Raw genomic sequence first — 48,192 nt, 5'->3', positions numbered from 1 at the left:
TGATGTTCTTTTTTTTGTTTTGGCTGTGTACTAGTACATCTGTCGCTCATCGGGGGACCCCGACTACAATACCGCTTAGGTGTGTTTGTCGGGCGTGGCCGGAGTTGGGGGGCCCCCCGCCATTCTCGTTGCCGGGCACACTGTTTCAGCGCAGCGGCCGCTTGGGCCGCTTGTCCATCAGCCGCAGGATCAGCGGCGTGAAGATGAGCTGCATGGCCAGATCCATCTTCCCGCCCGGTACCACGATGCTGTTGGGCCGCGACATGAACGAGTCGTGCAGCATGGACAGCAGATATGGGAAGTCGATCACCTTCGGGTCGGCGAAGCGGATCACCACGAAACTCTCGTCCGCGGTCGGAATGGTCCGGGCGGTGAAGGGATTCGAGGTGTCGACGGTCGGCACCCGCTGGAAGTTCACATAGGTTCGCGAGAACTGCGGGCAGATGTGTTTCACGTAGTCGGGCATGCGTCGCAGAATGGTGTCGATGATGGCCTCGCTGGAGTAGCCGCGTTCGGTCTTGTCGCGGTGCACCTTCTGAATCCACTCCAGATTGATGATCGGCACCACGCCCACCAGCAGGTCGGTGTATTGCCCGACGTCGACGTCCTCGCCGACCGCGGCCCCGTGCAGGCCCTCGTAGAACAGCAGGTCGCTGCCCGGCGGCAGTTCCACCCACGGGGTGAAGGTGCCCGCGGGCTGTCCGTAGGGTTTGGCCTCCTCGTCGTCGTGCAGGTAGCGGCGCACCGCCCCGACGCCGGTGTCCCCGTAGTCGCGGAACAGCGTCTCGAGTTCGGGGAGCAGATTCGCTTCCGGCCCGAAATGCGAGAACGTGAGATTGCGCTGCTGTTCGGCTTCGGCCATGGCCAGTTTCATCTCGTTGCGGTCGTAGCGATGGAACGAATCCCCTTCCACGATGGCCGCGTTGATTCCCTCGCGGCGGAATATCTCCTGGAAGGTTCGCGTGACGCTGGTCGTCCCCGCACCGGACGACCCGGTGATCGCGACCACGGGATGTTTGACCGACATGGCACCTCCTCGATTGCCGGACAGCAGGTTTCGCGCGCCCGGCCGTTCAATGACGGGCCGCGCGGAACAGTGAGCGGGAACCGAAGAGCGAGGCGTCGAAGCTGGGCCCCTCCTCCGGTTCGCGGTGATAGCGCTCGATCCGCTCGACCTCGTTGCGGGAGCCGAAGATGAACGGCACCCGCTGATGCAGTTCCTCGGGCCGCACGTCCAGGACGCGTTCGTGCCCGGTGGAGGCCGCTCCCCCGGCCTGCTCGACCACGAAGGCGATCGGATTGGCCCCGTACAGCAGCGAGACCCGGCCCGGCCGTTCGGGATTGCGGGTGTCGCGCGGATACATGTAGAGCCCGCCGCGGGTGAGGATGTGGAAGGTGTCGGCCACCAGCGAGGCGACCCAGCGCATATTGAAGTCGCGCCCGCGCGGCCCGTCCACGCCTTCGAGGCATTCGTGGACGTAGCGGCGCACCGGGCGCTCCCAGAACCGCTCGTTGGCGGCGTTGATCGCGAATCCGGAGGTGTCGTCGGGGATGCGCATGCGCGGGTGGGTGAGCACGAACGCGCCCACCTCGCGGTCGAGGGTGAACCCGTCCACGCCGCTGCCGGTGGTGAGCACCAGCATGGTGGCGGGCCCGTACAGCGTGAAGCCCGCGCAGACCTGCTGCACGCCCGGCTGCAGGAAGTCGTGCCCGGCGGGGACGCGCCCGTCCTCGGGTGCGCGCAGCACACTGAAGATCGTGCCGACCGGCAGGTTCACGTCGATATTGCTCGACCCGTCGAGCGGATCGAAGGCGAGCAGGTACTTGCCGCGCCGGATCTCGGTGGGCACCTGATGGCATTCACGCATCTGTTCCGACACCAGGGCGGCGAGCGGTCCGGTCCACTGGCTTTCCGACACCATGATGTCGTTGGCGATGGCATCCATCTTGCGGTGCACCGTGACCGGCAGGTTGTCGGCATCGGAGGCGCCCAGGGAGCCGACGATCGCTCCCCGGGTCACTTGATTCGCGATGATCTTGGTGGCGGTGGCGAGCACGTTCAGCAGCGCCGAGAACTCCCCGGAGGAGCCGGGATGCTTGTGCTCCTGCTCGATGGTGTACCGGGTCAGGGTCTTCAATCCTTCGGGCACAATCCCTCTCATTCCCTCATGGAGATGCCCCCTCGTCGGCGAGGGCGTCCGTGAACACACTGCTGCCGAGGACGTCGCTGTCCGTCAGGGTGATCAGATCGGTGCGGCCGACCGGCCGATGCAGTTCGACCAGGCGTTTGGCCTGCCGCAGCCGGCAGCGGTCGAGGGCATTGCGCACGCTGCGGGCATTGGCGAAGCGGGGGCGGGCCATGCGCAGCTCCAGGTAGCGCGAGAAGGCTTGCGCGGCTTCGGGATCGAAGCGGAAGTTCTCCTGGCGCACCATGAGCTCGGCGATGGCCAGCAGCTCCTCGTGGGTGTAGTCGGGGAACTCGATGTGGTGGGCAACCCGCGAGGACAGGCCGGGGTTGGCGGAGAAGAAGGTGTCCATCCGGTCGGGATAGCCGGCGAAGATGACCACCAGGCTGGTGCGCTCATTCTCCATCTCCTGCAGCAGGATCTCGATGACCTCCTGCCCGTAGTCGCGCTCGTTCTCGGGGCGGAACAGGTAGTAGGCCTCGTCGATGAACAGCACTCCCCCGGCCGCCTTCGCGAGCGCCTCCTTGGTCTTGGGCGCGGTGTGGCCGATGAACTGGCCGACCAGGTCGTCGCGGGTGACGGTGTGCACCTTGGGTTTCCGGATGTAGCCGAGGGCGTGCAGCATCTCGGCCATGCGCAGCGCCACGGTGGTCTTGCCGGTGCCGGGGCCGCCGGTGAAGCTCATGTGCATGGTCGGGCGGGTGGCCTGCAGGCCGAAGCGCTGGCGGGCGCGATCGATGAGCAGCAGGGCGGCGATCTCGCGGACCCGGCGTTTGACATTGGCCAGGCCCACCAGTTCGGCGTCCAGGCGGGTGAGGGTGTCCTCGACGTCCTTGCCCGCGACGTCGGTCGACAGGTCCAGGACGGCGTCGTCGGCCAGCGGTTCCAGTAGGTGGCCGGCCGCCACGGTGTCCTCTGGTCGGGGAGACGCGTCGGCGGCCGTGCCGCGCAGCGGGCCCGGGCTCGTGGCCCCGGGCCGATGCATCTGGAACCCGCCCGCCGGGCGGCCGGCTGCAGGCTGCCGGCCGTCCGATGCCGCGGGGTGTTCCGAGCTCACGATAACCTCCTGATCCGAAAGATGTTCAGCCGCCGTATCTTTGGCCGGATCGCTGATCCGACGAGTAGGCGTGGAAGCCGTAGCGCTGGCTGCGGTCCGCGCCCTCGGTGCGGTCGAGGCGGAAACCGGGTTCGTCGGCCGGGCGCTGCACGATGAAGCTCAGCGCCGTGGTCTGGCGGCCGTAGGAGGCGTCGTAGGCGTTGACGCGAATGTAGTGCCGCGGGAACGTGGCCCGGCAGGCGTTGATCTCGGCGAGCACACCGTCGGGCTCGTCCAGATCGAACAGGGGCAGGCCCCACATCTCCCAGTAGTTGTTGCGCGGGTGCGGATCGTCGGTGTACTCGATCGACACCGGCCAGTTGTTGAGCAGGGCGTAGCGGACCTGGGCGGCGATCTCGGTGTCGTCGAAGTCCGGCAGGTGCGAGAAGGTGCCTTGGCGCAGATGCATGGTGGCTCGACTTTCAGCGGGAGGCCGTGGGGACGGCGTCGGGGGCGTCGGTGGAGGTGTATTCGAAGGTGACGTCACCCCAGGTCTGCAGGGCGACCTCGAGCGGGCGGCAGCTCTCGGCGGAGCGGCGCAGCACGTCCGGGCCCTCCTTGAGCAGATCGCGACCCTCGTTGCGTGCCTTGACCACCGCTTCGAGCGCGACCCGGTTGGCCTCCGCGCCCGCCGCGATGCCCATCGGGTGTCCGATGGTGCCGCCGCCGAACTGCAGGATGGCGTCGTCGCCGAACAGGTCCAGCAGCTGGTGCATCTGGCCGGCGTGGATGCCGCCGGAGGCGACCGGCATGACGCCGGGCAGGCTGGCCCAGTCCTGGTCGAAGAAGATGCCGTTGACCGGGTTCGTGGGGATGTGGTTGTCGCGCAAGGTGTCGTAGAAGCCGCGCACGGTGTGCGGGTCGCCTTCGAGTTTGCCGATGACCGTGCCCGCGTGCAGGTGGTCGACGCCGATCAACCGGCACCACTTGGCCAGTACCCGGAAGCTGACGCCGTGCGTCTTCTGGCGGGTGAAGGTGGAGTGCCCGGCCCGGTGCAGGTGCAGCAGCATGCCGTTGGTGCGCGCCCACTTCGAGATCGACTGCATGGCTGTGTAGCCGACCGTCAGGTCGATCATGATGATGCAGCTGCCGAGCGATTTCGCGAACTCCGCGCGCTCGTACATGTCCTCCATGGTGGCGGCGGTGACATTGAGGTAATGGCCCTTCAATTCACCGGTTTCGGCGATGGCGCGGTTGACGCCCTCCATGGCGAACAGGTAGCGGTCACGCCAGCGCATGAACGGCTGCGAGTTGATGTTCTCGTCGTCCTTGGTGAAATCGAGTCCGCCCTTGCAGGCCTCGTACACCACACGACCGTAGTTGCGCGCGGAGAGCCCGAGTTTCGGTTTCACCGTCGCGCCCAGTAGCGGTCGGCCGTATTTGTTGAGATACTCGCGCTCCATCACGATTCCGTGCGGCGGACCCTGGAAGGTCTTGACATACGCCACGGGAATACGCATATCCTCCAGCCGCAATGCCTTCAGCGGTTTGAAACCGAACACATTGCCGATCACCGAGGACGTGAGGTTCGTGATGGAGCCCTCCTCGAAGAGGTCCAGATCGTAGGCGACGTAGGCGAAGTACTCGCCCGGGCGACCCGGCACCTCCTCGACGCGGTAGCACTTGGCCTGGTACCGGTTGTGCGCGGTGAGGCGGTCGGTCCAGACGACTGTCCAAGTGGCGGTGGAGGATTCACCGGCGACGGCCGCCGACGCCTCGATCGGGTCGACGCCGTCCTGGGGCGTCACCCGGAACACCGCGAGGACGTCGGTGTCCTTCGGCTCGTAGTCCGGGTTGTAGTATCCCATCGACGCATACGACTGCACGCCCGGATCCCACCGGCTGCGCTGATCATCGTCAGATCCGGCCATCTTTCCTCCTGCGAACCGGGTTGGGTCACTTGCGATTCCCAGGATGACGGGCCCGTTAACGACAAACAATTCGATTGTTTCTGTTCTCGCTCAACCTTTTCGTCGGGTTTGCTACTGTTGAGTATGGGTACGGTGAGCGCGGTGCGCATGGAAACCTTTCTCGCCGTTGCCAAGCACTCCAGCATTCGCCGCGCCGCCGCCCAGTTGCACATCACCGAGGCCGCCGCCTCTGCGGCCGTAGCACACATCGAGAAACAACTCGGCGCGAAACTCGTGACCAAATCCGGGCGCGGCATCGCGCTCACCGAAGCCGGGCGGGTGTACGCCGATTACTGCCGCAGCATCCTCGGTCTGATGAAGGAAGCGCACGCCGCCGTCCGGGAGGCCGAGACCGGCCGGCTGCGCATCGGCGTCGTCGCCACCGCGGGCGAATACGTCCTGCTCCACCTGCTGGCATCGTTCCGAACCCGGTATCCCGACATCGAACTGGGCCTGTCGATCCACCCCCGCGACGTCCTGTTCCTCGAACTCACCCACCACGAAACCGACCTCGTGGTCGCCGGCCGCCCGCCCCGCGACACCGGCCTCGTCACCCGCGCCCGCCGCCCCTGCCAACTCGTCGTCGTCGGCGCGCCCTCCCGCTGGCCCGACCCCTGTGACGCCATCTGGCTCCTGCGCGGCAAAGGTTCGGGCACCCGCGACACCACCCTCGCCCTCTTCGACCGCCTCCAAATCCATCCGCCCACACTGACTCTCGGCACCCACGGCGCCGCCCTGGCCGCCGCACGCGAGGGTCTCGGCATCACCCTCATCCACTCCGACGCCGTCGCCGCCGATCTCGCCACCGGCCGCCTGGAGATCCTCCCCGTCGAGGGCACTCCCCTCACCCGCCCCTGGCACGCCGTCACCACCCGCACCCCCACCCCCGCCGCGCGCCTGTTCCTCTCCCACATCACGGACCCGGATCGAGTCGGCGACAAAGCATTTCGTGGTGTCTGAGGTCGTCGAATATCCCCTGACAGGACACTGTCGACGCTGTACTCTCCTCGCAAACGGAGCGGTACGTACTCCGGTTTTCGGCCCAGCCGGGGGAGATGATTCATGGCTGGCGTACTCGATGGTGCCCGCTTCCATACGACGGTGGTCGTCGCATTGCGACTAGCCGCGGTCGCCAGGGCTCCGGCTCCCGTCGACACGGGTGACCTGCTGGTGGCATTGATGCGAGCGGACGGGTCGGGTGACTGGTCGCGAATCTGCTTGGACACCGGCGATGCCGATGCGATCGAGCGCAAGGGGATGATCGACCGCCCGAGCCGCGGCGCGGGCCGGTGGGAGAACGCGCGCCTCACCGATCAGTGCGCGATCGCCCTGGATGTCTCCGGCCGCTTGGCGACCCGGTACCGCCTCTGGCCGATTCCCGTCGGGTTGGTCGTTCTCGGATTGATCGCCGATGAGTCCGCGGCGGCCGCCCGCGCGCTGCACAGCGGCCTGCAACGCCGCGAATTATTGGACCGCGTGCAGTCGGATGTGCTGGGTTCGATGCTCGACGGCATCGAGTACACGCTGCCGACGGTGCTGCGCGAGGCCGGTGGGGCGCCCTATGCCGCGCAGCCGGTTCACCGCCCGCCGCCACCGCCGCGGGCACCATCCGCCCCTCGAACGAGGAACGTCCCCCACCGCCCGGCGCCATACGCAGAACCGGGAAAGCGCGAATCCAACCTGATCATGCTGGCGGCGGTGGCCATAGCAGGCATATTCGTCTTCGTACTCGCCATGGCGCTACGCGAGCCCCACACGGACCCGCCCGCCCGACAGCCCAATTTCACCCTCGACCGCCCCAGTTTCGTCCAGCCCACCTTCCCCTACAGTCGCCTACCGACGCTCGTCCCCCCGGTCCTGCCGACCCGGCCACGCTGACCGCGGCATCGCTTGTGCCGCGGTCAGGTGCCGGTCGCCGGGAAACCGGTCAGTGGTGGAACATGCGGAGGTCGGTGCGCGCGAGGGTGATCCGGTGTTCGCGGCAGGCGTCGATGATGGCGTCGGCGCGCAGGGCTCCGGCGGGTTCGATGATCGCGGTGACGCCGTGGGCGGCGGCGACGTCGACATTGTCACGGAAGGGCAGGTAGCCGTCGGACACGAGCGTGAGGCCCGAGAGCTGACGCGTCCAGGCGCTGAGGTCGGGGGCGGAGGTCGGCTCGGTCAGCAGGTCCGCGAGTTCGGTGTGCTGGGTGGCGGTGAGAGTGCCTGCGGCGAGGGCGATCCGCCAGTTCAGGCGCTCCTGCCGGGGTAGGGACGCGGGCAGTGGCAGCGCGCGGATGGCCGGGTGGCGGCGGTTCCACCAGGTGCGGGCCTTGGCTCCGGCCAGCAGGGTGCAGTCCACCCGGGACTGCTGGCCCGCCCCGACGCCGACGGTCATGCCGTCGCGCACCAGGACCACCGTGTTCGACTGCGTGTAGCGGGCGGTGATCATGCCGAGCAGCGCGTCCGAGACCACCGCCTCGGTGAGGGCGGGCCCATCGGCCACCCGGATCAGCTCCGCGGTGATGGGCTGCCGGTCACGGTCCTGCTCGAGGATGACGCCGAAGACGGTGCGGCTCTCGGTCTCCGGCGGCCGGTACGCGGGATCGACCTCGACGACCAGGAAGCGGCCGCCCTTCTTGCGGGCCAGCTTCGCGACGGTCCCGGGCGCGTAGCCCGGCGCGATGATGCCGTCGGACACCACGCCGCCCAGCAGGTCGGCCAGTTCGTCGTCCACGGGCGCGGACACCGCGATCATGTCGCCGTACGAGGAGCGCGGATCGGCGTCGCGAGCGCGAATGTAGGCGGCGGCAACCGGTCCGAGGCCGGTGTCACCCAAACCCCAGGACTCGCGGAGGGTTTCGTCGAGCTCCCCGTCGAGCGCCGCCCCGGCCGGTGAGACGTGCTTGAACGAGGTTGCCGCCACCCGGGCGGTCGCGGCCTGTGCCTCAGCGACCAGCTGCCAGGCGTTGATCAGGTCGAGGTAGTTGATCAGCGACGCGGAACCGTGCAACACGCGAATGTGTTCGGCGCTGCCGTCGACCACGCGGGCTCGCTGATGGGGATTCATGCCGTACCGAAGATCCATGATGGTGCCCACTTCCCGAACTCGAGTTCGGGAGCACCCAGGCGGACGACGCTCCGATTATGCGCTTCCTCGTGGTCTTGTCCACGTCACGCCAGTCGCGACACCACTGTAGTGCACGCTTCCGGGGGGTTTCGGGACCGAGCGGGTGGCGGGTCGCCCGCCTCGGTGCGGGTGCGTAGAATCCTGTTGTGTCAGAACAATTTAGAGTGCAGCGGGCCGTTGCCGCATCGGCGGCCGAGATCTTCGCCATCCTGAGCGATCCGCAAGGCCACGTTTCCATCGACAGCTCCGGCATGTTGATGGCGGCCAGCGGAGACCTCGTCACCGCCACCGGCGACACGTTCGTCGTGCACATGGATCGCGAGGCTCTCAACGACTACCCGCTCGGTCTGTACGACGTGACGGTCGAGATCGTCGCATTCGAACGGGACAAGCAGATCGCCTGGACCGTTCGCGGCCGAGTCGAGCCGGGCCACGTCTACGGCTACTACCTCGAGCCCATCGCAGCGGGCACTCTCGTGACGTCCTATTACGACTGGTCCGCGGTCCCCCAGGAATTCAAGGACGCCGATATCTTCCCGGTGATCCCCGAAAGCGCCCTCCGTGCCACCCTCGGCATTCTCGCCCGCACCGTCGCCCCGGGAAAATCCCGGCCGGAACTGCCCTCACAGTAGGCCTGGGCGACCGGCCGGGTTCAGAAGGTGAACTGGTCGCCGTAGCCGGTGGTCTGTATGACGCCCTGCGCGGTGCTCACCGTGGTGGTGACGAAGGGGACCGCGGACACCGGCGAAGCGCACTGCGCGACGTTCAATGCGGCGTTGTTGAACATGATTTGGAACGGGAACATGGTGCCGCTGTCCAAGGCGGCGGTCGCCGTGGTCGCCGTGGTGACCTGGCCGGGCCCCATGGTGGCCGTCAAGACTTCCGTCACACCCAGCGCCCCGCCCACACTGGGTCCGAGACTGATGTCGGGCGCGGTGACCGAAGCGCTGGGCGTGACCGTCCCGCTCGGCGGGCTGGCGGAGACGCTCCCCGGGGCCACCGACGGGGAGATGGCGGCGGCCAGACCTTGGTTGGGTTCGATGCCGACGGTGACGCCGCCGGCCACGCTGATTCCGCAGCCGAGGATGAACCCCGCGACGGCCTGACCGGATGTGATCGGGCCACCGTCCACGGTGACCGAGTAATTGCCCGACATCTGCGCGGCATGGGAGAACGTCATCAGGAAGTTCGGCGTCCGGTTTCCGGGCGGATTCACCTCGACGCTGTCGACCGACGCGACGATATGCACTCCCGCGCCGGAAACATCCCCGCCGGGCGGCTGAGCCCCGACCGCATCGGCACCCCAGGCCCATAGGCTCGCCAGGGTGACACCGGCCACGGCTGTAACTGCCGCGGTGGCCATGAGCGCATGTCGCATAACCGGATCCTGTTCTCGTTCTCGAAGAGGTGTACGAGCTCGATACCGCAGGCGCATGTCCCGAATAGCAGCGTAACTGCAAATCGTGCCGGACTGGTGCGCTGCGGCTCGCGTGTCGACCGGCGGGAATCGGTGGTTTCACATTTGCGATCAGCCGGGAATCCGTGCCGCGCAGGAGAAGTCGGCACGATACGTATTCCGGTTGCCCGCGGTCAGTTGCCGGGTGGGCAGGCGTCGCCGGAGTAGGCGGGGTCGAGGGCCTGTTCGACCAGGTAGTCGACGGTGGGTGACCGCGGGAGGATGCCGTGGTCGAAAGTGTCTGCGGGGCAGAGGTCTTGGACCCAGATGTTGCGGACGGGGGCCTCGGGGCCGGCGGTGAGGAAGGTGGCCTCCGGTGGGGTGGAGACCTGGTCGGCGCGGCTGGCTATCACGGTGTAGGTGATGCCGGGGTCGGTGTCGCCCGCGGCGTTGAGGTGGCGGATGAACTGGCTGCCGGTGGCCGGGGGTGCGTCCGCGAGCGCGGTCGGCAGGCACACGCCCGCCAGCACGCCGGGTCGCCAGAGTCATGATCGCCGTCCGCCGTCGTCCAGTGCTCACGGTGCTCGAATTCCCCTCCGCGAAACCAGCGCTCACCTCGGCGCGGTCCGCGAAACCCGTACAACGCTCTGTTTTTGACCGCAAGGCATTCCACTGAGTGAGGCACGCCCGATTTCGTTAGTTAGCAACATGCAACTATATTGGGGAAGTTCGTTCGCAGACTCGCGGGAGGCTCTGATGGCTGCGGCCCCTACCACCGGATTGGATGCCGGTGACGTCCAGACCATTCGGAGACGACTCCGGATCGAGCACGATCACCCCCGGTACAAGTGGGTGGCCCTGTCGAATACGACGCTGGGCATGCTCATGGTCACCATCAACTCCTCGATCGTGACGATCTCGCTGCCCGACATCTTCCGCGGCATCGGGCTCAACCCCCTGGAACCGGCCAATGTCAGCTACCTGCTGTGGCTGATGATGGGCTTCCTGCTGTCCTCGGCCGTGCTCGTGGTCATGTTCGGGCGGCTCGGCGACATGGTCGGGCGGGTGAAGATCTACAACTACGGGTTCGTGGTGTTCAGCTTCGCGGCCGTGGCCTTGTCGTTCGATCCGTTCACGCACGGCGGCGGGGCGGTGTGGCTGATCGCCTGGCGGGTGATCCAGGGCGTCGGCGGCGCGATGCTGATGGCCAACGCGAGCGCGATCCTCACCGACGCCTTCCCGGCCGACGAACGCGGGTTCGCGCTCGGGATCAATCAGGTCGCGGCGGTGGCCGGCTCGTTCCTCGGTCTGCTCATGGGCGGCGTACTGGCGCAGTGGGATTGGAAGGCCATCTTCTGGGTGAGCGTGCCGTTCGGCATCATCGGCACCATCTGGTCCTATCGCTCGCTGCACGACAATGGCCAGCGCAATCCGGGATCGCTGGATCTGCCGGGCACCATCACGTTCGCGCTGGGCTTGACCGCGTTGCTGACCGGCATCACCTACGGCATTCAGCCGCACGGGGATTCGAAGACCGGCTGGACCAACCCGTGGGTGCTGGGCGCCGTGATCGGCGGCATCATCCTGCTGGCCGTGTTCTGCGTGATCGAGTCCAAGGTCGCGCAGCCGATGTTCAATATGTCGCTGTTCAAGAACCGGGCGTTCGCGCTGGGCAATATCGCCGGGCTGATGTCCTCGCTGGGCCGCGGCGGTCTGCAGTTCATGCTGATCATCTGGCTGCAGGGTATCTGGCTGCCGCTGCACGGGTTCTCGTTCGAGCAGACGCCGCTGTGGGCGGGCATCTACCTGCTGCCGCTGACCGTCGGATTCCTCATCGCCGGACCGGTGTCGGGCAAGCTGTCGGACCGGTACGGCGCGCGGCTGTTCGCCACCGTCGGCATGCTGATCACCGCTCTGACGTTCGTGCTGCTCGTCGTGCTGCCGGTCGACTTCGACTACTGGGTGTTCGCGCTCGTCATCGCCCTCAACGGCCTCGGGTCCGGCATGTTCGCGTCGCCGAACACCGCCGAGGTGATGTCGTCGGTGCCCGCCGCGCAGCGCGGTGTGGCCTCCGGTATGCGCGGCACGCTGTTCAACGGCGGTATGGCGCTGTCGATCGGCCTGTTCTTCTCGCTGATGATCGTCGGCCTGTCGAATACGCTGCCCGACGCCATGAATTCGGGCCTGCAGGAGCAGGGCGTGCCCGCGCCGGCCGCCGAGGCGATCTCGGACATGCCTCCGGTGGGCAGCCTGTTCGCGGCCTTCCTCGGCTACAACCCGATCAAGGAATTGCTCGGCCCCACCGGCACTCTCGACCACCCCGGCGTGCACGGCGATGTGCTCACCGGTCAGGAGTTCTTCCCGCACTTGATCTCCGGACCGTTCCACTCGGGTCTGGTCGTGGTCTTCCTGGGAGCCGCGATTATGATGCTGATCGGCGCGGCGGCCTCCTGGTTCGCCGGTAGCCCGACTGTCACGGACGAGGCGGCCGAATTGCGTGAAGCCGCCCGCGAGGGAATCTGACGGAGGAGATCACGCTGTCCGAGCCCACGAGCGTCGCCGACCCCGACCAGCTCACCGAGGCCGCCGACCTATACCACACCATCGGCCGCCTGCTGCGCTTGTTGCGCCACTCCGGCGACCTCGGGGCGCTCAGCCCCGGCGCGGCGTCCGCCCTCGCGACGGTCGCCCGCTCGGGTCCCCTGCGGCTGGGCGACCTGGCCTCGATCGAGCGGGTGAGCGCACCGACCATGTCCCGCATAGTGACGGGTCTGGAAAAGGGCGGCTACCTCACCCGCGACGCGGATCCCGAAGACGGCCGGGCCCAGCTGCTCACCGCCACCGAGGCGGCCCACAATCTGGTCACCGGCCTCACCTCGGCCCGCATCCAGCGTTTCGCCGCCGCGCTGGAAACCCTCACTCCCGCCCAGCGCGCATCCGTCAGTTCCGGCCTCAACACCCTCATCCAGGCCCTCGACCAGTAGCGGGGGACTCCCCCGCCCCGGAGGGCGGGGGTCAGGCGGTCAGGACCGAGCGGATGCGGTTGTTGGGGTCCACCAGGCCGCGGAGCTCAGCCAGGCGGGGGTAGTTGGAGCCGTAGTAGCGGGACAGCGGGTCGCCCGGCTCGAGGTAGTTGATGTAGGCGCCGACGGAGTCGGGGGCCATGGTGGCGTGCGCGTCGGCCAGCCAGGCCAGCGCCGATTCGTGCGGGATGGGTTCGTACGCTCCCCATTCCACGAGGGCGGCGTGGTCGCGCCAGGGGAAAGCGGTGGCGTCGGGGGCCAGGTCGCGGATCGCTCCGTCGAGGGCGTTGATCTGGACCCAGCCGGTACCGCCGACGCTCGAGAAGCGGGCGACCACCTCGAGGATGCGTCCGATGGTGTCGGGGGTGAGCTCGGCGACGATGTCGGAGCCGTTGGTGAAGGCGGCGCGCGGCTGATCGGCGGTACCGCCCGCCAGGTAGAGGACCGCTTCCAGGTGGGACAGGGTGCGGGGTTCGACGATGCCGGGGGCGACGCCGATGGCGTCGACGAGTTCGGCGGTGACGGTTTCGGAAGTCCCCGCGGGACAGACCAGCTGCATCCAGCAGTGCATGCCGCCCAAGCCGTCGGCGTCGATGCTGACATCGGCCCACTGCTCGCGCGGGGCCGAGCGCAGCCACTCCTGCCAGCCCGCGATGACAGTCGCCGCCTCGTCGCCCTGGAAGGTCAGGCGCACTACGTCTTTCGGCGTCGACGGGATGGTCTCGAAGGTGAACGAGGTGACGACGCCGAAGTGCGGGCCCCCGCCGCGCAAGGCCCAGAACAGATCCGGGCGGGTGGTGGCGGAGACCTCGGTGATGGTGCCGTCGGGCAGGACCACGGTGGCGGCGGTGAGCCGGTCGCCGGTGAGGCCGTGGGCGCGGGACTCGTTGCCGAGTCCGCCGCCCAGGGTGAGACCGGCGATGCCGACGCCCGGGCACATGCCGGAGGGCAGGCTCAGCCCGCCGCGATCCAGCTCGCGATAGATGTCGTAGAGGGTGTGGCCGGGTGCGATGACCGCCTTACCGCCCTCGGCGCGAATGCCCTGCATGCGCCGCACGTCGATGACGAGTGTGCCGGTCGCCGTGGACATTCCCGCATAGGAGTGGCCGCCGGCGCGGGCCGCCACCAGGAGGTCGTTCTCGGCCGCGAACTCGAAGGTGGCGGCGGCGTCCTGGGCGTCGGCGATCTGCACGATCGCCTCGGGCATCTCGTTGTCGAAGCGAGTGTTGAAGACCTCTTTCACGCCCGGGTATCCGTAGTCCCCCGGCAGGACGACCCGGCCGCGCAGTTTCCCTTTCAGCTCACGCCATTTCGGGTCGGCGCTGCCACTGCCCGATCCCGAAGCACTGCCCAGGTCTCCGGCGTTCGCGCCGGACGACCCGGTATCCGGTGTCGCGACCGATGTCGGCAGCCGCGTGGCCCCCGCGAAACCCACACCGGCGACCGCGATTCCGAGAGCTCCGCGCAGAAACACGCTGCGCGAGAATTGGGGTCTCACACCAGCCCCCTCGATCTGCCGGAGATCCGCTGTGCCGCCGAGTTATTCGTTTTCGACATCAAAGTTCGCGACCCACCTGTTTCCATCGAACGACACGGCACCAATTGATCATGGTTCACCCACCGTTCATTCGTCGAAACGGGTGCTGGTGTGTCCATGGCATGCCGTCTACCGGGACCACATGTCGGCCACCGCATCCGGCGGAACGATCCACCGCGCGAACGTCTCCTCCGGACTGACGGTGATCACATCCGCCCGCCGCACCAACTCTCCCGGCACCTCCCCACCCTCGAAATGCTCCAGACTCGGCACGATCACCGCGTCCACCCCCAAATTCGCGACCAGCACCCGCAACCGGTGCACCGGCCGATCGGTATGCGGCCCGAATCCGCCGCTCATCCCACTGCCGTCGCGAGCCGGACACGTCTTCGCGGAGATATCCCAGAGCCCCGGGGTTCATTGCTCGCCCTCTCGATCGTCGAGTGTGCTTCCAGCGGATTCCGAATAAGCATCGGGCCGCGGAAATTCTGCGGCAATGGCACTTTCCGGGGTCCGACAGCGGAAGTGCCACGGAGCGATCAGTATTCGAGGCGGATGAGATCGGCGAGGGCGCGCTTCTCCGGATTGAGGGTTCGGCGTCTGCCGATCAGCCTGGCCAGGAGGTCCTTGGCCAAACGCTGCTCGATCAGCCAGGGGCGGGCCTCGCGGGAGAGCCGAAGCAGGATGTCCAGGGCCGGATCTGGCCGGACGAGGTCGAGGTGGGCTTGGGCGACGTCGAGGAGATGCCGATTGCGGTTGTCGGAGGTGGGCCGCAGTCCGGGCGGCACGTCATGGGCCAACTGCAGTGCCAGGTCGGGCCGGTCGTCGATGACCGCGTTCTCGACGCGCTTCATGGCCACCGTGGCGGGACCGAAGATCGTCCAATAGTACTGGTAGCCAATCGGTTCGCGTTTGACCGCCACTGCGGCGGATTGCGCGAACCGCATCATGTCATCGGCGTCGTCGGGCCGGTTGTCGCGGATCGCCGCCGCCGACCCACGCAACAACAGCCAGCCCCAGGTGGAGAGCTCGCGTTCGGTGGCGGTCGAGATCCGTGGCTCGATCCGGTCGGCCCATTCGATCGCCAGGTTGTCGACCTGCTGAAATCGCCGCTCCACCAGGAGCAGCCAGCACAGCGTGACGACGACGGACGCGGCGTCGAGTAGATCATCGCTCGCCTGCGCCGCCGCCAGCGCGCGATCGAGCACTCTGCGCGCCGTTCCCAATTGCCGTGTCTGGACCATGACCGAGCCGGTCAGCTGGAGAATCCGCGCGCGCAGCACGGGCGAGACACGGTCACTCGCGTCCACCAGATCGGGCAGGACTCGCGCCAGCAGCTCATACCGGTTGTCGTGGTAGAACCGCACGGCCGCCACAAGGGATTCGGCCACAGCCTGTTCCGTGTGCGGCTCCACCGCCACGTCCGGCCGAGGCGCATCGATCGCTCGCCTGGTGGCGGCCCACAACTCGCCGTCCCTGCTCTCCGGCGCGCCGGGCGCGGGGCCGATGAGCGCGGTCAGCGGGCATCCCAGGGCCACCGCCAACCGCCGCAGCGTCTCGATCCGTGTGTCGTCCCGCTCCCCCTGCTCGATCTTCCGGATCAGAGACACCGAGACAGCCGAATTCGCGGCCAGCTCCCGCTGCGTGAGCCCCCGCCGCTTCCGAACCGATTGCAGCCGCTGACCAAGGTCGCCGCTCATCGCTCCAGACTAGGTCGGCCACCCCGGCATGCGCAGCCGGTAGCGGAACGTCCTGAGCGCCAAGCGGTCCGGCCGCTGCCGGATTTGTCGGACCCCCGTGCTGAAGTATCGTGTGGCAGCCCGGCCAGTCGGTCATACCTGAGACCGTCGACCGGGCTCTTTCGTGAAAAGGAACACCATATGAAGAAGCTCGCAACGACGTCCCTGGTCACCCTCGGCCTGATCGCCGCGATGGGCACCGCCCACGCCGGCAAGGACACCGAGTGGCAGGTGGACGGCAACTACCCCACCGAGGCCGCCTGCGACGCCGACGGCGAAACCGGCACCTTCACCCGCCCCGACGGCACCCAGCTCGTCCCCGGCGACGACATCTACGAATGCACCCTGGGCGCCGACGGTCTCTGGTACCTCTCCATCTGGACCGACTGATCCGTCCGGCACCAGCCCGCGCACTCGAGCTCGGGCTGGCCCGCCCGCCGAACGCCGCGAAAATCCGTGGCTGACCGCGCCGATTCGTGATCTGGTGTGGGGATGACGGATTCGGTTGCGGACAGACTGGCAATCCACGAACTGCTCGCCCTGCACGGACATCTGAGCGATTCAGGCGAGTTCGACCGATGGACCGAGGTATTCACCGAGGACCTCACCTACGACCTGACCGCTTTCGGCGCGGGCACCGTGCCCGGAGTGGAAGCCCTCCGCGACATGGCACGCGAACTGGGCGACGCCAACCCCCTCGCCCACCACGTCACCAATGTGATGGTCACAGCCCTGAACGGCGACACGGCCCACGCGATCTCCAAAGGCCTGGCCGTCAACACCGACGCCACGACCACCAGCGTCACCTACGAGGACACCCTCCACCGCACCCGCCACGGCTGGCGCATCACCCACCGCCGAGTGATCCCCCGCCGAAAGCCCTTGACCCCGTAGGCAGCCCGCCGGACTGGCTACCAGCCCGGTAGTAGCCTTCTCGGCAGGTCAACTGAGCGCGGAACGCACCTGCGCCAGCAACTCGCACTGCCGCCGCCAGTCGCCTCCGGCAATACCGATGACGAGGCGGTGGGCGCCGGCGTCCCGGTAGGCGGCTATGCGTTCGGCGGCTTGCTCGATGGATCCGGTGATCGGAATCGGCAAGGTCTCCTCGATCGACTTCCCGTAGTTCTGGCTGATTCCAGCGGCGATCGCGGCGCGGGTAGGCAGATCCGTACCGGTGCCGAGAACTCCGGTCGCGCCGATGGTGACCGTGGGCGCCGGTCGCTGATACTGCGCGGCGAGTTCGGTGATTTCGACGAGCCCGGCTGCCACCTGGGCCGGTGGGATCAGCGACGGAAACCACCCGTCCGCCAGCTCCGCGGCCCGCCGCCGGGCGGGAGCCGAGTGGTTTCCGACCAACACCGGCGGAACCGGAACGGATGGCGCCAATTCGATCTCGATCGGCTCCGGCATATCGGGGAGAGCGACCCGCTTGCCCGCCAACAACTCAGGCAACACACGCAGCGCGGTATCGGTGCGAGCACCCCGCTCCCCGAACGGAATCCCTGCCGCCGCCCACTGACCCGGACCGCCCCCGGACCCCACACCGAGGATCAGACGCCCATCACTGACATGCTGCAAGCTCGCCACCTGCTTGGCCGCCCAGGTCAGCGGCCGCAGCGCCGGAACGTAGACACTGGTGCCGATCCGCACCCGTTCGGTCGCGGCCGCCGCGACCGCCAGGGCAATCGTGCAATCCAGCACAGGCACACCGATCGACAGGTGATCCCCGTGCCAAACCCCATCCAGCCCGACCTCCTCGGCATGACGAGCAGCGGCGCCTATATCAAGTTTCTGAGCCCGTTGTGTCGCCACCGAAGGCAGGATGACACCGATCTCCACAGGGATTGTCTGCACAATCCCCTACCCTGCAACCTCAACTCGACTCGAGGTCAATGTTTTCCGGCCGCGATGGCGGCGCGGTGCCGGTCAGCTGTGGAGGTAGCGGACGAGGGCTTCGCGTTCGGTTTCGAGTTCGGAGATCTGGCTTTTGACCACGTCGCCGATGCTGACTATGCCGATCATCCGGCCGTCCTCGAGGACGGGAAGGTGGCGGATTCGGTGTTCGGTCATGATGGCGTTGAGAGTCTCGACATTGTCGTCCGGGGAGCAGGTGTGGAGGGCCGCGGTCATGATGGTGGAGACCGGGGCGTCCAGCAGGGGTGCGCCGTCGCGGTCGAGGCGGCGGACGATGTCTCGTTCGGAGACGATGCCGGCCATGGCGGTGCCGTCCGGGGAGACGATGGCCGCGCCGACGTTGTGTGCCGCCAGGATTCTGAGCAGTTCGCGCACGGTTGCATCGGGTGCAATCGTGACGACTTCGCCGCCCTTCCGGCGCAGGATTTCCGAGATTCGCATGTGCCCACCGCCCAACCAGCTAGGACTATCGATGGTTACCAGGATGCCGCTGTTACACCGGTGTGAACAGCAACGATTGCGATTCGATGCCTAAACGGACGCGAGGGCATCGAGCGCCGATTCGATGGCACGATGGAAGGTCGGGTAGGCGAGGATCATCTCCCGCAGGGTCGCGGTCGGGACCTGGGCGTGGACGGCTACCGACAGGGCGCTGAGCACTTCGCCGCCCTCCGGCCCGGCCGAGCACGCGCCGACGAGCACCCCGCGGTCGGCGTCCTCGACCAGTTTGATGAACCCGGCATTGCCCGCTTTGTGGATCCAACCCCGCGTGGACGCAGGTACTTCGGTGATTCCGACCCGGACCGTCAGGCCGGCCGACCGGGCTTGCTCCTCGGTCATACCGACCGCCCCGACCTCGGGATCGGTGAATGTCACCCGTGGTACGGCGTGATACCGCGCGACTTCGTCCCCGCTACCGAGAATGTCCTGTGCCGCGATCCGCGCCTGATACATGGACACGTGAGTGAAAGCGCCCTGCCCGGTGATATCGCCGAGCGCCCACACCCCTTCGGCCGCTCGCAGCCGATTGTCCACCGGTATTGACCTGGCCGACTCGTCCAAGCCGACCGCCCCGATTCCCAAGCCCGCCAGTTCGGTTCGCCGCCCCGCCGCGACGAGCAACCGCTCGGCACGCAACACCTCGCCATTGTCGAACGTCAGTGCGAACTCGCGCCCGTCGTGCCGCACCGCAGTCCCCCGAACCCCGCCCCGGACCTCGATCCCCTCCTCCTCGAACACTTTCGCCAGCAGCTGCCCCGCCTCCGGCTCGTCCTGCGGCAACAGCCGCCGCGGCACGACCACGGTCACCCGCGCCCCGAACCGCGCGAAGATCTGCGCGAACTCCGCCCCCACGGGTCCCCCGCCCAGCACGATGAGCGACTCCGGCACCTCGGTAGCCGGGACCGCGTCCCGATTCGTCCAGAACGGCGTCCCCGCCAGCCCGTCGAGCGGCGGAACGGCCGGTTCCGTCCCCGGATTCAGCACGATCCCCCGCCGCGCCCGAAACACCCGCTCTCCACCATCGGTCGCCACGGTCACCTCTCCCGGCGCACTGATCCGCCCCCACCCGCGCACGAACCGCCCACCCGCTTTCTCGAACCGTTCGACCGCCACCCGGTCGTCCCAATCGTCGGTGGCCTCCTCCCGGATCCGCGCCGCGACCGGCCGCCAATCCGCCTGCACCGTGGCCGACCCCGCGAGCCCCTCCACCCGCCGAGCCTCGGCCAGCACCCCCGCCGCCCGAACCATCATCTTGGTCGGCACACACGCGTAATACGGGCACTCCCCGCCCACCAACCGCCCCTCGACCCCGACGACGGCGAGTCCGCCCCGCGCCACCCGCGTGGCCACGTCCTCCCCTCCGGGCCCCATCCCGATCACCACGACATCAACGGATTCGGCAGTCACGCGTGCTCCTTCGCTCGTCAGCTCCCAGTGACGCTATCCCCACATCCGGCCGGACCGAACCAACCCCCGCCGTCAGCGTCCGTGCGGCGAGTCGAAGGTGAAGACGCGTCCTCCGAGCAGCAATTGGCTGCCGGGCGCCAGGACGGTGGGTTGGCCGGGTGCGGCGCGGATCCAGTCGGGGCGGCCGGGCGGGCGGATGTGGGTGCCGTTGGCGGACCCGCGATCCATGACCAGGACATCCCAGTCCACGAGGCGGATCTCGGCGTGGACGCGCGACATGCCCCCGGTCGCGTCGGGGATGCGGATCGCTTGCGCGCCACGCCGCACCCGCGGTGAGCGGGCGGGCTCGCGGCCGATCACGAGATCGCTGTCGAGGACGTAGGAGGTACCGTCGTCGAGCAGCAGAACACCCAGCGGCGGCCGGATGCCGGGGGCGAGGACACAGGTCAGCTGCTCCATACGAATCCCGCACACGACGCAGAAGGACACGCGGGGGTCGTTGAGATGCCCGCGGGCGCACCTGAATCCGTGCACCACGACACCGGTGGGAGTGGTCTCGATTCCTGCTGGAATGGCAGTGGGCGCAATGGTGCGCGCACTGCCGGAATCGCGCGGAACCGGGTCCCGACCTCCGGTTGCGATCTCGGCCTCGGGCGTATTCGCCTTCTCCCCCAACCACATCACCGCTCCCGAACCCGGCACCCGCCCGTCGCGCAGCGACCACACGCTCTCCCGGGGCAGGCTCTTCCGCGGCTCGCCGTCGTCGACGAAAACCGCGGCCGCGCGCCCCGGCGCGGGACTCACCACCCGATCGACACTGAATCCGGCATCGCGGCCGTGCAACACCTCCCGGTCATCGGTCCCCTCGAGCATCGCCGTGACCCGGCCGTGCAGAAAGACCGCCAGCCCCCGCTTTCCCGGTGTGAGCACCCCGAATTCGACCTGCTCCTCGTCCGCGCGACCCATCAGCCACGTGCTTGCCAGCCGTGCAAAGGTCCGTCCGGTGCGCCGAGTCTCCCGCGACGACGCCTCCGCCACCATCTCCAACACCTTGTCCAGCACGGCAATAGCCTCGGACGCCGCGGTGATCACGCTCGAATCCCGGTGCGCGACAACCACGACCACCCCGTCGACGCAGGCCACCAGGTGGCGGCCCGGCACCACCTCGACCCGCGCGGTCATAGCACCCGGCCCCCGGTATATCGCCAGCGCGGCAGCACCACCCGGATCGGGCCGTTGACGAATCCCCAGTACGCCAGCCAGGTCAGCGTGAAATCGATGCCGAACGCCGGCGCGGACGGCCGCAGATCACGGGGCACGAAAGCTGACGTGTACCGGACCAGCAGCCACAGCAGCAGTCCCTCGTTCACGATGGTCACCAGACCGAACACTGTCGGCCAGTCCTTGTCCCACCGGAATTGCTGCAGACCGTGATACGCCAGCTCCCACCCGACTCCGAGCAGGATGACCGCCACCAACATGGTCAGCGTGACCCGATAGCCCTGCTCCAGCGACAACTTCCCCATCGGCAGCGCCGGCGTCACGAGCAGCGTGGTCACCGCCCCGATCACCCCGAGCACGATCACGCGAGTCTGAATCCGCCCCCACAACGTCGGCGTCATACCGGAATCTGCCGATCGGTGACCCACAACCACCACTGCCGCACCGACCGCAGCGCATCCAGCCGCCGGCAGAACCCGTTCGCCGCCAGGTCGTCGGCGATCTCCAGGGCCGCGTACTGCAATCCGGCGAACGAGTCCACGGGAGCGAAATACCCGCCCAGAGTCGCGCTACCCGAGGCGTACACCCGCCCGGCCCCGCTGCGGGTCCCGAACAGCTCGAAGGTCCGGTCCACATCCAGCCGCCCGAGCGGATTGCGCCGGGCCCCGGTGTGATCGAGCAGATCGGCGAGCAGTCGATGCTCCCGGATGTCGGCTTCGAGCCCGGTGCAGTCGATGACGTAATCGGCATGCACGTCAACCGGCCGGTCGGTCGACGCGAAACCGCCCGGCCCGTCCGGCTCGGGCGCCACCGTCGTCACGACCCCGGGCCGGGTGCGATCGGGCCGCAGATTCCGCGCGGACCCCACCAGGATCTGATACCAGCCCTGCGCGCGTCCCCGCGCCAGCTGTTCCTCCCACCGCTTGCGCCGCGGCGTCGTGGTCCCGCCCAGCGTCTTCAGCGCCTCCGCCCGTTCCCGCCCCTCGAGCTTCCGTAGCCGCTGCCTGATCTGCCCGCCGAAGCTCGCCTTGGGAAAGTTGAAGGCTTGATACGCCCACCCGTTCGCGCCCGCCCGCCGCCCGAACACGCTGTCCCCTTGCGGTCCCGCCACATAGGTCCGGAACAGATGCAGGATCTGGGTGTTGAGCCGCAGCCGATCCCGATCGTCGATCAGTCGTTGCAGCACCCGGCTGGCAACTATCCCGCTGCCGCGCACCATGACCGTCCCGGGCCGCCGCTGCAATGCCTCGTACACGTGCTCGTGCGGCTCGTAGGCGTTCACCACTCGCGTCGGATCCCGGTACCGTTCGCGGTACTCCTGCAGATCCGGCAGCAGCCGCAGCCCGGAGTACCCGACGGCGATGTGAACATGACTGCTGCGAAACGCGATTCGCTTGGTCGCCGACGCCCCTTCCGGTGGCGTGAGGATGGTGAAGTACCCGCCGCCGTTCCGTTTGCGCACCATGCGAACCTGCCCTTTGTGCAGGGATCGCGCATATTCGACCCGCTGGAATTCGCGCTCGAGCGCCGCGAAGACCTGCCCCGCCCGAGGCGTGTGGTACTCGGTGAGAACGGGCTCCGTCAGGACATTCCACAAAGCGGATAGCGACTTTTCAGCTATTGCCTCGCGAAGGGCATAGGACGGAAATCCCCAGATATTGTCCGGCGTTCCGCCCGAATCACTGCGCAGCCGTTCCTCTCGCGGAATCTGCGACACCCGAGTCAAGTATTCGTACGACCCCCACGGCACGTCCTGCGGCCCGAGCACCGCCATCGCCGTCCCGGGTACCCCGTAGATCCGCAAGGTGTCGAACAGGGTGAACGATCCCAGCCCGCTGCCGGCGCTCACCAGCGGCACATCGAAGACCGGAATCCCGGCTCGCCCCACCAACTCGTCGGTCCACGCGTCGGTTTCGATGAGGCGTTGGGTGACGTCTCCCCTCATTCGCGGGATCGTACCGGTCTCGGATTACGAACAAACGGCCATCGACGTATTGCGCGACAGGCGATTCCGCGACGCGTACGCGGACTTCTCGCGAAGCTGCCCCGCGCCGCCCCATCTGCGACGTAGCATGCGGAACGTGGCCGATGCCAAACGTCCCGCCGCCGTGCGGGTCCTCGTTTACAGCAGTGATGCCGATACCCGGAGCCAGGTCATGCTGGCGCTGGGCAGACGGCCGCACCCCGATATGCCGCCGATCGACTACGTCGAGGTGGCCACGGGCCCGGTGGTCCTCGAGAAGATGGACGCCGGTGGACTGGATCTGCTGATCCTCGACGGCGAGTCGGCCCCCGAAGGCGGTCTCGGCCTGGCCAAGCAGCTCAAGGACGAAATCGCCGACTGCCCACCGATCGTCGTGCTGACCGGTCGGCCCGATGATGCCTGGCTGGCGAATTGGTCGCGCGCGGAAGCGGCGGTGCCGCACCCCATCGACCCCATCCGGTTGACCGACGCTGTCCTGGGTGTGCTCGGTAATAGCTTCGCGGCCTGATCTTCCTTCGCCCGTGTGATCAGGGCAAACCCGTGTCACGTGACATTCGGGATTACGTCCAATCGGTCATAAAAGACCGTTCCGAATTCGATCAAACGCGATCGCGAATCGTCATGTATCTTCTCGTCCGAGTTGTAATCTGTGCCGTAGCTCACAGGAGCGCGGGGAGATGCATGACTGCCATGCACCACTGACATCATCCCTCCGCGCCCGCTGCCGTCCGTAGTGCGTCGTCCAGCTCGCAGGAGGGGTAGTGCTGAAGTGAATATCGAGGTACCGACCCTGGTTCTCGGCGCGGTCGCCGCCGCGTTCGGGGTGTTCTCCATTTTCCTGGCGGCCCTGATCGGCCCCAAACGCTACAACCGGGCCAAGCTCGAGGCCTACGAATGCGGTATCGAGCCGACCCCGCACGCGGTCGGGGGTGGTCCGGGAAACACTGCGGGCCAACGCTTTCCGGTGAAGTACTACCTCACCGCCATGCTGTTCATCATCTTCGACATCGAGATCGTCTTCCTCTACCCGTGGGCCGTGCACTTCGACGCACTCGGAGTGTTCGGGCTGGCCGCCATGGCGTTGTTCATCTTCAACGTCTCGGTCGCCTACGCCTACGAGTGGCGGCGCGGCGGTCTCAGCTGGGATTGAGCGGCGCACAGGGGATTTCCATTCACACACCCCGTGCGAGGCGGGGTGTCCCGATCCGGGAGAAGTAGTCCGACATGGGTCTCGAGGAGAAACTGCCCAGCGGGTTCCTGCTGAGCACGGTGGAAGATTTGGCCGGCTATCTGCGCAAGAGTTCGCTCTGGCCGGCGACGTTCGGCTTGGCGTGCTGCGCGATCGAGATGATGGCCACCGGCGGCGGGCGATTCGATATCGCCCGCTTCGGCATGGAGGCGTTCCGCGCCTCGCCGCGCCAGGCCGATCTGATGATCGTGGCGGGCCGGGTGAGCCAGAAGATGGCCCCGGTGCTGCGCCAGGTCTACGACCAGATGACCGAACCGAAATGGGTGCTGGCCATGGGTGTCTGCGCATCCTCGGGCGGCATGTTCAACAACTACGCCATCGTGCAGGGCGTCGACCACATCGTCCCGGTCGACATCTATCTGCCCGGCTGCCCGCCGCGGCCGGAGATGTTGTTGAACGCGATCCTGAAGCTGCACGAGAAGATTCAGGAGATGCCGCTCGGCGTCAATCGCGAAGAGGCCGTGCGCGCGGCCGAAGCCGCCGCGCTCGCCAGCACCCCGACCATTCAGCTGAAGGGGCTGCTGCGATGAGCTTCGATGCACCTGTCGGCACGGAGAGCCCCCCGGAGGCGGCCGTGGAACCCACTGAGAAGACGACGGACACAACGGAATCCGCTGCCGCCGAGTCACCGGCCGCCGAGTCCACACCGCCCGCCGACGATGTGATCGGCGTGCGGCAGGGCATGTTCGGCGTCTCCGGCACCGGCGACACCTCCGGTTACGGCCGCCTGGTCCAGACCGTCTCCATGCCCGGCGGCACCCCCGCCCCCTACGGCCCGGTCTTCGACGAGGTCATCGCGCATCTGCGCCTGGCGCTGGCCAAGACCTTCGACGAGGCGGTGGAGAAGATCGTCGTGTTCCGCGGCGAACTCACCCTGCACATCCGTCGCGAGCACCTGGTGCTGGTCGCGAAGACATTGCGCGACAACGAAGCCCTGCGCTTCGAGTTGTGCCTGGGCGCCAGCGGCGCGCACTATCCGGAGGACACCGGGCGCGAGCTGCACGCGCTCTACCACCTGAATTCGATCACCCACAACCGCCGCCTGCGGCTGGAAGTCTCGGTGCCGGACGGCGATCCGCACCTGCCCTCGCTGTACTCGGTCTACCCGACGGTGGACTGGCACGAGCGGGAGACCTATGACTTCTTCGGCATCCTCTTCGACGGTCACCCGTCGCTGACCCGGATCGCCATGCCCGACGACTGGCGTGGCCACCCGCAGCGCAAGGACTATCCGCTCGGCGGAATCCCGGTCGAATACAAGGGCGCGCGCATCCCGCCGCCCGACGAGCGGAGGACTTACTCCTAATGAACGACATCGACACCAAGTCCCGTCGTGACCCCCGGGAACGGCCCGAACGCTCGGTCACCGTGGTGGGAAACGACTGGGACGAGATCTCCGCGACCCTGGACGGCATCGCCGAGGAACGCATCGTCGTGAACATGGGCCCGCAGCACCCCTCCACGCACGGGGTGCTGCGCCTCATTCTCGAGATCGAGGGTGAGACCGTCACCGAGGCGCGCTGCGGCATCGGCTATCTGCACACCGGCATCGAGAAGAATCTCGAGTACCGCAGCTGGGTGCAGGGCACCACCTTCGTCACCCGCATGGATTACCTGTCGCCGTTCTTCAACGAGACGGCGTACTGCCTGGGGGTGGAGAAGCTACTCGACATCACCGATCAGATCCCCGAGCGCGTCAACGTCATTCGCGTGATGCTCATGGAGCTGAACCGCATCTCCTCGCATCTGGTGGCGCTGGCCACCGGCGGCATGGAGCTGGGCGCGCTGACCCCGATGCTGTTCGGTTTCCGCGAACGCGAACTCATCCTCGACGTGTTCGAGACCATCACCGGTCTGCGCATGAACCATGCCTACATCCGCCCGGGCGGCTTGGCCCAGGATCTCCCGGACGACGGCGTGCAGAAGGTCCGCGAGCTGCTGGACCTGCTGCCGAGCCGCCTGCGGGACATGGAGATGCTGCTCAACGAGAACCCCATCTGGAAGGCCCGCACCCGCAATGTCGGCTACCTGGATCTGACGGGCTGCATGGCGCTCGGCATCACCGGTCCGATGCTGCGTTCCACGGGTCTGCCGCACGATCTACGCAAGTCCCAGCCGTACTGCGGCTACGAGAACTACGAGTTCGAGGTGCAGACCGACACCGGCTGCGACTGCTACGGCCGCTACGTGATTCGCGTCAACGAGATGAAGGAATCGGTCAAGATCGTCGAGCAGTGCCTCGACAAGCTGCGGCCGGGCCCGGTCATGGTGGAGGACAAGAAGATTGCCTGGCCCGCCGACCTGGAGCTCGGGCCGGACGGTCTGGGCAACTCCCCCAAGTACATCGGCAAGATCATGGGCTCCTCCATGGAATCGCTCATCCACCACTTCAAGCTGGTGACCGAGGGTCTGCGGGTCCCGCCGGGCCAGGTGTACGTGGCGGTGGAGTCCCCGCGCGGTGAGTTGGGCGTGCACATGATCAGCGACGGCGGCACCCGCCCGTACCGGGTCCACTACCGCGACCCCTCGTTCACGAACCTGCAAGCGGTGGCGGCGATGTGCGAGGGCGGCTTGGTCGCCGACGTGATCGCCTCCGTCGCCTCCATCGACCCGGTGATGGGAGGTGTCGACCGATGACAGAGATTCTGTTGAACCTGACCGCGCGGCCGATTCCGTTCCCGCCGGAGGCACACGACCGGTTGCAGGTGGAGGCTCGCGAGATCATCGCCCGGTACCCGCACCCACGTTCGGCTCTGCTTCCCATGCTGCACTTGATGCAATCGGTGGAGGGGTACGTGTCGGGCACCGGCATCGAATTCTGCGCCGAGCAGCTGGGATTGACCGATGCCGAGGTCACCGCGGTGGCGACCTTCTATTCCATGTACCGGCGTACGAACACCGGCGACTATCACGTCGGTGTCTGCACGAACACGCTGTGCGCGGTCATGGGCGGCGATCAGATCCTCGCCGATCTGAAGCAGCACCTGGGTATCAAGAACGGTGAGACGACCGCCGACGGCATGGTCACCCTCGAGCACATCGAGTGCAACGCCGCCTGCGACTACGCGCCGGTTGTCATGGTGAACTGGGAGTTCTTCGACAATCAGACCCCGGAATCGGCCAAGGCGCTGGTGGATTCGCTGCGCGGTGAGCAGCCGCCGACGGGTTCGCGCAGCGGCATCCCGCCGTGCACCTTCCGCGAGACCGCCCGCATTCTCGCCGGCTACCCGGACCAGCGGCCGGGCGCCACCGACGGCGTGGCCGGGCCCGCCTCGCTGGCCGGTCTGCGTGCCGCCGAACAGGATTCGACCGACGGAGGCTCACGGTGACGACTGCTTTGACACCCGTCTTCACCAAGCACTGGGCGGATCCGGACAGCTGGACCCTGGAGTCCTATCGCCGCCAGGGCGGCTACCGCGCCCTGCCCAAGGCGCTGCGCATGCAGCCGGACGAGGTCATCGCCACCATCAAGGACTCCGGCCTGCGCGGCCGCGGCGGCGCGGGCTTCCCGACCGGCATGAAGTGGGGTTTCATCCCGCAGGGCCCCGGCCCCGACGGCGTCACCAAGCCGCACTACCTGGTGGTCAATGCCGACGAGTCGGAACCCGGCACCTGCAAGGACATTCCGCTCATGCTGGCCACGCCGCACACCCTCATCGAGGGCGTGATCATCGCGGCCTACGCCATTCGCGCCTCGCACGCGTTCATCTACGTGCGCGGCGAGGTGGTGTCGGTGCTGCGGCGATTGCAGGCCGCGGTGCGGCAGGCCTACGAGGCCGGCTATCTCGGCCGCGATATCCAGGGCTCGGGTTTCGACCTGGAGATCGTGGTGCACGCCGGGGCGGGCGCCTACATCTGCGGTGAGGAGACCGCGCTGCTGGATTCGCTCGAGGGCCGCCGCGGCCAGCCGCGTCTGCGTCCCCCGTTCCCGGCCGTGGCGGGCCTCTACGCCTGCCCGACCGTGGTCAACAATGTGGAATCCATTGCGTCCGTGCCCCTCATCCTCGCCAATGGCGTGGAGTGGTTCCGGTCGTTCGGCACCGAGAAGTCACCGGGGTTCACCCTCTACTCGCTCTCCGGTCACGTGACGCGACCGGGCCAGTACGAAGCGGCCCTCGGAATCACGTTGCGCGAGTTGCTGACCTACGCCGGAGGCATCCGCGAGGGGCACACCCTGAAGTTCTGGACCCCCGGCGGTTCGTCGACCCCGCTGTTCACCGCCGAGCACATCGACGTCCCCCTCGACTACGAGGGCGTGTCGGCCGCGGGCTCCATGCTCGGCACCAAGGCGCTGCAGATCTTCGACGACACCACCTGCGTGGTGCGGGCGGTGCTGCGCTGGACCGAGTTCTACGCCCACGAATCCTGCGGCAAGTGCACCCCCTGCCGCGAAGGCACCTACTGGCTGGTCCAGCTGTTGCAACGCCTGGAGAACGGCCAGGGCCACCAGACCGACCTGGACAAGCTGGCCGATATCGCCGACAACATCAACGGCAAGTCCTTCTGCGCTCTCGGTGACGGCGCGGCCAGCCCGATCTTCTCCTCCCTGAAGTACTTCCGCGACGAGTACGCCGAGCACATCCGCCTCGGCGCCTGCCCGTTCGACCCGGCCCGCACCACGGCCTGGGCCACCCAAGGAGCACGATGACCTCGACAGTGAGCTCCACAACCGGTGGCGGGGTGACCCCCACCGACATGGTGACCGTGACCATCGACGGCACCCCGGTTTCGGTGCCCGCCGGAACCCTGGTGATCCGGGCCGCCGAACTCATCGGCGTCCAGATCCCCCGCTTCTGCGACCATCCGCTGCTCGACCCGGTCGGCGCCTGCCGGCAGTGCCTGGTGGAGGTCGAGGGGCAGCGCAAGCCCGTCGCCTCCTGCACCCAGACCGTGGCCGAGGGCATGGTGATCAGCACCCAGGTCTCCTCCCCCGTCGCCGCCAAGGCGCAGGAGGGCGTAATGGAGCTGCTGCTCATCAATCACCCCCTCGACTGCCCGGTGTGCGACAAGGGCGGCGAATGCCCGCTGCAGAACCAGGCCATGTCGGCGGGGCGTGCCGAATCCCGTTTCGAGGGTGAGAAGCGCACCTACCCCAAGCCGATTCCGCTGTCCTCGGCGATCCTGCTGGACCGGGAGCGCTGCGTGCTGTGCGCCCGCTGTACCCGGTTCTCGCAGCAGGTGGCCGGTGACCCGTTCATCGAACTGATGGAACGCGGTGCGCTGCAACAGGTCGGCACGGCCGCCGGGGAGCCGCTGGACTCCTACTTCTCCGGCAACACCGTGCAGATCTGCCCGGTCGGCGCGCTCACCGGCAGCACCTACCGCTTCCGCGCCCGCCCCTTCGACCTGGTGTCGAGTCCGGCGGTCTGTGAGCACTGCGCGAGCGGTTGCGCCCAGCGCACCGATCACCGGCGCGGCAAGGTAATGCGACGCCTGGCCGGTGACGATCCGCAGGTCAACGAGGAATGGAACTGCGACAAGGGCCGTTTCGCGTTCACCTACCTCACCGAGTCCGACCGGCTCACCACGCCGCTGGTGCGTAGCTGGGATGGCAGCCTTCAGCCCGCGTCGTGGTCGGAGGCCATCGGTGCGGCCGCCCGTGGCCTGGCCTCGGCTCGCGGCAAGGCGGGCGTACTGGTCGGCGGCCGGGTGACCTTGGAGGACGCCTACGCGTACTCCAAGTTCGCGCGAGTCACGTTGAACACCAACGACATCGACTTCCGGGCACGCGAGCACTCCGCCGAGGAGGCCGACTTCCTGGCCGCGCGGGTGGCCGGGCAGGGCATCACCGTCGACTACGCCGCCCTCGAACGCGCGCCGTTCGTGCTGCTGGTGGGATTCGAGGCGGAAGAGGAATCGCCGATCGTGTACCTGCGGCTACGCAAGGCCGCACGCCGCAACGGCACGCCGATCTACTCGCTCGCCCCGTATGTGACCCGCGGCCTGCAGAAGCTGTCCGGCACCCTGCTGCCGACCGCACCGGGCGCGGAACCGCATGTGCTGGAAGCGATCCGGACCGGTGAAACCGATGAGCTGACCGCCGGATACGCCCGGCTGCGCGAGGTCGCGGACCTGCTGCGCGAGCCCGGTGCGCTCATCCTCGCCGGTGAACGCCTCGGTGGCATTCCGGGCGGCCTGTCCGCGGTGGCGCGGCTGGCCGACGACACCGGCGCGATGCTGGCCTGGATCCCCCGCCGCGCCGGGGAGCGCGGCGCGCTCGAGGCCGGGGCACTGCCGGTGCTGCTGCCCGGCGGGCGACCGGTCGCCGATCCCGCCGCGCGCAAACAGGTTCGCGACGCCTGGAACGTGGACGAACTGCCGGGCACGCCCGGCCGTGACACCGCCGGCATCCTGGCCGCAGCACCCAGTTTGGGCGCACTGCTCATCGGCGGCGTCGAGGTCGGCGACATGCTCGATGCGCACGCCGCCCTGCAGGCCATCGACGCGGCGGGCTTCGTGGTGTCGATGGAGTTGCGTCGCAGCGACATCAGTCAGCGCGCCGACGTCGTGTTCCCGGTCGCCTCGGCCATGGAGAAGGCGGGCACCTTCCTCACCTGGGAGGGCCGCCACCGCCAATTCGAGGCCGCCCTGCGGGATTCCACCGTCCGCCGCGAGGCCGCGCCGATGCCCGAATACCGGGTCCTCGACGCCATCGCCAAGGAGATGGGGGTGCGGCTGGGCCTGCGCGACGCCGCCGCCGCCCGCGCGGAACTGGCCGACCTCGGAGTCTGGGACGGCACGTCGGCCCCGACACCGGTGCACCGACCGCATCCACCGGCCCAACCCCATTCGGGCACAGCGGTGCTCGCGTCCTGGCGCATGCTCATCGACCGCGGTCGTCTCCAGGACGGCGAACCCAACCTGGCGGGCACCGCCCGCACCCCCGTGGTGCGGCTGTCCGCCCGGACCGCCGCCGAGATCGGCGCGACCACCGGTGATCCGGTGACCGCCGCGACCGACCACGGCCACATCACCCTGCCCCTGGTCATCACCGAGATGCCCGACGGCGTGGTGTGGCTGCCCATGAATTCCCCCGGCTCCGACGTGCTGGTGCAGCTCGGCACCACACCCGGCCACCTCGTGCGTATCCGACGGGAGGACCACCGTGAGTGACCTGAGTATGTTCGGCCACGATCCGTGGTGGCTGGTACTGGTGAAATCCATCGGGATCTTCGTGTTCCTGCTGCTCATCCCGATGCTGGCGGTGTACGCGGAACGCAAGATCGTGGCGTTCATGCAGATGCGCGTCGGACCCAACCGGGTCGGGCCGCGCGGCTCGCTGCAGTCCATCGCCGACGGCGTGAAGATGCTCCTCAAGGAGGACATCATCCCGGCCATCGTGGACAAGCCGATCTTCATTCTCGCGCCGGTGATCTCGCTGATCCCCGCCGTGATGGCGTTCGCGGTGATCCCGTTCGGTCCGCAGGTCAGCATCTTCGGGCACCGGACCATGCTGCAGCTGACCGATATGCCGGTGGGCGTGCTCTACATCCTGGCCATGGCCTCGGTCGGCGTGTACGGCATCGTGCTCGCGGGCTGGGCGTCCGGGTCCACCTATCCGCTGCTGGGCGGGCTGCGCTCCACCGCGCAGGTCATCTCCTACGAGATCGCCATGGCGCTGTGCTTCGCCGCGGTGTTCCTGCTCTCGGGCACCATGGCCACCTCGGGAATCGTCAAGGCGCAGGAGGGAACCTGGTACGTCTTCCTGCTGCTGCCGTCGTTCCTGATCTACGCGGTGTCCATGGTCGGCGAGACCAACCGCGCGCCCTTCGACCTCCCCGAGGCCGAGGGCGAGCTGGTCGGCGGCTTCCACACCGAGTACTCCTCGCTCAAGTTCGCCATGTTCATGATGGCCGAGTACATCAATATGGCGACCGTGTCCGCGCTGGCCACCACGCTGTTCTTCGGCGGCTGGCACGCGCCGTTCCCGATCAGCCTGTGGGCGGGCGCGAACAGCGGCTGGTGGCCCATGCTGTGGTTCACCGCCAAGGTGTGGACGTTCCTGTTCGTGTTCATCTGGCTGCGCGGCACGCTCCCCCGCCTGCGCTACGACCAGTTCATGAACCTGGGCTGGAAGCTGCTGATCCCGGTGTCACTGGCCTGGGTCATGTTCGTCGCGACCCTGAAGGTGCTGCAGAACAACGGCACCCACATCCAGACCGCGGGCATGGTGATCGGCGGGCTGGTCGTCGCGGCCGTGCTGCTGGCGCTGGTGATCCGGGCCGGGCACGCCGGCTACGACCGTTCCAAAGCCTCGCCGGACCCGGATTCGACACGGGCGTACTCGGACTTCCCGGTGCCGCCGATGCCCGCGACGCCGATGGCGTCCACGCCGAAGCCGGATCTGCTGGCCCCGCTGGGCGGATTCGTCGTCACCGCCTCGACGATGTTCAAGAAGCCCAACACCGAGCTCTACCCCGAGGTCAAGACCCCGACCGCGCCGCGCTATCACGGCCGGCACCAGCTCAACCGGCATCCGGACGGGCTGGAGAAGTGCATCGGCTGCGAGCTGTGCGCCTGGGCGTGTCCCGCCGACGCCATCTACGTCGAGGGCGCCGACAACACCGAGGACGAACGCTTTTCTCCCGGTGAGCGTTACGGCCGCGTCTACCAGATCAACTACCTGCGCTGCATCGGGTGTGGTCTGTGCATCGAGGCCTGCCCGACCCGGGCGCTCACCATGACCAACGAGTACGAGATGGCCGACGACAACCGCGCCGGGCTGATCTACGAGAAGCAGGATCTGCTCGCCCCGATGCAGCCGGGCATGGTCGCCCCGCCGCACGCCATGTACCCCGGCGCGGACGAGGGCTCCTATTACCGCGGCGAAGTTCCCGGCGCGGCAAGCGAACTCGCCGGAGCGGAAGGGAACAACCAATCATGATCACCGACCGGATCGCCCAGCCCGCCCAGCAGATCGTCACCCAGACCTCCACCGGCGAGGCCGTCCAGTTCTGGATCCTCGCCGTGGTGGCGGTGCTCGGCGCGCTCGGCATGGTCTGCGCGCGCAAGGCCGTGCACTCGGCACTCTGCCTGGCCGCCACCATGATCACGCTGTCGGCGTTCTACATCGCGCAGAGCGCGCTGTTCCTGGGCATCGTGCAGATCGTCGTCTACACCGGCGCGGTCATGATGCTGTTCCTGTTCGTGCTCATGCTCGTCGGCGTGGATTCCGCGGAGTCGCTGCGGGAGACGCTGCGCGGGCAGCGGCTCGCGGTCGTGGTGGTGGGCATCGGTTTCGGCATGCTGCTCATCGGCGGCATCGCCCGCGGCATGGCCGACAAGAGCGTCGCCGAGACCGGTCCCGGCCTGGGCGGCAACTACAGCGTCGGGGCGCTGGCCGAACTCATTTTCGTGCGCTACGTGTGGGCGTTCGAGCTCACCGGCGCGCTGCTCATCACCGCGACCATCGGCGCCATGGTGCTCGCGCACCGCGAACGGTTCGGGCCGCCCACCGATCAGCGCACCCTGTCCAAGGAACGCTTCCGCGCGGGCACCCGGGTGACGCCGCTGCCCACGCCCGGCGTGTACGCCCGCCACAATGCCGTCGACGCGCCCGCGCGGCTGCCGGACGGCTCCTTCGAGGAGCTCTCGGTCAGCACCATCCTGCGGCACCGCCGCAATCGCGCCCACACCGAAGCGGTCGTGCTGACCGTCGGCGACGGCAGCGACGTTCCCGGCGACGACACTCACGAGGAAGGCCAGCGGTGAATCCGGACAACTATCTGTACCTCTCGGCCCTGCTGTTCACCATCGGCGCCGCCGGAGTCCTGGTGCGGCGCAACGCCATCGTGGTGTTCATGTGCATCGAGCTCATGCTCAACGCCGTGAACCTGGCCTTCGTCACCTTCGCGCGCACGCACGGCAATCTCGACGGTCAGGTCTTCGCGTTCTTCACCATGGTGGTGGCCGCCGCCGAGGTCGTGGTCGGCCTGGCCATCATCATGAGCATCTTCCGTGCCCGCCGCTCGACCTCGGTCGACGACGCGAACCTGCTGCGGTACTGACATGGATACCGCACAGATGCTGCTGTGGCTGATGCCCGCGCTCCCGCTCGCGGGAGCCGTCTTCCTGCTGCTGATCGGCCGGATCAGCGACACGTGGGGCCATATTCCGGGCACCGCGCTGGCGCTGGCCTCGTTCGTGGTCGCGGCGTGGGCGTTCTCCGACATGCTGGACCGGCCGAATTCCGAACGGGCCGTGCACTACACGCTGTTCGAGTGGGTGCCGGTGGCCGGGCTGAAGGTCGACTTCGCGCTGCAACTCGACCAGCTGTCGATGTGTTTCGCGCTGCTGATCACCGGCGTCGGATCGCTGATCCACATCTACTCGATCGGGTACATGAACGGCGACGAGGGACGGCGGCGATTCTTCGCCTACCTCAACCTGTTCCTGGCCGCCATGCTGGTGCTGGTCCTCGCGAGCAACTACCTGGTGCTGTACCTCGGCTGGGAAGGCGTCGGCCTGGCGTCCTACCTGCTGATCGGATTCTGGTACCACAAGCCCTCCGCCGCGACGGCGGCCAAGAAGGCGTTCGTGGTCAACCGGGTCGGCGACATGGGGCTGGCCATCGCGCTCATGGTCATGTTCGCGACCTTCGGGAGCATCGACTTCCAGACCGTGTTCGGGTCGGCGAGCCACGCCGGCACCGGAACCCTCACCGCCATCGGGCTTCTGCTGTTGCTCGGGGCCTGCGGCAAGTCCGCGCAGGTGCCGCTGCAGTCCTGGCTCGGGGACGCCATGGAGGGCCCGACTCCGGTGTCGGCGCTCATCCACGCCGCCACCATGGTCACCGCGGGTGTGTATCTGATCGCCCGCTCGAACCCGATCTTCGATCTCGCGCCGGGCGCGCAGGCGGCCGTGATGGCCGTCGGCGCGGTCACTCTGGTGTTCGGCGCGATCATCGGTTGCGCCAAGGACGACATCAAGAAGGCGCTCGCCGCCTCGACCATGAGTCAGATCGGCTACATGGTGCTGGCGGCCGGACTCGGCCCGGTCGGGTACGCGGCCGCGATCATGCACCTGCTGACCCACGGCTTCTTCAAGGCCGGACTGTTCCTCGGCGCGGGCTCGGTCATGCACGCCATGAACGACGAAACCGATATGCGCCGCTACGGCGGACTGCGCAAGCTGCTGCCCGTCACCTACGTCACCTTCGGGCTCGGATACCTTGCGATCCTGGGTGTTCCGCCGTTCGCGGGATTCTGGTCCAAGGACCGGATCATCGAGGCGGCGTTCGCGTACGGGGGCGTCGGCGGCATCGTCACCGGTCTGGCCGCGCTGTGCGGCGCGGGCATCACCGCGTTCTACATGACCCGCGTCATGATCTTCACCTTCTTCGGTGAGCGCCGCTGGAACGAAGGCACGCATCCGCACGAGGCGCCCGCCTCGATGACCGGGCCGATGATCCTGCTCGCCTTCGGATCCGTCTTCTCCGGCATGATCTTCGCCTACGGGTCCTCGCTCACCAACTGGCTGGCCCCCGTGGTCGGCGAACACCACGGCGAACCGGTGATTCCCGCCTGGGCCATCACCTTCTTCGCGCTCGCGGTGGTCGCGGCCGGTGTCTGGGTGGCCTACGACCAGTACGCGAAGTCCCCGATCGCCGAGACCGCGCCGGCCGGCAACCCGCTCGTCGAGGCCGCGCGCCGCGACCTGTACGGCGACGCCGCCAACGAGGCCGCGTTCATGCGTCCCGGCCAACACCTGACCCGGTCGCTGGTGTTCGTCGACAACCGCGGCATCGACGGCCTGGTCAACTCCACGGCCGCGGTGATCGGCGGGCTGTCGGCCCGGATCCGGCGCGTGCAAACCGGATTCGTGCGCTCCTACGCCCTGTCCATGTTCACCGGCGCGGCCCTCGTGGTCGCCGCCCTGCTGGCGGTGAGGTTCCTGTGAATGAGCTTGCGAACGCACCGATGAACTCCGTGAGCGCCTTTCCCTGGCTCACCCTGCTGTGGGCGGTGCCGCTCGGCGGGGCCGCGCTCGCGCTGCTGTTCCCGGCGGGACAGCGGGCCGCGGTGCGGGCCTTCGCGCTGATCGTCTCGCTGGGCACGCTCGGCATCGGTGTCTGGCTGGCCACCCGGTTCGAAACCGGTGGGGCGCAATACCAATTCGTGGAGGACCGGAAGTGGATCCCGGCCTTCGGGGCGGGCTATACGGTCGGCCTCGACGGGATCGCGCTGGTACTGGTTCTGCTGACCGCCGGACTGGTGCCGCTGTTGCTGATCGCGGGCTGGCAGGACGAGCGGGAGGTCGGCACCGGGCCGCGGGTCGCGCACTACTACGTGGCGCTCACCCTGGTCGTCGAATCCATGGTGCTGGTCTCGTTCACCGCCTTGGACATTCTGCTGTTCTACGTGTTCTTCGAGGTCATGCTGATCCCGATGTACTTCCTCATCGGCGGCTTCGGCCCCCGCACCGGAGACATGGCGCTGCGTCAGCAGCGGGCGCGGGCCGCAGTGAAGTTCCTGCTGTACAACCTGTTCGGCGGACTCATCATGCTGGCGGCGGTGATCGGGCTCTACGTCATCACCGCGCGGGAGAAGCTGGGCAGCCAAGGCGGCGGCACCTTCGACTTCCGGACCGTCATGGAGGCCGCCAACTCCGGGCAGCTCGGGGCGACGCCCGCGGTGCTCAATGCGCTGTTCCTCGGATTCATGTTCGCGTTCGCGGTGAAAGCGCCGCTGTGGCCGCTGCACACCTGGCTGCCGGACGCCGCGGTGGCGGCCACCCCCGCCAGCGCGGTGCTCATGATGGCGGTGGTCGACAAGGTCGGGACCTTCGGCATGCTGCGCTACTGCCTGCTGCTGTTCCCCTCGGCCACATCGACATATGCGCCGCTGATCAGCGTGCTCGCGGTGATCGGGATCCTGTACGGGGCACTGCTGGCCATCGGGCAGACCGATGTGATGCGGCTGATCGCCTACACCTCGATCTCGCACTTCGGATTCATCATCCTGGGCATCTTCGCGCTCACCACCCAGGGCGGCACCGGGGCGACGCTGTACATGATCAACCACGGCATCTCCACCGCCGCGCTGTTCCTCATCGCCGGATTCCTGGTGTCGCGGCGCGGATCCCGGTTCATCGCCGACTTCGGCGGCGTCCAGAAGGTCGCGCCGATCCTGGCGGGCACCTTCCTCATCTCCGGCCTGGCCACGCTGTCGCTGCCCGGACTCGCCCCGTTCATCAGCGAATTCCTGGTGCTGATCGGCACATTCACCCGCTACCCGGTAGCGGCCGTGATCGCGGCCTCCGCCCTGGTGCTCGCCGCGGTGTACGTGCTGTGGATGTACCAGCGGATGATGACCGGCCCGGTGAAGGAGGGCAACGAGCGGCTCTACGACCTGCTGCCGCGCGAATTGGTCGTCGTGGTCCCGCTCATCGTCGCCCTGCTGTTCCTGGGCGCGTACCCCAAGCCGGTGCTGGACCGGATCGATCCGGCCGTCGCCCGCACCCTCACCACCATCGGACAGCACAATCCGGCCCCGGCGGTGCAGCCGGAAGCCGCCCAGACGAACACCGGAGGTGCCCACAAATGAGTGGAGGTCTGCTGCTCGCCGCGACGGTCCCGGCACCGAGCATCGAATACCGGTACCTGTCACCGATGTTGATCGTGTTCGGTGTCGCGGTCGCCGGGGTGCTGGTGGAGGCGTTCGCGCCGCGCGCGTCGCGCTATGTGATCCACCTGGTGCTCGGGCTCGGCGGGATGGCGGTCGCGCTGGGCGCGGTCATCGGACTGCGCGATGTCCGGGCGACCGCCGTGGTGGGAGCCGTTGCCATCGACGGGGTTTCACTGTTCCTGCAGGGCACCATCCTGGTGGTCGGCATTCTCGGACTGCTCTTCATCGCCGAGCGGCGGGCCGACCGGATGCCGGTGCGCCGCGAAGGACCCGGCACCTGGAGTCTCACGGCTTCCCGCGGCGGGGTGGACGCCTTCACCCCGCAGGCCGCCTCCACACCCGGCAGCCTCGACGAGATCGCCGCCACCAAGGCGGGAATCGCGACCACCGAGGTCTTCCCGCTCACCATGTTCGCCCTCGCCGGGTTGATGCTCTTCCCCGCCTCGAACGATCTGCTGACCATGTTCGTGGCGCTGGAAGTGCTGTCGCTGCCGCTGTACCTGCTGTGCGGCCTGGCCCGCCGCCGCCGTCTCCTCTCCCAGGAGGCCGCGCTGAAATACTTCCTGCTGGGCGCGTTCTCGTCGGCCTTCTTCCTCTACGGAATGGCACTGCTCTACGGCTACGCGGGAACCATCCGGCTGGCGGGTATCGCCGACGCGGTGGCCCGTGACGACGGCAAGTCGCACACCCTGGCCGTCATCGGCGTCGCCATGCTGGCCGTCGGCCTGCTCTTCAAGATCGGCGCGGTCCCGTTCCAGTCCTGGGTTCCCGACGTCTATCAGGGCGCGCCGACCCCGGTCACCGCGTTCATGGCCGCCGCCACCAAGATCGCCGCAGTCGGTGCCCTGCTGCGCGTGCTGTACGTCGCTGTCCCCAACCTCCGCAACGACTGGCGCCCGGTCTTCGCGGCGGTCGCCATCGTCACCATGGTCGTCGGCGCGATCCTCGCCATCACCCAGACCGACATGAAACGCATGCTCGCGTACTCCTCGGTGGCGCATTCCGGTTTCATCCTCACCGCCATCGTCTCCGCCACCACCGCCGGCATCTCCTCCACCCTCTTCTACCTGGCGGTCTACGGCCTCGGCACCGTCGGCGCCTTCGCCCTGGTCAGCCTGGTCCGCGATGAAAACGGCGACGAGGCAACAGCTCTCCCCGCCTGGGCGGGGATGGGCCGCCGCTCCCCCTGGCTGGCCACCACCTTCTCCCTGTTCCTTCTCTCCTTCGCCGGCATCCCCCTCACCAGCGGCTTCATCGCCAAATTCGGCGTCTTCGCCGCAGCCACCGGCGGCGAAGCGGCAACCCTGGTCATCGTCGGTGTCATCTCCAGCGCCATCGCCGCCTTCTTCTACATCCGCGTCATCGTCCTGATGTTCTTCACCGACCCCCCCACCAACCCCCCCACCGTCGTCTACCCGACCCTGACCAGTACGGTCATCGCCCTCACAGCCGCATCCACTTTGGTCCTCGGCATCTTCCCCCAGCCCCTCCTCGACCTCGCCAAGAACGCGGCATCCCTCACTCACTGACCCGAACACAGACAAGCCGTTGGGCCCGCTGCGAATTTCGCAGCGGGCCCAACGGCTTCCAGTCGCCCCCAAGAATCGGGGCACACAATCTGACATACGATCGCTTCACAGTCGATAGCCTCGGGACCGCTACACCTCCCGAACCGGGGGACTTCTCAGTGTCCAAATTCGAAAAACGAACAGAAGCTCGCGGAACACTCGCTGCCGCCGTGCTTTTCACAGGGTTGGCTGCAGCCAAGGGCGCGGCCGTCGCCGCGCCGGACGCCTTGCAGCCCGTTGCGACAACCGGGTCCTCGAGCGCGTCCGCGTCGGCCTCGGCGGACCCCATGCCGTGGGTCTACGCGGGGAACTCCGCACTGTGGGGGTCTCCCGACGTCGCCATGCTGACCGACGTCGGTGAGGCGCGCGGCGTGCGCATGACACTGCGTGCGATGTTCGGCCCGCCTGGCGCGAATCCCTCTGTCGGATAGAGCGTTTCGGTTAAACCGGTCCGCATCGGACGTCGAAGCGGTCGCGGACGGTGTCGAGGGTGTGGCGGAAGTGCTCCTCGTCGCGGTGGTGGGTTCGAAGGAAGTGGGCGGTGTCGGTGAGGCGCCGGTGGGGTGGGTACCAGCGGTCGTAGTCGAGGCCGCAGTGCAGCAAGGCCGAGGGGCCTAGCGCGTCGTAGACGAGGCTCAGGTTGTACAGGTGCAGGGTGAGGCCGGCGTAGGAAATGACGCTGGCGATGCGTGTCTTGGTTCGCATGTCGTCCGCGTCGGCGGCGTAGAGGGGCAAGTCGCGGAGTTTGTTCCGGAACATGAGGTGGGTGAGGAAGTAGCCGGCGAAGGATTGGAATCCGAATGTCGAGGAACGGGTTTGGACCGATAGCACGGAACCGCTGGGCGATCGGTACGGCTCGTAGGGGGTGTTCGCATGCAGCAGGTAGCCGGTGCAGTTGATGATCCAGCTGCCGGGCGGGATGGCCTTGGTCTCGCCGCTACGGAACTCCAGCTCGACCGAGCCGTTATGGTCGACGGCGTCGCGGAGGTGGTCCATGACGACGGAGTGCAGGCCCTCGCGGATGGTCCGCTGCTCCGATTCCGACAGCAGGCCCACGAAGAAGCCATCGGCCTGCGGGGTGACCGACAATCCGGCGGTGGCCATCAGCCAGGCCTGGACCGCGGCCTCGTTGGTGCCGTCGAAATGGCGTGCGATGTCGATGAAGAGCCGGTTCGGCATGACGCCGCCCCACCACCGGCGGATCCCCGGCGGCACGATCCGATCGCGATTGACGAAGAGGGTGCCGGGCCCGGCGACCAGGTTCACCTGCCGGTCGGGGCGGTTCGTGATGAGCGCCGCGGCGGTGTCCATGGCGGTTTTGCCGCCGCCGATGATCCACACCGGAGCGTCACTGCTCGCTATTTCATCGCTACGCACGTCGCAGTAGTTGGGTGACACCGAGCGAACACGGTCGCTGGATACCTGCAACGGTTCCATCGGCACCACATTCATGCCGAACGCCTTGATCAGCTTGTCCGCCTTGATGATCAGCGGCGACCCGTCCGATTGCGTGCAGGTGACATGCACACCGTCGGCGGCTTCCTCATGGGACACGTAATCGCAGCCGAAGTACTCCGCGACGCGCACCCGTTCACCGATGACTCGCAGACAGTGCTCGAAATGCTCGATCACCTCGGTCCGCGTCGCAAGGTAGGAAGGTTCCTTCCGCAGCGTCCACTTGATGTCGCCGACCGTGAACAGCGGATGGGGCTGGTGCAGCCGGACGTAGGGATACGCGTCGACCCACATGCCGCCGACCCCCGGATGCCGATCCACGAGCGCGATGGTCTGGTCGGCCCGCAGATACCGGCTCGCGACGAACATCGCGTTGAGCCCCGCGATCCCCGCCCCGACGACGCATACGTCGCACGTCCGGGTGGGAACTGACCCGTAGTCGGAAGTATCCATAGCTAACTCCCTGCTATTGCTGATGGAACCACCGCCGATCCTGGATGTCAACGAGTCCTACGGTCTCGATCCAACGACGATCGGCAGTTGTGGAACGGGCCGGTCGAAGGCTGGATAAACGGTTGACTTGGAGTGCGCTCCAGATTCTAGGTTTGGGGCATGAGCAGAATTCTGATTACGGGTGCCAATAAGGGAATCGGGTTCGAGGCGGCGCGGCGGCTCGTGGAGGACGGGCATACGGTGTATCTCGGGAGCCGGGATGCCGGGCGGGGGCTGGCGGCGGCGGAAGCGGTTGGGGCGCGGGCTGTTCGGATCGATATCACCGATGATGAGTCCGTGCGCGCGGCCGCAGCGGAGATCGAAGCCGAGGGTGGGCTGGACGTGCTCATCAACAATGCCGGGATTCAGGCGGAGATGAGTGCGGACGGGGGTGTGTTGGGGGCTGGGGAGATGACTGCCGAGATCATGCGGGAGACGTTCGAGACCAATGTTTTCGGGACGGTTCGGGTATTGGAAGCCTTCCTGCCGTTGCTGGAGAAGGCGGATGTGCCGGTCGTGGTGAACGTGAGTAGCGGGCTCGCGTCGTTGCACAGGCTCGCGTCGGAAGGGGATATGGTCAATCGGTATCCGGGAGTCGCGTATCCGGCGTCGAAGACCGCGGTGAATGTGCTGACGATTCAGTACGCCAAGGCTTTTCCGCGTATTCGGATCAATTCGGTGGAACCGGGATTCACCAGTACCGATCTGAACCACAACCTCGGGCATCAGACGGTGCGGGAGGCGGCGGAGATCATCGTGCGGATGGCGCAGATCGGGGCGGACGGGCCGACGGGTGGGTTCTTCGACGCGCAGGGCCCGCTGGCCTGGTGATCGGGTGGGTCAGATGGTGATTCCGACGATGTGGCCGATGGCGTAGGTGGTGACCATCGCCAGTGCGCCGCCGGCGAGGACGCGGATGGTCGCGCGGGCGACGGGAGCCTGTCCGAGGCGCGCGCCCACCGCGCCGGTCAGGGCCAAGGCGGCCAGGACCGCGCCCATGGTGAGGGGAACCCGGATCGCATGGGGCGTCAGGATTGCCAGGAGCGGGAGCAGTGCGCCGAGGGTGAAGGACAGGGCCGAGGAGAGGGCCGCGTGGAGGGGGTTGGTGAGGTCGTCGGGGTCGATGCCGAGTTCGGCCTCGGCGTGGGCGGTGAATGCGTCTGCGGCGGTGAGTTCTTCGGCCACAGCCTGCGCGGTGGCCGGAGACAGGCCCTTGGCTCGGTAGATGGCGGCCAGTTCGGCGAGCTCGGCTTCGGGTTGTTCGGCCAATTCGCGGCGTTCGGTTTCCAGCAGGGCGCGTTCGCTGTCGCGTTGGGTGCTGACGGAGACGTACTCGCCGAGGGCCATCGACACCGCACCCGCGGTGAGTCCGGCCACGCCCGCGGTCAGAATCGCGGTGCTGTTGCTCGTCGCGGCCGCGACACCGACGACAATGCCCGCGACGGAGACGATTCCGTCGTTCGCGCCCAAAACGCCCGCACGCAGCCAATTCAGACGAGTGGCCAATCCTGTCGCATGCGGTTCGGCGGGATGCGCGAGCGCCACCGAACCGGTCATTTCGTCCCTCACCAGGGGAACGGTAGTAGTTCACAACGTTTGCCGCCAGCAAAGAAAGGCTCACCGAAATTAGGTAATGCATTGCATATCAAGGGCTTTCGGAGTGGTCTACACCCCGGGTGATCCGCGACACGGCGATCGCGACACGTTTGCGACAAGCAGATTCTCGGTGGATTCGGGCCATGCGCGACGCGGGTTGGCCGTAGCGTTGTCTTCGGCGCCAAGCGGATCGGGTAAGAGAGCGGCAGGATGCGGCCACAACCGTCAGCGATCGGATACCTCCGGCACGATGTGTCGGGGGCACAGCAGCAGTGGGACGAGGCTCAGATCCAGCATCTGGCTCGTCGGCTCGGCTATGACCTGTGCAAGACGGTGGTCTTCGGTCCCGAGACCGATCGGCCGTTGGTCCGGGTCCGCACCCTGGTCTCCCGCATGGAGGCCGACGCGGTGATCATCCCGAGCCTCGCGCACTTCGACGGCCACATCCCCGATGACATCGTGCAGGTCGCCGACATCATCACGGTGAGCCCCGAAAACACCTACGCGCGCTGGGCGATTCCGCCGGTGGAATGATCCGGAGTGCGTCAGATGCCTGCCGCGCGCACCAAACTGTCCGCCAGTCGCGGCGACACCGTGGACAGCAGCCGCAAGGCCGCGGCATACGTGGGATACAGCTCGACCGGACGGTCACGCACCGCGGTGAGCACCCAGCCGGCGGCCTGCTCCGGCGTCAGCGCGGCCTGGGCGTCGTAGTCACTGGTCGGGCTGATCATCGGCGTCCGCACGAGCGGGAATCCGATTGTGGTGACAGCGATTCCGGTGTCGTGGCATTCCGCGCCGAGACTGCGCCCGAACGCGGCCAGCGCGGCCTTCGAGGCGTGGTAGGCACTGAACTTGGGCATGACGCCGGCGGTGGTGCCCCAGGTGCCGATGTTGATGATGTGGCCGCTGTTCGCCTCCCGCAGTGCGGGCAGCAGGGCCAGGGTCAGGCGAACGGGCCCGAAGTAGTTCACGGCCATGGTGCGCTCGTAGTCGTGGGCCCGATCGGTGGCGTCGAAGGCATTGCGTCGAATGGACCGCCCCGCATTGTTGACCACGATGTCGGGCGTGCCGAAATGTTCGAGCACGGTGGCCGCCAGCTCGCAGACCTGGTCGGGATCGGTGAGATCGCAGGGCATCGGGTGGGCGACGCCGCCGTCGGCGGTGATCGCCCCGCAGGTCTGCTCGAGCCGCTCCCGGTCCCGGGCCACCGCGAGGATCCGCGCGCCGCGGTCGGCCAGCAGATTCGCGGTCGCTTCGCCGATGCCCGAGGACGCGCCGGTCAGAATCACGGTACGGCCGTGCAGATCCGGTGTGCTGGTCGCGCTGACGATCGATCGGATCGAGGGCGTCGGCTGCAGCAGCGCGGAGGCCAGATAGTTCTTCATAGCGGTACCCGTCGTCGGTGGCGAGGTCGGCGGATGCGGGTAGCTGGATCTCGACCCACACGAATTGACTAATCGGTAAATTACGACGGGGGCAGTTCGCTGTCAATCAGCGACGGCCATGCGCCGGCCCTCGAGCTCGGCACATGGCCGTCAATGAACCCGCTAGTCGGCCTCGATGACCTCGCGAACTCTCTTGGCGAACGCATCGGGCTGTTCCATGAACCCGGCGTGGCCGCCTGGGAAGAGAGTCGGCTCGATGCCCAGCTCGGCACCCAGGGCGCGCGAGGTGCGATCGCAGAACAGGTCGGCGGACTCGTCGCCGATGCCGATGAGGATCGTCGTCGGGGTGGCGCGCAGCGCGTCCAGGGCGGGCTGCCAGCCGGAGGTGGTGTGCAGTTCGTGGCGGTAGAAGAAGTCGTCGGAGGCGATGGCCCGCGGGTCCCGCTCGCCGCCGAACATCTGCTGCAGCATCTCCTCCGGCATGTACAGACCGGACATCTCACCGAACTTGCGCATCGCGCCGATCGCGTCGCCGGTGTTGTACACGTCCACGATCTCGTCGGTCCGCGCCCGCAGTTCTTCCCGGTTGTCGAGCAGTTCGCGCAGCGGCGGCTCGTGCGCGATGAGCGTCGACACCAGCTCGGGCCGGTCGATGGCGAGCGCCAGGCCGGTGATCGCGCCGCCGCTGGATCCGATCACCACGGCCGGGCCCTGACCGATGTGGGTGATCACCCGGGCCAGGTCGTCGGCGCGCAGCTCCGGCGTCGAGTCCTTGTCGGGATCGGTCACGGTGCTGCGCCCGTGGCCGCGCGGGTCGGGGCACAGGACGGTGTGGTCGGAGGCGAGCAGTTCGGCCAGCGCGCCGAAGGGGCCGGAGTCCATCGGGGCGCCGACCAATGCGATCAGCGGGCCGCTGCCGCGGACTTCGTAGTAGATGGTGCCGTCGGGCACCGCGACGGTTCCGGAGGTGATAGGTGCGGTCGAGGTCATGGTCTCTCCAAGTGGCTCGGAACGGGACACCTGAATTGACGGTACGACCGCGCCGAATTCATCGCCGCGAGAACAGAAGAGCCTCAGCCGACCTGCCGCCGGGATTCGGGCAGCGCGCAGGCGACACCCTCGGCCGTGCCGAGCGGGCGCACACCCAGCGCCTGGTTCAGCCGCGCCCGCTGGTTCTCCCACGCGATGGCGGCGGTCAGTTCGGTCAACTGGGACTTGTTCATCCGGCTCAGCAGCTGGGTGCGCAGGTGGTCGAGATCCAGGGAGGTCGGTGTAACCGTCATGGCCTCGGCGAAGGCGATCACCAGTTTCTCGGTGTCGCTGTAGGCATCGCTGTCCTGATAGGTCGGCAGGTCGCTGACCTGTGCTTCGGTCAGCCCGCCGAAGTGGGCCAGCGTGGAGCCTATGTCGAGACAGAACTGGCAGTTGACCAGTGCCGCGGTCTTGAGTTCGGCCAGCTCCTTGAGGGTCGGGTCGAGTTTGTTGGAGAACAGCAGCATCGTCTCGTGGAGCAGGGTGCTGATCAGTAGCTGTGGCCGCCGGAGGAGCCAGCCGAACAGATCGGTCTGATTCTTGCGAGCTCGACCGATGGCCTTGACGTATTGAGTGATTCGGGCAATTGCGCGCATGATGCCTCCCCATGGCGTTTCGCGGGATCTTCCCTGCGTATCAGCCTAGGCCGATCCTGCGACGCCTTGTAGTAGCAAGGCGTGTCCGATTTCAGTGATCTACATCTACCGCCCGCGACACTTCCCACCGGATGCCGCACCAGCTTGCGCCTACCCGCCATCGCCACTCCCCCGGTTCCTGTGGTGTGACCCACGGGAACGACGGATCACCGTTGATGGCAGGTGATTTCGTCGGACCGTCCTGTTAGCTTGCGCGCCATGACTGAAGAGGTGCGGCACGGGGTCGGCTTGACTCGGCGGGTGATCGAGTCGGTGCGGACCGAGCCCGGGCGGGCGATGTTCGAGCCTGTTGCGTGGGTCGGCTACACGCCGTGGGTGGCGGGTGAGCCGCGGCCCATGGATAAGGAAGCGTTGGCCGCGGCGGTATTTCCGTCCGGGCGGCCGCTGTCGCCGAGCCTTCGGGAGTGGCTTGCGTTCGATACCACCTTGTTCGAGCGTTGCGGATGGTTCGCGGAAGACGGCGGATTCGCGCCGCGGCCGTTGGACGAGCTGGTCGGCGATGAGCTGGGGCAGCCCTGGGGTGAGGCCTTCGAGGGACTGGCAGAACGCTTTTCGGAGTGTTTCCTGCTGCCGGGTGGGTCGGACTCGCGGCGGGTGCTGGCGGTGGGCGCGGCCGATTCGCTGGGCGAGTACCCTGTGCTCGCTCTGGATGTCGACGACATGCCGTACGCGGGCCTGATGTACCCGGGCTTCGATGTATACGTGGCGGAGGTGGCAGGATTCGTCCAGTGCGAGTTCGAGACCTATACGGATCTGAGCTCGGATGCGGTGTACGGGCGGCGGATGCGGGAACATGCCGTCCGTAGTTTCTCAGGGCAGTTGTGTGCGGAGTACCCCTTCTGATGTTTTCCGCCACGGGTGCCGAATCGTGTGAGAAGGTGTCGTTTCACTCATGATGTCGGTGGACCGCCACCGGTTACCGTGTGGAAGGAATCCGGATGGAGGAGGGCTTGGTGGAGGCGACGTTCGACGTAGCTGGTCTGGTGGGGCATCACTACCGCCTGGACGACTACTACGAGGTGGGCAGGGAGAAGATCCGGGAGTACGCGCGAGCGGTCCAGGACTTCCACCCCGCGCACTGGAGTGAGGACGCCGCCCGGGGGCTCGGATACGCCGGGCTGATCGCCCCGACCACGTTCATCTCCACCGCGGCGATGCTGGCCAATCGCAAGCTGCTGGAGACCGTGCTCGAAGGCTACGACGTGATCGTGCAGACCGATCAGGTCTTCGAGATGTACAAGCCGGTGGTGACCGGCGAGCGGTTGGTCAGCGATGTCGAGTTGTCCTCGGTGCGCCGGATCGGCGGCAAGGATCTGCTCACCATCACGAACACGTTCAGCGACATGGCCGGTGACATCATGCAGGTCATGCACACCACCGTCGTGGGGCTGACCGGCGAGGACGTCAACGCCGACATCAGCGCCACGATCGACCGGGTCATGATGAGCGGGCTCGAATCGACGCCCGCCGCTGCCGCCGACGCGGGCCGCGTGCCGGAGCCGGGTGACGACGCACGGCATTCTCCGGTGTCGCGCCTGCGGACCCCGCTCACGTCGGTGCGATTCGAGGACGTCGCGGTCGGTGACGAGCTTCCCCCTCGGACCGTGACCCTCACGCGCGGCGACCTGGTCAACTACGCCGGGGTCTCCGGTGACGTGAATCCGATCCACTGGCATCCCGAGATCGCCACGCTCGCGGGCCTTCCCGACGTGATCGCGCACGGCATGCTCACCATGGGCTTAGGCGCGGGATTCGTGACCGGCTGGCTCGGCGACCCGGGCGCCATGCTCCGCTACGGAGTCCGGCTGTCGAACTACACGGTGATCGAAGCCGCCACGGCGGGCGTCGTCGAATTCACCGGCCGTATCAAGTCGCTCGATCCCGAGACCCGGACGGCCGTGGTCGTCATCGTCGCGAAGGCGGCGGGGCGCAAGATCTTCGGTCTCGCCACCGCCGACGTCCGACTCGCCTAGCCACGACGTTCCAGGTGGTGTCGCGGCCGGCCGCGACACCACCTGGATGCCGCCGGCGAAGGCGGGCCATACCCAATCCCAGAAAAAAAAATGCGGCGACACCGCCACCCGCGAAAACGGAAAAAAAGAAGAGGG

At 67.5% G+C, this 48,192-nt stretch carries 48 protein-coding genes and 1 riboswitch; of the genes, 26 read left to right on the top strand and 22 right to left on the bottom strand.

Annotated features, from left to right (window positions below; all coding sequences use genetic code 11):
* Positions 1–145: 145 nt before the first annotated feature.
* Genes ACWEOI_RS35000 through ACWEOI_RS34980 form a run of 5 tightly spaced genes read right to left on the bottom strand, consistent with a single transcriptional unit; the run spans position 146 to position 5,153 of the window.
* Positions 146–1,027, bottom strand: a complete 882-nt coding sequence (locus ACWEOI_RS35000; RefSeq protein ID WP_379279274.1) for a phosphoribulokinase — start codon at positions 1,025–1,027, stop codon at positions 146–148.
* Between the two features lie 46 nt (positions 1,028–1,073).
* On the bottom strand, positions 1,074–2,150 hold the full coding sequence (locus ACWEOI_RS34995; protein WP_433665718.1) for a class 1 fructose-bisphosphatase: 1,077 nt from the start codon (positions 2,148–2,150) through the stop codon (positions 1,074–1,076).
* A gap of 16 nt (positions 2,151–2,166) precedes the next feature.
* The gene (locus tag ACWEOI_RS34990; RefSeq protein ID WP_433665717.1) at positions 2,167–3,243 is read right to left on the bottom strand and encodes an AAA family ATPase; all 1,077 of its coding nucleotides are present in this window, start codon (positions 3,241–3,243) and stop codon (positions 2,167–2,169) included.
* Positions 3,244–3,268: 25 nt separating this feature from the next.
* Positions 3,269–3,691 (bottom strand): ribulose bisphosphate carboxylase small subunit, encoded by a 423-nt coding sequence (locus ACWEOI_RS34985; protein WP_357081801.1) that lies wholly within the window; start codon positions 3,689–3,691, stop codon positions 3,269–3,271.
* A gap of 13 nt (positions 3,692–3,704) precedes the next feature.
* On the bottom strand, positions 3,705–5,153 hold the full coding sequence (locus tag ACWEOI_RS34980) for a form I ribulose bisphosphate carboxylase large subunit (RefSeq protein ID WP_379099534.1): 1,449 nt from the start codon (positions 5,151–5,153) through the stop codon (positions 3,705–3,707).
* 123 nt (positions 5,154–5,276) lie between these two features.
* On the opposite strand from ACWEOI_RS34980, the gene ACWEOI_RS34975 reads away from it, so the two are divergent.
* Positions 5,277–6,152: a LysR family transcriptional regulator gene (locus ACWEOI_RS34975; RefSeq protein ID WP_452362344.1), complete on the top strand. Its 876-nt coding sequence runs from the start codon at positions 5,277–5,279 to the stop codon at positions 6,150–6,152.
* 102 nt (positions 6,153–6,254) lie between these two features.
* Complete coding sequence (locus tag ACWEOI_RS34970) at positions 6,255–7,070, top strand: hypothetical protein (protein WP_433665715.1); 816 nt, start codon at positions 6,255–6,257, stop codon at positions 7,068–7,070.
* Between the two features lie 49 nt (positions 7,071–7,119).
* On the opposite strand, the gene ACWEOI_RS34965 is transcribed toward ACWEOI_RS34970, so the two are convergent.
* Complete coding sequence (locus ACWEOI_RS34965; protein WP_452362343.1) at positions 7,120–8,259, bottom strand: hypothetical protein; 1,140 nt, start codon at positions 8,257–8,259, stop codon at positions 7,120–7,122.
* A 28-nt stretch (positions 8,260–8,287) separates the two neighbouring features.
* Positions 8,288–8,368, bottom strand: a riboswitch (ZMP/ZTP riboswitch).
* A 79-nt stretch (positions 8,369–8,447) separates the two neighbouring features.
* Between ACWEOI_RS34965 and ACWEOI_RS34960 the strand changes: the two genes are divergently transcribed.
* Positions 8,448–8,933, top strand: coding sequence for a polyketide cyclase (locus tag ACWEOI_RS34960; RefSeq protein ID WP_433665714.1), 486 nt, complete (start codon positions 8,448–8,450; stop codon positions 8,931–8,933).
* 20 nt (positions 8,934–8,953) lie between these two features.
* Here the strand turns inward: ACWEOI_RS34960 and ACWEOI_RS34955 are convergent, their stop codons facing one another.
* Positions 8,954–9,679, bottom strand: coding sequence for an MspA family porin (locus ACWEOI_RS34955; protein ID WP_452362342.1), 726 nt, complete (start codon positions 9,677–9,679; stop codon positions 8,954–8,956).
* A gap of 212 nt (positions 9,680–9,891) precedes the next feature.
* Positions 9,892–10,227: a hypothetical protein gene (locus tag ACWEOI_RS34950; protein WP_452362341.1), complete on the bottom strand. Its 336-nt coding sequence runs from the start codon at positions 10,225–10,227 to the stop codon at positions 9,892–9,894.
* A 226-nt stretch (positions 10,228–10,453) separates the two neighbouring features.
* On the opposite strand from ACWEOI_RS34950, the gene ACWEOI_RS34945 reads away from it, so the two are divergent.
* Positions 10,454–12,220 (top strand): MFS transporter, encoded by a 1,767-nt coding sequence (locus ACWEOI_RS34945; protein WP_433665711.1) that lies wholly within the window; start codon positions 10,454–10,456, stop codon positions 12,218–12,220.
* A gap of 98 nt (positions 12,221–12,318) precedes the next feature.
* A complete protein-coding gene (locus ACWEOI_RS34940) occupies positions 12,319–12,681 on the top strand; it encodes a MarR family transcriptional regulator (RefSeq protein ID WP_433665710.1) in 363 nt (120 codons plus the stop codon).
* A gap of 31 nt (positions 12,682–12,712) precedes the next feature.
* On the opposite strand, the gene ACWEOI_RS34935 is transcribed toward ACWEOI_RS34940, so the two are convergent.
* The 3 genes from ACWEOI_RS34935 to ACWEOI_RS34925 form a co-directional block, all read right to left on the bottom strand.
* Complete coding sequence (locus ACWEOI_RS34935) at positions 12,713–14,218, bottom strand: FAD-binding protein (RefSeq protein WP_433665709.1); 1,506 nt, start codon at positions 14,216–14,218, stop codon at positions 12,713–12,715.
* 168 nt (positions 14,219–14,386) lie between these two features.
* Positions 14,387–14,617 (bottom strand): hypothetical protein, encoded by a 231-nt coding sequence (locus ACWEOI_RS34930; protein WP_452362340.1) that lies wholly within the window; start codon positions 14,615–14,617, stop codon positions 14,387–14,389.
* Between the two features lie 179 nt (positions 14,618–14,796).
* Positions 14,797–15,957, bottom strand: a complete 1,161-nt coding sequence (locus ACWEOI_RS34925) for a helix-turn-helix domain-containing protein (protein ID WP_452362339.1) — start codon at positions 15,955–15,957, stop codon at positions 14,797–14,799.
* A 180-nt stretch (positions 15,958–16,137) separates the two neighbouring features.
* Between ACWEOI_RS34925 and ACWEOI_RS34920 the strand changes: the two genes are divergently transcribed.
* Positions 16,138–16,386 carry a hypothetical protein gene (locus ACWEOI_RS34920; RefSeq protein WP_433665706.1) on the top strand — a complete coding sequence of 83 codons (249 nt, stop codon included), beginning with the start codon at positions 16,138–16,140 and terminating at the stop codon, positions 16,384–16,386.
* 102 nt (positions 16,387–16,488) lie between these two features.
* Positions 16,489–16,890, top strand: a complete 402-nt coding sequence (locus tag ACWEOI_RS34915) for a nuclear transport factor 2 family protein (protein ID WP_452362338.1) — start codon at positions 16,489–16,491, stop codon at positions 16,888–16,890.
* A gap of 48 nt (positions 16,891–16,938) precedes the next feature.
* Here ACWEOI_RS34915 and ACWEOI_RS34910 read toward each other — a convergent pair whose 3' ends face one another.
* From ACWEOI_RS34910 to ACWEOI_RS34885, 6 genes are all read right to left on the bottom strand, one after another.
* Complete coding sequence (locus ACWEOI_RS34910; protein ID WP_452362337.1) at positions 16,939–17,808, bottom strand: LLM class flavin-dependent oxidoreductase; 870 nt, start codon at positions 17,806–17,808, stop codon at positions 16,939–16,941.
* Positions 17,809–17,922: 114 nt separating this feature from the next.
* Positions 17,923–18,351 carry a CBS domain-containing protein gene (locus tag ACWEOI_RS34905; RefSeq protein ID WP_452362336.1) on the bottom strand — a complete coding sequence of 143 codons (429 nt, stop codon included), beginning with the start codon at positions 18,349–18,351 and terminating at the stop codon, positions 17,923–17,925.
* A gap of 90 nt (positions 18,352–18,441) precedes the next feature.
* Positions 18,442–19,818: a dihydrolipoyl dehydrogenase family protein gene (locus ACWEOI_RS34900; RefSeq protein WP_452362335.1), complete on the bottom strand. Its 1,377-nt coding sequence runs from the start codon at positions 19,816–19,818 to the stop codon at positions 18,442–18,444.
* Positions 19,819–19,890: 72 nt separating this feature from the next.
* Positions 19,891–21,000, bottom strand: coding sequence for an FHA domain-containing protein (locus ACWEOI_RS34895; RefSeq protein WP_452362334.1), 1,110 nt, complete (start codon positions 20,998–21,000; stop codon positions 19,891–19,893).
* On the bottom strand, positions 20,997–21,440 hold the full coding sequence (locus ACWEOI_RS34890) for a hypothetical protein (RefSeq protein ID WP_433665700.1): 444 nt from the start codon (positions 21,438–21,440) through the stop codon (positions 20,997–20,999). The genes ACWEOI_RS34895 and ACWEOI_RS34890 overlap by 4 nt, the downstream gene beginning before the upstream one ends.
* Positions 21,437–22,984, bottom strand: a complete 1,548-nt coding sequence (locus ACWEOI_RS34885) for a hypothetical protein (protein ID WP_452362333.1) — start codon at positions 22,982–22,984, stop codon at positions 21,437–21,439. Before ACWEOI_RS34885 ends, ACWEOI_RS34890 begins: the two co-directional genes overlap by 4 nt.
* 127 nt (positions 22,985–23,111) lie before the next feature.
* On the opposite strand from ACWEOI_RS34885, the gene ACWEOI_RS34880 reads away from it, so the two are divergent.
* The 15 genes from ACWEOI_RS34880 to ACWEOI_RS34810 all read left to right on the top strand — a co-directional run bounded on the left by ACWEOI_RS34880 (position 23,112) and on the right by ACWEOI_RS34810 (position 39,896).
* Positions 23,112–23,531 (top strand): Rv3143 family two-component system response regulator, encoded by a 420-nt coding sequence (locus ACWEOI_RS34880; protein ID WP_433665698.1) that lies wholly within the window; start codon positions 23,112–23,114, stop codon positions 23,529–23,531.
* A 261-nt stretch (positions 23,532–23,792) separates the two neighbouring features.
* The gene (locus ACWEOI_RS34875) at positions 23,793–24,173 is read left to right on the top strand and encodes an NADH-quinone oxidoreductase subunit A (protein WP_433665697.1); all 381 of its coding nucleotides are present in this window, start codon (positions 23,793–23,795) and stop codon (positions 24,171–24,173) included.
* A 74-nt stretch (positions 24,174–24,247) separates the two neighbouring features.
* Positions 24,248–24,802, top strand: coding sequence for a NuoB/complex I 20 kDa subunit family protein (locus tag ACWEOI_RS34870; protein ID WP_040808330.1), 555 nt, complete (start codon positions 24,248–24,250; stop codon positions 24,800–24,802).
* Positions 24,799–25,578: an NADH-quinone oxidoreductase subunit C gene (locus ACWEOI_RS34865; RefSeq protein WP_433665694.1), complete on the top strand. Its 780-nt coding sequence runs from the start codon at positions 24,799–24,801 to the stop codon at positions 25,576–25,578. The genes ACWEOI_RS34870 and ACWEOI_RS34865 overlap by 4 nt, the downstream gene beginning before the upstream one ends.
* Positions 25,578–26,909, top strand: coding sequence for an NADH dehydrogenase (quinone) subunit D (gene nuoD, locus ACWEOI_RS34860; RefSeq protein WP_452362332.1), 1,332 nt, complete (start codon positions 25,578–25,580; stop codon positions 26,907–26,909). The genes ACWEOI_RS34865 and nuoD overlap by 1 nt, the downstream gene beginning before the upstream one ends.
* Positions 26,906–27,601 (top strand): NADH-quinone oxidoreductase subunit NuoE, encoded by a 696-nt coding sequence (gene nuoE / locus ACWEOI_RS34855; protein WP_433665692.1) that lies wholly within the window; start codon positions 26,906–26,908, stop codon positions 27,599–27,601. Before nuoD ends, nuoE begins: the two co-directional genes overlap by 4 nt.
* Positions 27,598–28,920, top strand: a complete 1,323-nt coding sequence (gene nuoF, locus ACWEOI_RS34850; RefSeq protein WP_433665691.1) for an NADH-quinone oxidoreductase subunit NuoF — start codon at positions 27,598–27,600, stop codon at positions 28,918–28,920. The genes nuoE and nuoF overlap by 4 nt, the downstream gene beginning before the upstream one ends.
* Entirely contained in the window at positions 28,917–31,385 is a 2,469-nt protein-coding gene (locus tag ACWEOI_RS34845; protein ID WP_452362331.1) for an NADH-quinone oxidoreductase subunit G, read from the top strand. Before nuoF ends, ACWEOI_RS34845 begins: the two co-directional genes overlap by 4 nt.
* Before the next feature lie 7 nt (positions 31,386–31,392).
* Positions 31,393–33,156 carry an NADH-quinone oxidoreductase subunit NuoH gene (nuoH, locus tag ACWEOI_RS34840; protein WP_433673353.1) on the top strand — a complete coding sequence of 588 codons (1,764 nt, stop codon included), beginning with the start codon at positions 31,393–31,395 and terminating at the stop codon, positions 33,154–33,156.
* Positions 33,153–33,983, top strand: a complete 831-nt coding sequence (locus ACWEOI_RS34835; RefSeq protein ID WP_433665689.1) for an NADH-quinone oxidoreductase subunit J — start codon at positions 33,153–33,155, stop codon at positions 33,981–33,983. The genes nuoH and ACWEOI_RS34835 overlap by 4 nt, the downstream gene beginning before the upstream one ends.
* Positions 33,980–34,279 (top strand): NADH-quinone oxidoreductase subunit NuoK, encoded by a 300-nt coding sequence (nuoK, locus tag ACWEOI_RS34830; protein ID WP_357010729.1) that lies wholly within the window; start codon positions 33,980–33,982, stop codon positions 34,277–34,279. Before ACWEOI_RS34835 ends, nuoK begins: the two co-directional genes overlap by 4 nt.
* Before the next feature lie 19 nt (positions 34,280–34,298).
* Positions 34,299–36,170, top strand: coding sequence for an NADH-quinone oxidoreductase subunit L (gene nuoL / locus ACWEOI_RS34825; RefSeq protein WP_452362345.1), 1,872 nt, complete (start codon positions 34,299–34,301; stop codon positions 36,168–36,170).
* Between the two features lie 20 nt (positions 36,171–36,190).
* Positions 36,191–37,816 carry an NADH-quinone oxidoreductase subunit M gene (locus ACWEOI_RS34820; protein ID WP_452362330.1) on the top strand — a complete coding sequence of 542 codons (1,626 nt, stop codon included), beginning with the start codon at positions 36,191–36,193 and terminating at the stop codon, positions 37,814–37,816.
* Positions 37,813–39,426: an NADH-quinone oxidoreductase subunit NuoN gene (gene nuoN / locus ACWEOI_RS34815; RefSeq protein ID WP_433665687.1), complete on the top strand. Its 1,614-nt coding sequence runs from the start codon at positions 37,813–37,815 to the stop codon at positions 39,424–39,426. Before ACWEOI_RS34820 ends, nuoN begins: the two co-directional genes overlap by 4 nt.
* 224 nt (positions 39,427–39,650) lie before the next feature.
* Positions 39,651–39,896 (top strand): hypothetical protein, encoded by a 246-nt coding sequence (locus tag ACWEOI_RS34810; protein ID WP_452362329.1) that lies wholly within the window; start codon positions 39,651–39,653, stop codon positions 39,894–39,896.
* A 10-nt stretch (positions 39,897–39,906) separates the two neighbouring features.
* Here the strand turns inward: ACWEOI_RS34810 and ACWEOI_RS34805 are convergent, their stop codons facing one another.
* Positions 39,907–41,424, bottom strand: coding sequence for an FAD-dependent oxidoreductase (locus ACWEOI_RS34805; protein WP_452362328.1), 1,518 nt, complete (start codon positions 41,422–41,424; stop codon positions 39,907–39,909).
* Between the two features lie 108 nt (positions 41,425–41,532).
* Between ACWEOI_RS34805 and ACWEOI_RS34800 the strand changes: the two genes are divergently transcribed.
* Complete coding sequence (locus tag ACWEOI_RS34800) at positions 41,533–42,243, top strand: SDR family NAD(P)-dependent oxidoreductase (protein ID WP_433665685.1); 711 nt, start codon at positions 41,533–41,535, stop codon at positions 42,241–42,243.
* A gap of 9 nt (positions 42,244–42,252) precedes the next feature.
* On the opposite strand, the gene ACWEOI_RS34795 is transcribed toward ACWEOI_RS34800, so the two are convergent.
* Positions 42,253–42,969 carry a VIT1/CCC1 transporter family protein gene (locus ACWEOI_RS34795; protein WP_433673351.1) on the bottom strand — a complete coding sequence of 239 codons (717 nt, stop codon included), beginning with the start codon at positions 42,967–42,969 and terminating at the stop codon, positions 42,253–42,255.
* 249 nt (positions 42,970–43,218) lie between these two features.
* Here ACWEOI_RS34795 and ACWEOI_RS34790 point away from each other — a divergent pair, with 249 nt between their 5' ends.
* Complete coding sequence (locus tag ACWEOI_RS34790; RefSeq protein WP_357081858.1) at positions 43,219–43,542, top strand: hypothetical protein; 324 nt, start codon at positions 43,219–43,221, stop codon at positions 43,540–43,542.
* 11 nt (positions 43,543–43,553) lie between these two features.
* Here ACWEOI_RS34790 and ACWEOI_RS34785 read toward each other — a convergent pair whose 3' ends face one another.
* The 3 genes from ACWEOI_RS34785 to ACWEOI_RS34775 form a co-directional block, all read right to left on the bottom strand.
* Entirely contained in the window at positions 43,554–44,396 is an 843-nt protein-coding gene (locus tag ACWEOI_RS34785; RefSeq protein WP_452362327.1) for an SDR family NAD(P)-dependent oxidoreductase, read from the bottom strand.
* Between the two features lie 162 nt (positions 44,397–44,558).
* Complete coding sequence (locus tag ACWEOI_RS34780; RefSeq protein ID WP_452362326.1) at positions 44,559–45,386, bottom strand: alpha/beta fold hydrolase; 828 nt, start codon at positions 45,384–45,386, stop codon at positions 44,559–44,561.
* Positions 45,387–45,469: 83 nt separating this feature from the next.
* Entirely contained in the window at positions 45,470–46,024 is a 555-nt protein-coding gene (locus ACWEOI_RS34775; protein ID WP_452362325.1) for a carboxymuconolactone decarboxylase family protein, read from the bottom strand.
* A 258-nt stretch (positions 46,025–46,282) separates the two neighbouring features.
* Here ACWEOI_RS34775 and ACWEOI_RS34770 point away from each other — a divergent pair, with 258 nt between their 5' ends.
* Both ACWEOI_RS34770 and ACWEOI_RS34765 read left to right on the top strand, forming a co-directional pair.
* Positions 46,283–46,927, top strand: a complete 645-nt coding sequence (locus tag ACWEOI_RS34770; protein ID WP_452362324.1) for a hypothetical protein — start codon at positions 46,283–46,285, stop codon at positions 46,925–46,927.
* A gap of 95 nt (positions 46,928–47,022) precedes the next feature.
* Complete coding sequence (locus tag ACWEOI_RS34765; protein ID WP_433665680.1) at positions 47,023–48,057, top strand: fused (3R)-hydroxyacyl-ACP dehydratase subunits HadA/HadB; 1,035 nt, start codon at positions 47,023–47,025, stop codon at positions 48,055–48,057.
* Positions 48,058–48,192: the final 135 nt, after the last annotated feature.

Source organism: Nocardia sp. NPDC004340 (assembly GCF_053602575.1).
This window is presented reverse-complemented; position numbering and strand designations above follow the sequence as displayed.

Excerpts from the sequence above, each read along its gene's own strand:
- ACWEOI_RS34880 (WP_433665698.1), top strand. The coding sequence starts at position 23,112 with ATGCGGAACGTGGCCGATGCCAAACGTCCCGCCGCCGTGCGGGTCCTC.
- ACWEOI_RS34895 (WP_452362334.1), bottom strand. The coding sequence starts at position 21,000 with ATGACCGCGCGGGTCGAGGTGGTGCCGGGCCGCCACCTGGTGGCCTGC.
- nuoN (WP_433665687.1), top strand. The coding sequence starts at position 37,813 with ATGAGTGGAGGTCTGCTGCTCGCCGCGACGGTCCCGGCACCGAGCATC.
- ACWEOI_RS34985 (WP_357081801.1), bottom strand. The coding sequence starts at position 3,691 with ATGCATCTGCGCCAAGGCACCTTCTCGCACCTGCCGGACTTCGACGAC.
- ACWEOI_RS34870 (WP_040808330.1), top strand. The coding sequence starts at position 24,248 with ATGGGTCTCGAGGAGAAACTGCCCAGCGGGTTCCTGCTGAGCACGGTG.
- ACWEOI_RS34780 (WP_452362326.1), bottom strand. The coding sequence starts at position 45,386 with ATGACCTCGACCGCACCTATCACCTCCGGAACCGTCGCGGTGCCCGAC.
- ACWEOI_RS34965 (WP_452362343.1), bottom strand. The coding sequence starts at position 8,259 with ATGGATCTTCGGTACGGCATGAATCCCCATCAGCGAGCCCGCGTGGTC.
- ACWEOI_RS34945 (WP_433665711.1), top strand. The coding sequence starts at position 10,454 with ATGGCTGCGGCCCCTACCACCGGATTGGATGCCGGTGACGTCCAGACC.
- ACWEOI_RS34770 (WP_452362324.1), top strand. The coding sequence starts at position 46,283 with ATGACTGAAGAGGTGCGGCACGGGGTCGGCTTGACTCGGCGGGTGATC.
- ACWEOI_RS34865 (WP_433665694.1), top strand. The coding sequence starts at position 24,799 with ATGAGCTTCGATGCACCTGTCGGCACGGAGAGCCCCCCGGAGGCGGCC.
- ACWEOI_RS34800 (WP_433665685.1), top strand. The coding sequence starts at position 41,533 with ATGAGCAGAATTCTGATTACGGGTGCCAATAAGGGAATCGGGTTCGAG.
- ACWEOI_RS34775 (WP_452362325.1), bottom strand. The coding sequence starts at position 46,024 with ATGCGCGCAATTGCCCGAATCACTCAATACGTCAAGGCCATCGGTCGA.
- ACWEOI_RS34930 (WP_452362340.1), bottom strand. The coding sequence starts at position 14,617 with ATGAGCGGCGGATTCGGGCCGCATACCGATCGGCCGGTGCACCGGTTG.
- ACWEOI_RS34890 (WP_433665700.1), bottom strand. The coding sequence starts at position 21,440 with ATGACGCCGACGTTGTGGGGGCGGATTCAGACTCGCGTGATCGTGCTC.
- ACWEOI_RS34765 (WP_433665680.1), top strand. The coding sequence starts at position 47,023 with ATGGAGGAGGGCTTGGTGGAGGCGACGTTCGACGTAGCTGGTCTGGTG.
- ACWEOI_RS34820 (WP_452362330.1), top strand. The coding sequence starts at position 36,191 with ATGAACTCCGTGAGCGCCTTTCCCTGGCTCACCCTGCTGTGGGCGGTG.
- nuoD (WP_452362332.1), top strand. The coding sequence starts at position 25,578 with ATGAACGACATCGACACCAAGTCCCGTCGTGACCCCCGGGAACGGCCC.
- ACWEOI_RS34980 (WP_379099534.1), bottom strand. The coding sequence starts at position 5,153 with ATGGCCGGATCTGACGATGATCAGCGCAGCCGGTGGGATCCGGGCGTG.
- ACWEOI_RS34845 (WP_452362331.1), top strand. The coding sequence starts at position 28,917 with ATGACCTCGACAGTGAGCTCCACAACCGGTGGCGGGGTGACCCCCACC.
- ACWEOI_RS34835 (WP_433665689.1), top strand. The coding sequence starts at position 33,153 with ATGATCACCGACCGGATCGCCCAGCCCGCCCAGCAGATCGTCACCCAG.
- ACWEOI_RS34915 (WP_452362338.1), top strand. The coding sequence starts at position 16,489 with ATGACGGATTCGGTTGCGGACAGACTGGCAATCCACGAACTGCTCGCC.
- ACWEOI_RS34795 (WP_433673351.1), bottom strand. The coding sequence starts at position 42,969 with ATGACCGGTTCGGTGGCGCTCGCGCATCCCGCCGAACCGCATGCGACA.
- ACWEOI_RS34970 (WP_433665715.1), top strand. The coding sequence starts at position 6,255 with ATGGCTGGCGTACTCGATGGTGCCCGCTTCCATACGACGGTGGTCGTC.
- nuoE (WP_433665692.1), top strand. The coding sequence starts at position 26,906 with ATGACAGAGATTCTGTTGAACCTGACCGCGCGGCCGATTCCGTTCCCG.
- ACWEOI_RS35000 (WP_379279274.1), bottom strand. The coding sequence starts at position 1,027 with ATGTCGGTCAAACATCCCGTGGTCGCGATCACCGGGTCGTCCGGTGCG.
- ACWEOI_RS34790 (WP_357081858.1), top strand. The coding sequence starts at position 43,219 with ATGCGGCCACAACCGTCAGCGATCGGATACCTCCGGCACGATGTGTCG.
- ACWEOI_RS34785 (WP_452362327.1), bottom strand. The coding sequence starts at position 44,396 with ATGAAGAACTATCTGGCCTCCGCGCTGCTGCAGCCGACGCCCTCGATC.
- ACWEOI_RS34975 (WP_452362344.1), top strand. The coding sequence starts at position 5,277 with ATGGGTACGGTGAGCGCGGTGCGCATGGAAACCTTTCTCGCCGTTGCC.
- ACWEOI_RS34920 (WP_433665706.1), top strand. The coding sequence starts at position 16,138 with ATGAAGAAGCTCGCAACGACGTCCCTGGTCACCCTCGGCCTGATCGCC.
- ACWEOI_RS34925 (WP_452362339.1), bottom strand. The coding sequence starts at position 15,957 with ATGAGCGGCGACCTTGGTCAGCGGCTGCAATCGGTTCGGAAGCGGCGG.
- ACWEOI_RS34885 (WP_452362333.1), bottom strand. The coding sequence starts at position 22,984 with ATGAGGGGAGACGTCACCCAACGCCTCATCGAAACCGACGCGTGGACC.
- nuoH (WP_433673353.1), top strand. The coding sequence starts at position 31,393 with ATGTTCGGCCACGATCCGTGGTGGCTGGTACTGGTGAAATCCATCGGG.
- ACWEOI_RS34905 (WP_452362336.1), bottom strand. The coding sequence starts at position 18,351 with ATGCGAATCTCGGAAATCCTGCGCCGGAAGGGCGGCGAAGTCGTCACG.
- ACWEOI_RS34955 (WP_452362342.1), bottom strand. The coding sequence starts at position 9,679 with ATGCGACATGCGCTCATGGCCACCGCGGCAGTTACAGCCGTGGCCGGT.